The sequence below is a fragment of the Photobacterium sp. GB-1 genome (assembly GCF_003026165.1).
Classification (GTDB): Bacteria; Pseudomonadota; Gammaproteobacteria; order Enterobacterales; family Vibrionaceae; genus Photobacterium.
This window is the reverse complement of the sequence record NZ_PYOB01000019.1, coordinates 1-57,671: the sequence shown is the minus strand read 5'-3', so window position 1 is coordinate 57,671 and position 57,671 is coordinate 1. Positions and strand designations below refer to the sequence as shown.

The window sequence follows — 57,671 nt, the reverse complement described above, 5'->3', positions numbered from 1 at the left end:
CGCCATACGGTGGCCGTCAGTTGCGACTGATCGTAAATGCTGACCATCAGTTTCAAACAACATACCATTTAAGTAGTAACGAACATCTTGGTTAGCCATTGAAAACTGCGTGCTATCAATCAACTGACGCATACGGCCTTGTTCAAGCGTAAATTCAACTTCGCTTTGCCAATCTTCAATATTTGGGAAATCAGCAGCAGGCAGTGTGGTTAATGTATAACGGCTACGGCTTGAACGAATAAGTACGCGATCACCTTCGTAACTCACCGAGATAGTGGCATTACTTGGTAAACCACGACAAATATCGAGGAACTTACGAGAAGGTACAGTAACCGTACCGGATTCATAGTCCCCTTCAAGGGCAACCTTGGCGATAAGTTCAACTTCAAGATCGGTACCCGTCATCGACAAGCAACCATCTTCTACTTTCAACAAGATATTACCTAAAATCGGCAATGATGGACGACCACCAAGTGCCGCAGCAACTTGTTGTAAAGGCTTTAATAAATATTCGCGTTCGACGGTAAATTTCATATCAAGACGACAATGTTCTAATTAGGTTTGAATAATCTTCTTTAATATCGTGGCTCTCTTCACGCAGTTGCTCGATCTTACGGCAAGCATGAAGCACGGTAGTATGATCGCGACCACCAAAAGCATCACCGATCTCAGGAAGACTGTGGTTGGTCAATTCTTTTGCCAGTGCCATTGCCATCTGACGAGGACGTGCAACACTGCGAGAACGACGCTTAGACAACATATCTGCCATCTTTATTTTATAGTATTCAGCAACAGTCTTCTGAATATTATCTATCGTGACCAGCTTTTCTTGCAGTGCTAGTAAGTCACGCAATGCTTCACGAACAAAATCAATCGTGATCGCACGACCTGTGAAGTTTGCATTGGCAATAACACGGTTCAATGCCCCTTCTAATTCGCGGACATTTGAACGAAGACGCTTAGCAATAAAGAACGCCACTTCATCAGCCAGACGAATATTATGATCTTCCGCCTTCTTCATTAAAATAGCAACGCGTGTTTCAAGCTCTGGCGGCTCAATTGCCACCGTTAAGCCCCAACCAAAACGTGATTTTAATCGATCCTCAACCCCGTTAATTTCACGCGGGTAACGATCTGAAGTCAAAATGATTTGCTGATTACCTTCTAATAACGCATTAAAGGTATGGAAGAACTCTTCTTGAGAACGCTCTTTATTAGCAAAGAATTGAATATCATCAATCAATAATGCATCAACGCTACGGTAATAACGTTTAAACTCTTCAATCGCATTATTTTGTAAGGCTTTGACCATATCCTGCACAAAACGTTCTGAATGCATGTAAACCACTTTGGCGTTCGGTTTACGGTTAGCAATCGCATTACCGACCGCATGCAATAGGTGCGTTTTACCTAACCCGGTACCGCCATATAAAAACAATGGATTATACGCCGCTCCCGGATTATCAGATACCTGACGACACGCCGCTAAACCTAACTGGTTAGATTTACCTTCAACAAAATTATTAAAATTATGTTTTGGGTTGACGTTAGAACGGTATCCACCTGGCGATTCATTTTGCACCGGAGAAGGCGCAGACGCTGGCTCATGGTGGACGGCTGGTTGAGGTTCTACTTCAGGTTTTGATTTTGGCAAAGTAAAAACAGGAGGCGCAACTGGCTGCGGCGGTGCTGCAACAGGTTTGCTCCCAACTTCAAAATGCAGGCTCGGTGCATCTGCACCACAAAACTCATTAAGTAGACGATTGATGTTATTAAGATATTTATCGCGAACCCAATCTAATACAAATCGATTAGGAGCAAATAATGTCAAAGTATGATCATTTAATTCAGCCTGAAGCGGACGTAGCCACATACTGAATTCTGTCGCAGGGAGTTCTTCTTGAAGGCGTTGAAGGCACTGCAACCATAGCGAAGATGACAAGGTAGACTCCACACTGAATAAACAAAACATAAAAGGAAGATAATTTTATACTCGCTGAACAAGGATCACCAGTAAAGAGATCGCAGATCCAGTGAATAAGATCGAACTTATGCACATAGATCGCACAACAAGATGTAAGATCAGCACAAATTAACCCACCATTACCCACAGCTATATTAACACAGCTAGCACAAAGATAAGTCTTTCATTCCCCGTTTAATGCTATTTTTACTTAAGAATGACCATTTTATCATCGCCAATTATCATCCACAGGGAAAAGTTTTCATTGTGGGTAACCTTTTCTATCAATTTCCTCGCTCAGACAGACAAAAAAGACATGATGACACACGGTAATATGCTAGCAATTAAACAAATAGTTATTTCAGATAGCTGTTAATTATTATTTAGTGCCAAGACAGAATTGATTACGCACATAAAACACGACGAATAAAAGGTAAATATCGAATAAAAAATGGGATTACACCGACCATGGTTGCCACTACACGGGTTGCATGTTCTACCACCAGCGTTATGGCAGAAACTATGGTAAAAGTCGGTATGTCAGGACGTTATTTCCCTTTTACATTTGTTAGTAACGACAAATTACAGGGATTTGAAGTCAACCTATGGAATGAGATAAGTCAACGTAATGACTATAAGGTTAAATTTGTTATCGCGAGTTTCTCTGGATTGTTTGGACAATGATAAACAGGGCGTATTGATACTATTTCAACCAAAGGGCTTGATAACAATACCAACCCAATAATAATCACGACCCCACCATTGATAGTTTAGCCCAATAGTGGCTCTCTCTTATCTTTCATTCCATCAGCATAACGGACATCATTATGGGTTTTGATTTTAATTTTTACTTGGTTACGGCTTACCTCAGATCATACCAAGCTTGGTCGGGCTAGATGCATTTAGCGCAGCCGTGATGAGTCTTAGCCTGCATTATGCCGCTTACATGTCTGAAAGTATTCGTGCTGCAATTATAATAGGGGGTGATCGAAACCAACGCTTATCCAGCAGCGCTCTTAGGCGGTTAACAACAACGTATTAACATTGGTCAAGCAATGGTATTAGACGCTGAATGATTGTTACTTGATGAGCCAACATCAGTGTTGGATCCCCCTATGGGTAAATGAAGTATTAAGCTTGATCAATCAATTAGCGCAACAACAGCAAACCATGTTGATCGTTACTCATAAATTACAGTTTTCCCGTGAAGTCGCCGATAGCGTGATCGTCATCGCTGACGGCGAATTTGTCGAGCAAGGACCACCACACCAGATCTTCAGTCAACCTAAGGATCTACGGCCACAAGCGTTCTGAACACAAATTGAGATCCAATAAGGATCCTTGAACTTCGGCTAATAAAAAGTATAATGCAGCGCCCGTTGCCAGTTACACGTATATTTATTGACTCTTTGTTAGTCAGTGATTACAATTCCGCCTCTTTGTTAGAGGTGTTTGACTAATTTAAGTCAAAGACTGGTAACACACTTAAAAACTGATCAGTTAATTTAAGGTAACAAAATGTCTAAACGTACTTTCCAACCAACTGTTCTTAAGCGTAAGCGTACTCACGGTTTCCGTGCTCGCATGGCTACTAAGAACGGTCGTGCAACAATCAATGCACGTCGCGCTAAAGGCCGTAAGCGTCTTTCTAAGTAATCATCGACGATTATTTTGAAGAACTACGCTTTTTCTCGGGAGTTACGCTTGTTAACTCCCGAACATTATAAAACTGTCTTCCAGCAAGCTCATCGTGCTGGCTCTCCTCACTTAACTATTCTTGCCCGTTCTAACGAACTAAACTGCCCCCGTCTTGGTCTGGCTGTTCCAAAAAAACAGATTAAAACTGCTGTAGATAGAAATCGCTTTAAACGCATTGTGCGTGAAAGTTTTCGTCTGAAACAACATCAGCTTCCAGCAAAAGACTTCGTAGTGATTGCAAAGAAATCAGCTAACGAGTTGAGCAACGAAGAACTCTTCAAGTTGTTAGATAAGTTATGGCATCGCCTGTCTCGCCCTTCGCGTGGCTAGTCGTTGGACTAGTCCGCTTTTACCAAATGGCAATCAGTCCTCTCCTTGGGCCACGATGTCGTTTCACTCCGACCTGCTCTCAATATGCGATCGAAGCTGTAAAAATGCATGGAGCGCTAAAAGGTTGTTGGTTAGCGGCGAAACGTCTATTAAAATGTCATCCTTTAAATGACGGTGGTTACGACCCCGTTCCGCCTACTAAGCATAACGACAGAGAACATTAACTATGGGTTCCCAACGTAATATTCTGTTAATTGCCCTACTTTTTGTCTCATTCTTATTATTTCAACAATGGAATGCTGACAAAACTCCTAAGCCTCAAAGCCAAGGTGTAGCGCAACAATCGACACAAAGCAGTGATATCCCGTCACATTCTGCTGAAGGTCAGCCTCTAACTGATCAAACTAGCTCACAAAACTTAATTACCATAAAAACGAATGTACTGGAATTAACAGTCGATACGCTTGGTGGTGATGTAGTTGATGCTAAGCTGCTAAAATACAACAACACACTCGATTCAAAAGACCCGTTTGTACTGCTTAATGATACAGATGGTCATGAATACATTGCACAATCAGGTTTAATCGGCCCGAATGGTGCTGATTCTCAACAAGGTGGCCGTGCGCAATACAGCGTAACAGCAAAAGACTTTGTAATGGGTCCTGATCAAAATGAATTACGTGTACCGATGACATTTACTAAAGATGGCATCAATTACACCAAAACATTTGTTCTTAAGCGTAATGATTACGCTGTTAACGTTGATTACACCGTTGCGAACAACACTGATAAAGCAGCAAGCGTGCAGATGTATGCACAGCTTCGTCATAAGCTAAGTGATTCAGGCGGTAGCCTAACTATGCCTACTTACCTTGGTGGCGCATATTCTGCAAACGATACTAAGTACAAGAAATACAGTTTCGACGACATGAAGGAGAAGAACCTTGATGTTGCTGCGAACGAAGGTTGGGTTGCTATCATGCAACACTACTTTGTTTCTGCTTGGATCCCACGCGATGGCGCAGATCAAACGTCTCAAGTTTACTCTACAACTAGCAACGGTAACGGCTATATTGGTGTACGCATGCCAATCGAAACAATTGCACCTGGTAAGAGTAAAGAAATCAAAGCAACACTTTGGGTCGGTCCTAAGCTACAAAACGAAATGGCTGCAACGGCGAAGAACCTTAACCTAACAGTTGATTACGGTTGGTTATGGTTCATTGCTAGCCCGCTACACAAGCTATTATCATTTATCCATAGCCTTGTGGGTAACTGGGGTATTGCAATCATCATCCTAACGTTTATCGTTCGTGGTGCGATGTATCCACTAACAAAAGCGCAATACACGTCGATGGCTAAAATGCGTATGCTTCAGCCTAAGATCCAAGCAATGCGCGAGCGTCTAGGTGATGACCGTCAACGTCAAAGCCAAGAGATGATGGAACTGTACAAGAAAGAGAAAGTTAACCCACTGGGTGGCTGTCTTCCTATCTTACTACAGATGCCAATCTTCATTGCACTGTACTGGGCATTAATGGAATCGGTTGAATTGCGTCACGCGCCATTCTTCGGTTGGATCCATGACTTGTCAGCACAAGACCCGTACTACGTGCTACCTATCTTAATGGGTATCACTATGTTCTTTATCCAGAAGATGAGTCCGTCAACAGTGACAGACCCTATGCAGCAGAAGATCATGACCTTTATGCCGGTTATGTTTACTTTCTTCTTCCTGTTCTTCCCTTCAGGTCTAGTACTTTACTGGTTAGTGTCAAACATCGTTACACTGATCCAGCAAACGATTATTTTCCGTGCCCTTGAGAAAAAAGGCTTACACAGCAGTAAAAAAGCGAAGTAATCTTCTCTAGCACTAAAAAGGCGACCCTCGGGTCGCCTTTTTTATTTGCATTACTCGGACTTTAGTACGAATATTATTGGTTAAAATTTAATCTTTCTATGGCAGAGCCCGGCACGACATTATGAATCCAGATTTAAATACAGCAGCACTCCCTGATTACGGTTGGTCATCATTTATCGCCACTCCCTTACATGAACTTCTTGCATTCATTCATGGCATCGTGGGTAACTGGGGCGTCGCCATCATTATTCTAACGTTGATTGTCCGTGGCTTAATGTATCCACTAACTAAAGCGCAATACACATCAATGGCTAAGATGCGTATGCTGCAACCGAAAATCCAAGCGATGCGTGAGCGTTTCGGCGACGACCGCCAACGTCAAAGCCAGGAGATGATGGCGCTGTACAAGAAAGAGAAAGTTAACCCATTGGGTGGCTGCTTACCTTTGCTAATACAAATGCCCATTTTTATTGCGCTTTATACCGTATTGAATCTATCTACAGAGCTGCGTAACGCGCCCTTTTTTGGGTGGATCCAAAACTTATCAGCGCAAGACCCATACTATGTACTGCCGATTTTAATGGGTATCACTATGTTCTTTATCCAAAAGAATAACCCCTCTACCGTCACTGATCCCATGCAAAAGAAAATCATGACGTTTATGCCAGTAATATTCACGGTTTTCTTCTTGTACTTCCCAGCCGGACTTGTGCTGTACTGGTTAACCTCCAATATTGTCACCTTGATCCAACAAACCATTATTTTCCGTAAATTAGAACAGCAGGGCTTACATAGTCGAAAAAAGACGAAGTAAGAGAATATTTGCACTGAGGTGGCTTTTTAGCCACCTTTTTTATTTGCCTAATTAGGTGTTACACGCAACACTAGTTTACAATTCCCCTGTTTTTATCAAGCAAAGCCAAGGTTATGAATCAACACATCGATACTATCGTCGCTCAAGCGACACCGCCGGGTCGTGGTGGCGTCGGCATCATCCGCGTTTCAGGTCCTAAAGCCAAAGAGGTTGCGCTTGCTGTTGCAGGTCGCGAACTGAAAACGCGTTACGCTGAATACCTTCCTTTTAAAAATGAAGATGGCACCGCACTGGATCAAGGCATCGCCCTCTTTTTTAAAGGCCCTAACTCATTTACTGGCGAAGATGTGTTGGAACTCCAAGGTCATGGTGGCCCTGTACTGATGGATATGATGATCCGTCGTATCTTAAAAATTGACGGGATCCGTGCAGCACGTCCTGGTGAGTTCTCAGAGCGCGCCTTTATGAACGATAAGCTCGATTTAGCGCAAGCAGAAGCGATTGCCGACTTAATTGATGCAAGCTCTGAAGAAGCGGCAAAGAGTGCGTTTAAATCACTGCAAGGGGCATTCTCAACCAAAGTAAATGAACTGGTTGAAGCCTTGATCCATTTACGTATTTTTGTAGAAGCAGCAATTGATTTCCCAGAAGAAGAAATTGATTTTCTTTCTGATGGTAAAGTCGGTGGTGATTTAAATGGCATTATCGAGCGCTTAAATGCAGTACGTAAAGAAGCCAACCAAGGCGCAATTATGCGTGAAGGCATGAAAGTCGTCATTGCGGGTCGCCCTAATGCAGGTAAATCTAGCCTGTTGAATGCTCTATCTGGTAAAGATAGCGCGATTGTGACAGATATTGCAGGTACGACTCGTGACGTATTGCGTGAGCATATCCACATTGATGGCATGCCACTGCACATTATTGATACCGCAGGTTTGCGTGAAGCCTCTGATGAAGTAGAGCGCATTGGTATTGAACGTGCGTGGGATGAAATTGAGCATGCTGATCGCGTTCTGTTTATGGTTGATAGCACCACGACAGATGCGACCGATCCCAAAGAGATCTGGCCTGATTTCATTGAACGTCTGCCGGCTGATATGGGTTTAACTGTGATTCGTAACAAAGCAGAGCTTACCGGTGAACAAGCGGGTATCTGTCATGCCAATAATCCAACCTTAATTCGATTATCAGCACGTACAGGCGATGGCGTAGATGCCCTACGTGAACACCTAAAACAATGTATGGGTTTCTCTGGCACCACTGAAGGCGGCTTTATGGCTCGCCGTCGTCACTTAGATGCCCTAGAGCGTGCCGCTGAGCACCTCGATATTGGTAAAGAGCAGCTTGAAGGCTTTATGGCAGGTGAAATTCTTGCTGAAGAGTTACGTCTTGCTCAACAACACTTAAGTGAGATCACAGGTGAATTTACATCGGATGATTTACTCGGTCGTATCTTTACCTCGTTCTGTATTGGTAAGTAAATACTAACCATTGATAACAGAAACAAGAAAACGTCATATATCTTTGATATATGACGTTTTTTATTATTTTTTATCTTCACTTTTCGGCGCTTTAGGATAATTAATACTGATATATTCTGGCTCTTCAATACCCGCTTGTTGGTTTAATACTCGGGTCAATGCAAAATAGTAGTTCACTAACAAGTTAGTAAAGCGCGGTAAGGTCTCTGGTACATTTTTACCCGAAGCGTCCACTAACACTAATTGACGAACCACTTTCTTCGCTAAACTTCGACATTGATGCAACAGCACAACCGAACCAACACCACGAGGCAAAACAAAGCGTTTATTGTTATCCGTCACCTGATCTCGGAAATGGTGGTAATCCGATTTGAGTTTCTCGATATCAGTTTCAAAAATCCCACATTTTCCCCGAATAGAACCATTGAGATGGAACAGATGTGGCTGTAACCATGCTAATGATTGGCGGATCTCCCCCTCTTCAAGTTGAGATAATGCCAGCCCTGTATAGGTGCATAATTCATCGGTTAGAATTTCAAAATCACACAAGGGGGAGTCTTCAAATATAAAGGGATAAGCCAGCTCATCAATATCACCTGAGAACTTTAATGTCATTGGTACCACCTTAAGATAACGAATCCTGCGATATTAACAGAGTGATACACGACTGTAATTGACAGCATAATCAAAATCGCTAACTATGACGCCACCTTTTGTTCGCCCAAGGAAGAGCGACAAGCAGCCTTTATCATGCTTTCGATGACTATTATGCGCCAATTTTTTCATGCTTTTTCACTGTGTACCATATTACTACTCAGCAGCCCAAGTAATGCTGAACAAGCAACAACCTACCCGCTTACAGTAATGGATGCGACTCAAAAAATGGTCTCTCTCAACAACCCACCATTGCGTGTATCATCAAAAAGTATGTTCAGTGATCAGGTATTAATTGAATTACTACCAGCTCATCAAATCACAAGCTTAAGTCGATTAAGTAACGATCCGACTTACTCTTTGATCGCTAATAAATTACCGACAACAATCCCACTATTGGATCTGAATATTGAACGCACTATCGCTAACCAACCTGATTTACTGATTGCAGCCAATTGGAGCGACCAACAAAAAGTGAATATCCTGCGTCAAACAGGGATCAATGTTTTTGTATTTAATACCGTATATACATTAGCTGATATTGAAAAAAACATTCTCATGTTAGGTAAATTAGTTAATCAAAACCAACGCGCTCAGCAGTTAGTCGAGACGATGGATCGTAAATTAAAACAACACGTCATCATTCCCAAGCACCGACTTACCGCCGTTGAATACACCCCATGGGGCGCATCAAGCAACCGCCAATCAACCATTAATACCATTTTTGAGCAAGCAGGCTTAATCAATGCCATTGCTGCAACCCAAGGGGATAAATACGGTCAAGTACCACTGGCAAAAGAGCAGTTATTACTTATCAATCCTGATGTCATTATTGTTCCTGGAACCTGTGGTAAAGATACCAATGATAGCAGTAACACCTTTCGTCAGGAGTTATTAAACGATCCTTCACTACAACAATTAAACGCCATAAAACACCACAAAGTGATCTGTTTGCCTCAAGCACTACGTTCAACAGATAGCCAGTATATTGTTGATGCCATTATCTATTTAAACCATCGCGTTTATGGCAAACCTCATGCCTAAATTAGCAACTTCCTATCAGTGGTTACTGACGAGCGTCATCTTTATTATTACTGTTATAGCGTATCTCAGCTTAGGCTCTGTCTCTATCCCAATAACAGATATCACAGGTCTGCTACATACTTATCTCGTCCAAGGTAGCCACGCAGCAGCGGAGCAATATCCACTCGCCAATGCTATCGTGCTCCATATTCGCCTCCCCCGTGCTTGTGCCGCCATATTAGCGGGTGGTGCATTAGCCCTTGCTGGTGCTTGTAGCCAAGGATTATTTAAAAACCCCTTGGCCAGCCCTGATATTTTAGGGATCAGTGCCGGTAGCAGCTTTGCTGCTGTTATCACCATCGTCACAGGGATCAGTGCCACAGCTATAGGTTGGCTACCTCTTTTCACGACTATTGGCGCACTTACTAGCGCTTTATTGGTGTATATGCTCGCGGCTAAATCTCACCAACAAGGACTATTTATTATCTTGGCAGGTCTCGCAGTATCAAGCTTGCTAGGAGGCTTAACCATGGGCGTATTACTGACTGCACAACAATATGAGATCAGCGAGTTTGTCTTCTGGACAATGGGAGGATTAGACTCTCGCATCTGGCAACAGTTGCTATGGCCCACACCGATCATTGTTATTGCAGCAATCGTGCTGTTACGCCATGGCCAAGTTTTAAACTTGCTGGCTTTAGGTGAACAAAATGCCCATGGTATGGGCGTTAATGTCAGGCGCAGCCGATTCACATTACTGGTATTAACCACCGTACTCACCGCAATGGCTATTGCGGTAGCAGGCCCGATTGGCTTTATCGGCTTAATCGTACCGCATTTGGTTCGTCTTCTTTTAGGACCAGATAATCGACGGTTACTGCCATTTTCAGCTATTTTCGGCGCTTTATTTTTATTACTGTGCGATCTTCTAGCGCGAACCGTGATCGCTCCCAATGAATTGAAAACAGGGATCATTACCGCCGTGATTGGTGGCATTTATTTTATTGCCCTATTGATCCGTAGTCAGTACCAAGGGATAGCCCAATGAATACGATCATTCAAGCCAAACACCTTTCTTTTCAGCAAGGAAACAAGCCATTATTAACCGATATCAATTTCACAATTGGCGCAGGTGAACTGGTTGGGATTATTGGTCCAAATGGTGCAGGAAAAAGTACATTATTAAAGTGTTTAGCGGGCTATTTGACGCCGTCATCTGGCGAGATATTTCTCAAAGAAAAACGACTTTCCAGTTATCGTCACCAACAACGTGCACAGCACATGAGTTATCTCCCCCAACATACAGAGCCAGCGTTCGCTTTTTTAGTCAAAGATGTAATTGGTTACGGCCGCTACAGCCACAACAACCCAATAAGTGACAAAGAGTTTAATAGAACCATCCATCAATTAAACATTGAAAAACTATTAAATCAACCACTTAATCAACTATCGGGAGGAGAACAACAACGCGTACACTTTGCTCGTCTATTACTTCAAAACGCTGATTGCATGTTACTGGACGAGCCCACAGCCAGCCTAGATATCGGCCATGAATCTGAGTTAATGAATATCCTCGCAGCGCAATGCCAACAAGGCAAAACGGCGCTGGTGGCAATTCACAACCTCAATACTGCACTTGAGTTCTGCGATCAGTTATTACTTTTACAGCAGGGTGAATTAATTGCCTTTGATACCCCAGATAACGTATTAACTCCTTCTCGATTACATCAGTTATACCAAGATAACATCACGATTTGTCGCCACCCAACATCCGATAAACTTTATCTGACGCCACGAAGAAAATAGATCCTTTCTTTCATCATAAAACGATAGGATCGACCTGTTTGTTATGATCATAAGCCTGTGATTAAAATATCAAGATCGTGTGGGTAAGATCATTAGCGATATATTATCCACAACAGTATGATCTCCAATCTAAGATCATCTATCTACTTTATAACTCGATCTTTTCTTATAAAGTACCCACATATTTTCCTCTTAATTAAGACTTAATTTGCTGGTGGATATCAGTTAGCCATAGATAAGTGAATAAAATGGCGATAACCTACAGCAAAGAATATCTAATTGATGATAAAAATCATCGAAATTAACAATCAACACGAGCTAGATCTTTGCTAATTCAAAGGCTCTAGCTTTTTCTATCTATATAAAGGATAACTATGAGCTCACTTAGCCTTATTACCGGTAGTACTTTAGGTGGCGCTGAATATGTCGCCGATCATTTAGCAGAATTGCTCGAAGATAATGGCCACCAAGCTGAAGTCATCAATCAAGCAGAGTTTTCAGAGCTCGATCAAGACACTATCTGGCTAATCATTTGCTCAACTCACGGTGCTGGCGACTATCCTGATAACTTTTTGCCATTTGTAGAGCAACTCACTCAACAACAACCCACACTGAGCGGTGTTAAATTTGCTGTCATTGGGCTTGGTGATAGTAATTACGATACCTTCTGTGCGGCAGGTAAGAAAATAGAAGGATTATTACTTTCTTTAGGTGCAAACCAGCTCGGTGAACGTCTTGATATTGATGTTTCAGAGACACCAGTGCCTGAAGAGCCTGCTGAAGCATGGTTTAATAACTGGAAAAACTTAATTACTGATTAAAAAACCATCAACAGTTACTCAGTTTCCAGCTTATTTCGATCTTTTTTCTGTGGATAACTATAGATCTAAACGGTGATCAACCCATAGTTATCCATTTAATAACTTATATGACTTCCTCCCCCTGTGCATAAGTAGCTTTTTTGATCCCAGCCTATACACGATCAGATCCAAGCTCCTGCACAAGAAATGATCCTTCTTAAATACATGATCATTAGGATCATTTGTCGGTTATCCACACGATCGTACGATCCTAATAGTAGATCTAATAGAAGATCTCTTTAAAAAGATCTTATATATATTTAAAGAGCGTAATTAAACTGATCAAATGATCTTGATGAAATATTCTCTCTTGCACAGAAAAAGGATAGAATGTCCGCCCTTTGCTCGAGTTAACTCACTGGCTATTTAAATACCTGAGGAAGTTCCATGTTTTACCAGGAAAAATTTGATGTCATCGTTGTGGGTGGTGGTCATGCAGGCACAGAAGCCGCATTGGCAGCAGCCCGAATGGGACAAAAAACCTTACTGTTGACCCATAATATCGATACGTTGGGCCAAATGTCGTGCAACCCAGCTATTGGCGGGATCGGGAAAGGACACCTGGTTAAAGAAGTTGATGCCCTTGGTGGATTAATGGCGCAAGCCATTGATAAAGGTGGTATTCAATTTCGTACACTGAACTCATCGAAAGGTCCTGCAGTACGTGCGACTCGTGCTCAAGCAGACCGCGCATTATACAAAGCAGCTGTTCGTAACGTATTAGAAAACCAAGAAAATCTAATGATTTTCCAACAAGCCGTCACTGATTTAATTGTTGAAAATCACCGAGCTGTTGGTGTTGTAACGGAAATGGGCTTAAAGTTTCATGCCAAAGCCGTTGTGTTAACTGTTGGTACTTTCCTTGGTGGTAAGATCCACATTGGTATGGAAAACTACAGTGGCGGACGTACTGGTGATCCTGCATCGAATGCCCTCGCGGATCGTCTACGCGAATTACCATTACGTGTTGATCGCTTAAAAACAGGTACTCCTCCACGTATTGATGCGCGCAGTGTTGATTTCAGTGTACTTGAAGAGCAGCACGGTGATAACCCGACACCAACATTTTCATTTATGGGTAAGTCGTCGGATCATCCACGTCAAATCCCATGTTTTATTACTTACACCAATGAACGCACACATGAAGTGATCCGCAATAATTTGGATCGTAGCCCAATGTATGCCGGTGTTATTGAAGGAATTGGTCCACGTTACTGTCCTTCGATTGAAGATAAAGTGATGCGTTTTGCAGATAAAAATAGTCACCAGATCTTCATTGAGCCGGAAGGCTTAACGACAAATGAATTATATCCAAACGGGATCTCCACCAGCTTACCGTTTGATGTACAAATGCAAATTGTTCGTTCAATGAAAGGCTTTGAGAACGCAACCATTATGCGTCCAGGTTATGCGATTGAATATGATTTCTTTGACCCTCGCGATCTAAAACAAACCTTCGAAAACAAATATATCGATGGTCTGTTCTTTGCAGGACAAATTAACGGTACGACAGGTTACGAAGAAGCGGCAGCACAAGGCTTAATGGCGGGTATGAACGCCGCGCTTCAAGTTCAAGATAAAGAAGGCTGGAGTCCTCGTCGTGATCAAGCATACATGGGCGTATTGATTGATGATCTATCAACGATTGGTACTAAAGAACCATACCGTATGTTTACTTCTCGTGCCGAATACCGCTTATTGCTTCGTGAAGACAATGCTGATTTACGCTTAACCCCAATGGGTCGTGAGTTTGGTTTAGTTGATGATGCTCGCTGGTCTCGTTTCAATCAAAAAATTGAAAATATGGAACTTGAACGTCAACGTCTGAAAGATATTTGGATCAATCCAAAATCGGATCATGTTGATGAATTAAACAAAATTCTTAAAGCGCCGATCGCTCGTGAAGCGAGTGGTGAAGATCTTCTTCGTCGTCCTGAAGTGACTTACGAACAACTGACAAGCATCGAAACATTTGCACCAGCGCTTGACGATATTGAAGCGCGTGAGCAAGTTGAGATCCAGGTGAAATACCAAGGTTATATTGATCGTCAGCGTGATGAAGTTGAAAAATCCCTGCGTCATGAAACTACTAAGCTGCCATTTGATATTGATTACAGCAATGTTAAAGGCCTATCGAATGAAGTAGTGGTAAAACTTAATGATGCAAAACCTGAATCAATTGGTATGGCATCACGTATTTCAGGTATTACCCCTGCTGCGATTTCGCTGTTATTGGTTTATTTGAAAAAACACGGCTTATTAAAAAAAGGCGAATAAGGGCTAAACAATGAAACAACGATTAGTACAACTTATCGCCCAAACTGAACTGCAGGTCACAGAACAGCAACTTGACCAGCTGATCGGTTATGTAGAACTGCTGCACAAATGGAATAAAGCGTATAATCTGACGTCAGTCCGTGATCCTAACGAAATGTTAGTTAAACATATTATGGATAGTATTGTCGTCAGCCAGTATTTAGATGGCGCTAGTTACATTGATGTTGGAACAGGACCGGGACTGCCAGGTATTCCGTTGGCGATTATGTGTCCTGATAAATCATTTACCTTGTTAGATAGCTTAGGTAAACGCATCCGTTTTATTCGCCAAGTGATCCATGAGCTAAAAATTACCAATGTGACGCCAGTACAAAGTCGCGTTGAAGAGTTTGAAGCCGGTGATGGCTTTGATGCAGTGTTAAGTCGTGCGTTTGCTTCAATGGCCGATATGGTTAACTGGTGCCATCATCTACCAAAATCAGGTGGTCAGTTCCTCGCATTGAAAGGCCAATATAACGAGCAAGAAGCGGCAGAACTGCCAGAATGGTGCTCAGTTATAGAAGTGAAATCTTTACAGGTTCCTGATTTAGAAGGTGAGCGTCATCTAGTAGTCTTGACGGCAAAGGATTAATTGTTGAGGTTTTCTTGTGGGAAGAATCATAGCGGTAGCAAATCAAAAAGGTGGTGTGGGTAAAACCACCACCTGTGTAAATTTAGCAGCATCCTTGGCTGCAACCCAACGTAAAGTATTAGTGGTTGATCTTGATCCACAAGGTAATGCAACCATGGCCAGTGGGGTTGATAAATACCAAGTTGATGCCACCGCTTATGATCTTTTGGTCGAGGAAACGCCATTTAATGACGTTGTTATAAAAGAAACGACGGGGGGCTATCATTTGATAGCCGCTAATGGTGATGTCACTGCTGCTGAAATAAAGTTGATGGAAGTGTTTGCCCGTGAAGTGCGTCTACGTACTGCACTTGCCAAGGTTCGTGATGACTACGACTATATTTTTATTGACTGTCCCCCTTCGCTAAACTTACTCACCATTAATGCTATGACAGCGGCGGATTCCGTATTAGTGCCGATGCAATGTGAGTATTTTGCTCTTGAAGGCTTAACAGCATTAATGGATACCATTAGCAAGTTAACAGCGGTGGTGAATAGTGAACTTAAAATAGAAGGTTTACTGCGCACCATGTTTGATCCTCGGAATAGATTAGCTAACGAAGTCTCTCAACAGCTGAAAAAACACTTTGGTGACAAAGTGTATCGTACCGTTATTCCACGCAATGTCCGTTTAGCAGAAGCGCCAAGCCATGGTCGTCCTGCGATGTATTACGATAAGTATTCTAGTGGCGCTAAAGCCTATTTAGCGCTCGCGGGTGAAATGATTCGTCGTGATGAATTAGCATTACAAACGGTGACTTCTGAGGACGCATAAGGCTTTTCATGAATTTTAATAAACGTGGTTTAGGCAAAGGCCTTGATGCCTTGCTTTCTACCAGTGCAGTCGCACAAGCTAAGCAACAAACCCATCAACAAACAGCACTTTCGACTTCAAACAATGACAGTGAATTACGGGACCTTGCGATTGAACTGCTGCAATCAGGTCAGTTCCAGCCGCGTAAATCGATGGCTGATGATACGCTTGCGGAGCTTGCTGAATCGATTCAAGCCCAAGGGATCATTCAACCTATTGTTGTTCGACGTTTAGCTGATCAACGTTTTGAAATTATTGCCGGTGAGCGTCGTTGGCAAGCGGCTAAAATCGCAGGATTAACGACGGTGCCTTGTTTGGTTAAAAGCGTTGATGATCGCGCGACAATTGCTATTGCGTTGATTGAAAATATTCAACGTGAAGATCTCAATGTAATAGAAGAAGCGGTGGCTTTAGCACGACTACAGCAAGAGTTTTCACTGACTCACCAGCAAATTGCTGAAGCGGTCGGGAAATCACGTGCTGCCGTCTCTAACTTATTGCGTTTAAACCAGTTAAGCGAGCCTGTTAAACAATTAGTGGAGCAGAAAAAACTCGAAATGGGTCATGCAAGGGCTTTATTATCCTTAGATGAAACACAACAGTTAGCTGTAGCACAAAAAATTGTCAATAATTTGTTAACTGTGCGTGAAACTGAAAAACTGGTTAAAACACTTTTAAATCCATCAATACCTAAAGTGCCTGCATCAAAAAGTGAACATGTTGTTTTATTACAAAACAGGCTAACTGAGCAATTAGGCACTAAGGTGGCGATTAATCAAACTAAAAGTGGCAAAGGAAAAATCGTTATTAACTTTGAACAGCAAGACAAGTTAGAGCAAATTCTTGCAATTCTCGATAATAAAATGTGATGTTAGAGCTGCAATTTTTGTTAAAAAAATAACATCATCGTGATCAAGTTAGAGTGTTGTAAAATCTAACTGTTTTTTTTGCTGCTATTTGATTGCAATCAATCTAATGAGCCGTATAATTTTCGCTGTTTTCCCAAGCACGGATTGTGTAAAGGAATGGACTCGAGGAACGAATACATGGTATCGACGCTAGCTAAACCGGGACGCCAACTGGCAAAACGGTTGTTGTTACTACAATCTGGCGTCGTGATAGCAACGGCATTAACGGCAGTTTTTGCTGTCAATGTTGACTGGGGAATCTCTGCATTGATTGGCGGTGGCATCTTTGTTATTGCCAATACTGTCTTCGCGATGTGTGCCTTCATGTTTAGTGGTGCTAGGAATGCACGGCTAGTCATGGCGTCATTTTATGGCGGAGAAGTGCTTAAAATTCTTATCACAGTCATCCTTTTTGCCATTGCTTACCTGTATATGGGAGTGGAACTTGTTCCTCTCAAACTAACCTATTTGCTGGCCCTTGGTATTAATATTTTTGGACCGGTTTTATTCATTAACAACAACAAATAGGATGAGTTATGGCTGCGCAAGGTGAAGCGCTAACGTCTGCAAGTTATATCACTCACCACTTGACCAACTTATCAACCGATAAATTGGGCTTAGTGAGTGAAGGTAGCTTTTGGGCGGTAAACATAGATAGCCTTATCTTCTCTGTTTTGACCGGTTTAGCTTTTCTATGGCTATTTCGTTCAGTAGCGAAGAAGGCATCATCAGGAGTTCCAAGTAAAGTACAATGTTTTGTCGAAATGGTTGTTGAATTCGTTGATACCAACGTCAAAGATACTTTCCATGGCCGCAATCCACTTGTAGCTCCGTTAGCACTAACTATTTTCTGCTGGATTTTACTGATGAATATCATGGACCTTGTGCCTATTGATTTCATTCCGTATGCCGCACAAAGTATCGGGATCCCTTATATGAAAGTGGTTCCAAGTGCTGACGTTAACATCACCATGGCAATGGCGCTAGGCGTGTTCGCATTGATGATTTACTACAGCATCAAAGTGAAAGGTCTTGTCGGTTTTGCTAAAGAACTGGCTCTTCACCCGTTCAATCACCCTATCATGATCCCGTTTAACCTTCTTCTTGAAGTGGTATCGCTATTAGCGAAGCCTATTTCACTAGGTATGCGTTTATTCGGTAACATGTTTGCAGGTGAGGTGGTGTTTATCCTAATCGCGGCACTAATGCCGTGGTGGGCTCAATGGCTAGGCTCGGTACCGTGGGCTATTTTCCACATTCTGGTCATTACAATTCAAGCTTTCGTATTCATGATGTTAACTATCGTGTACCTGTCTCAGGCACATGAAGACAATCATTAACGATTTTTTGTAACATTTTTTATTATATTGGCGTTTTGCCGACAACTATAAACTGGAGATAGTGATGGAAACTTTACTAAGCTTTTCTGCAATTGCCGTGGGCATCATTGTAGGTCTTGCTTCCCTTGGTACAGCGATCGGCTTCGCACTTCTAGGTGGTAAATTCCTTGAGGGTGCTGCACGTCAACCTGAAATGGCTCCAATGCTTCAAGTTAAGATGTTCATCATCGCTGGTCTACTTGATGCGGTACCAATGATCGGTATCGTAATCGCGCTGCTATTCACATTCGCAAACCCATTTGTTGGTCAGCTAGCTGGTTAATAAATCGTAATGTCAGCTTGTTTCAAGCTGACATTAAGTAGCAAATGGACTCTAGCAACCCTTTTAAAGGAGATGCGTTGTGAATATGAATGCAACTTTGCTGGGTCAAGCTATCGCTTTCTTCCTCTTCGTGGTGTTCTGCATGAAATATGTATGGCCACCGATTATGGAAGCGATTGAAGAACGTCAGAAAAAAATTGCTGACGGCTTGGCTGCCGCAGATCGCGCAGCTAAAGACCTTGACCTTGCACAAGCGAATGCTTCTGATCAACTAAAAGAAGCGAAACGCGCTGCGAGCGAGTTGATCGAGCAAGCAAACAAGCGTAAAGCTCAAATTATCGATGAAGCGAAAACGGAAGCACAAACTGAGCGCGAGAAAATCCTTGCGCAAGGTATGGCTGAAATTGAAGCGGAACGTAATCGTGCTCGTGATGAGTTAAGAAAACAAGTTGCAACTCTAGCTGTGATTGGTGCTGAGAAGATCATTGAGCGCTCCATTGATGTGGATGCTCAAGCCGATATTCTTAACAAAGTCACTGCAGAACTGTAATTAAAGGGGCAAGCATATGTCACAAATGACTACAATCGCACGCCCCTACGCTAAAGCAGCTTTTGACTTTGCGGTCGAGACGAACCAATTAGCACAGTGGGCAGAAATGCTGAACTTTGCTAGTGAAGTAGCAAAAAATGACACTATGCAGGATGTACTGGATAGCGGATTTGCTGCGGATAAGCTAACTGAAATTTTTGTTTCAGTATGCGGTGAGCAACTCGATGAATTCGGTCAAAACCTTCTAAAGGTGATGGCTGAAAATGGACGCCTTAAGGCGCTACCTGATGTCTGTGATGAATTCATGCTGATGAAACATGAGCATGAGCACACCATCGAAGCGACAGTAATTTCTGCTATTGCTTTAGATGATAATCAACTAGATGCCATTAGCGTGAAACTTGAGCAGCGTTTAGCGCGTAAAGTTATGCTGACTTGCAGTGTAGACGAGACCCTGATTGCCGGGGTTGTAATTAGAGCTGGAGACCTTGTTATCGATAACTCTGTACGGGGCAAATTGAACCGTCTGAGCGATACTTTGCAGTCTTGATTTGGGGAATTGGAGCATGCAACTTAATTCCACGGAAATTAGCGCACTGATCAAACAACGTATTGAAAACTTCAACGTTGTAAGTGAAGCGCGTAACGAAGGTACTATCGTTTCTGTAAGCGACGGTATTATTCGTATCCATGGCCTTGCTGACGTAATGCAAGGTGAAATGATTGAACTACCAGGCGGACTATTCGCACTAGCACTTAACCTTGAGCGTGACTCGGTAGGTGCAGTTGTAATGGGCCCTTATGCTTCTCTACAGGAAGGCATGAAGGTAACCGGTACTGGTCGTATTCTTGAAGTACCTGTAGGTCCTGCGCTACTTGGTCGTGTTGTAAACACACTAGGTCAGCCTATCGATGGTAAAGGTCCAATTGAAACAGAGACATTCTCTCCTGTTGAAGTAATTGCACCGGGTGTAATCGATCGTAAATCTGTTGATCAACCAGTACAAACTGGTTACAAAGCAGTTGACTCAATGATCCCAATCGGCCGTGGTCAGCGTGAGCTTATCATCGGTGACCGTCAGACTGGTAAAACAGCGATGGCTATCGATGCCATCATCAACCAGAAAAATTCTGGTATCTACTCTGTGTATGTGGCTATTGGCCAGAAAGCTTCAACTATCGCTAACGTAGTTCGTAAGCTGGAAGAGCACGGCGCACTGGAAAACACTATCGTAGTTGTAGCATCAGCATCAGAAGCTGCTGCGCTACAATACCTAGCACCATACTCTGGTTGTGCGATGGGTGAATACTTCCGTGACCGCGGCGAAGATGCACTGATCGTATACGATGACCTGTCTAAGCAGGCTGTTGCTTACCGTCAAATCTCACTATTGCTTAAGCGTCCACCAGGCCGTGAAGCATTCCCTGGTGATGTTTTCTACCTTCACTCGCGTCTTCTAGAGCGTGCTTCTCGTGTAAGCGAGCACTATGTTGAGAAATTCACTAATGGTGAAGTGAAAGGTCAAACCGGATCGCTAACGGCACTACCGATTATCGAAACCCAAGCGGGTGACGTATCGGCATTCGTACCGACTAACGTTATCTCTATCACCGATGGTCAGATCTTCCTACAAACAGAGCTATTCAACGCTGGTATTCGTCCTGCTGTTGACCCAGGTATCTCTGTATCGCGTGTAGGTGGTGCTGCCCAAACCAAGATCATTAAGAAACTGTCGGGTGGTATTCGTACCGCACTTGCACAGTACCGTGAACTTGCAGCGTTTGCACAGTTCTCGTCTGACCTTGATGACGCCACTAAGAAACAGCTAGATCATGGTCAGAAAGTAACTGAACTGATGAAGCAAAAACAATACGCGCCAATGTCTGTATTTGAGCAAGCGGTTGTTATCTTTGCAGCTGAAAAAGGCTACTTGAATGATGTTGAGCTAACTAAGCTTGCTGATTTCGAAGCAGCGTTACTTTCTTACGCGAAAGGTCAGTTTGCTGAGCTTGTAGCTCAGATAGATGAAACGGGTGCTTACAACGATGAAATCGCTGCGCAGTTTGCAAAACTGCTAGAAGATTTCAAAGCGACCCAGACTTGGTAATTGGTTGGTGATCGCTTGCGATCACCTTCTAACGGAGAGTAACGATGGCCGGCGCAAAAGAGATTCGTAACAAGATCGGTAGTGTTAAAAACACGCAAAAGATCACTAAAGCGATGGAAATGGTGGCTGCTTCTAAAATGCGTAAAACGCAGGAAGCAATGGAGTCATCACGTCCATACGCACAAACTATGCGCAAAGTGATCGGTCATATCGCCCTTGGTAGCCTCGAGTATAAGCATCCTTATCTTGAAGAGCGTGAAGCCAAGCGCGTTGGTTACATCATTGTTTCAACTGACCGTGGTTTGTGTGGTGGCTTGAACATTAACTTGTTCAAAAAAGCGATCACCGATATTAAAACATGGTCAGATAAAGGTGCCGATGTTGATTTAGCGCTAATTGGAGCTAAAGCAACAGCATTCTTTAATAGCTACGGCGGTAACGTAGCAGCTCAAGTATCAGGCCTTGGTGACACGCCAAGTGTTGATGAGTTGATCGGTACTGTTGGCGTAATGCTGAAGAAATATGATGAAGGCCAACTGGATCGTCTGTATGTGGTTTACAACCAGTTTGTAAATACCATGGTACAGCAACCAGTGATTGATCAATTGTTGCCTTTGCCTAAGTCAGAAGACGAAGAAATGCAGCGCAACCATTCTTGGGATTATATTTATGAGCCCGAGCCTAAACCGCTACTAGATACCCTATTGGTTCGCTATGCCGAATCACAAGTGTACCAAGGTGTGGTTGAGAACCTTGCCAGTGAGCAAGCGGCACGAATGGTAGCGATGAAAGCTGCAACAGATAATGCAGGGGATCTGATTGATGAACTGCAACTTGTGTACAACAAAGCCCGTCAGGCTGCGATCACACAAGAACTGTCAGAAATCGTTTCTGGCGCATCTGCTGTTTAAGGCAAAGAATTAATAAGTTTAGAGGATTAACGATGGCTACAGGTAAGATCGTACAGATCATCGGTGCGGTAGTCGACGTAGAGTTTCCACAGGACTCTGTACCACAGGTATACGATGCCCTTCATGTTGATGCGAAAGAGAACGGTACACTAGTACTGGAAGTTCAGCAGCAACTTGGTGGTGGTGTTGTTCGTGGTATCGCTATGGGTACTTCTGATGGCTTACGTCGTGGTTTGTCTGTTGAAAACACAGGCCGCCCAATTGAAGTGCCAGTAGGTACAGCGACTTTAGGACGTATCATGAACGTTCTTGGTCAACCTATTGATGAGTGTGGTGAGATCGGTGAGCAAGAGCGTTACGCTATTCACCGTGAAGCACCAAGCTATGAAGATCAGTCAAACGTAACTGAACTCCTAGAAACAGGTGTCAAAGTTATCGACTTAATCTGTCCATTCGCTAAGGGTGGTAAGATCGGTCTGTTTGGTGGTGCGGGTGTTGGTAAGACTGTTAACATGATGGAACTTATCAACAACATCGCCCTAAAACACTCAGGTTTATCTGTGTTTGCAGGTGTTGGTGAGCGTACACGTGAAGGTAACGATTTCTACTTTGAAATGCAGGAAGCAGGTGTTGTTAACATCGAAAAACCTGAAGAATCAAAAGTAGCAATGGTTTACGGTCAGATGAACGAGCCACCAGGTAACCGTCTACGTGTTGCATTGACTGGCCTTACTATGGCTGAGCGTTTCCGTGACGAAGGTCGTGACGTACTGTTATTTATCGATAACATCTACCGTTACACCCTTGCAGGTACTGAAGTATCAGCACTACTAGGTCGTATGCCATCTGCCGTAGGTTACCAGCCTACACTAGCAGAAGAGATGGGTGTACTTCAGGAGCGTATCACGTCAACGAAGTCTGGTTCTATCACGTCAGTTCAGGCGGTATACGTACCTGCCGATGACTTGACTGACCCATCACCAGCAACAACCTTTGCTCACTTAGATGCAACAGTTGTACTTTCGCGTCAGATCGCATCGCTAGGTCTATACCCTGCGATCGACCCATTGGATTCAACATCACGTATGCTTGATCCATTGGTTGTAGGTCAAGAGCACTACGACATTGCTCGTGGCGTTCAGAGCCTACTTCAACGTTATAAAGAGCTAAAAGACATCATCGCTATTCTTGGTATGGACGAGCTATCTGAAGAAGATAAGCAAGCTGTATCACGTGCACGTAAGATTGAACGTTTCCTAACTCAGCCTTACCACGTAGCAGAAGTCTTTACTGGTGACCCAGGTATCTACGTAACGTTGAAAGACACACTACGTAGCTTTAAAGGCTTATTAGCGGGTGAATACGACGATATCCCAGAGCAGGCATTTATGTACTGTGGTGCGATTGAAGACGTATTAGAAAACGCGAAGAAGCTGTAAGCTAATTAGGAGGCGACATGGCAGCGATAACTTTCCAGTTGGAAGTAGTCAGTGCTGAGAAACGTCTGTTCTCTGGTCGTGCTGAAAATATTCAAGTAACGGGTAGTGAAGGTGAGCTAGGTATTCATGCCGGCCACACGCCACTACTTACAGCTATTACCCCTGGCATGGTACGTATTACCAAGCAAGGTGGTGAGGAAGATGTAATCTATCTTTCTGGCGGTATGCTTGAAGTTCAGCCTTCTGCAGTGACGGTATTAGCCGATACAGCTATTCGTGGTATTGATTTAGACGCCGCGAAAGCAGAAGAAGCTAAGCGTCAAGCTGAGGAGCGCATCCATAATCAGCATGGCGATATTGACTTCGCACAGGCAGCCAGTGATTTAGCGAAAGCCATTGCTCAGCTTCGAGTAATTGAACTAACTAAACGCGCACGCTAGTCTGACGCTAAAGTAATATAAAAAGCGACCATTAAGGTCGCTTTTTTTATTGCTAAAAATCTTATTGATTGATGTTGTTTGGGGATATTTATTATTACAAAAATGATTTTCTATTAAGACTTTTGCGAGGTACACCTGTTATTTCTTAGTGAGAATTAAACAATTACGCTTAAATCTAGTGGAACTTGACGGTACAATACCAATTAAATAACAAATTTATGCATCAAGAGGGACATCCCATCATGCGCTTTAGTGCTGTGATTTTAGCTGCGGGAAAAGGCACCCGTATGTATTCTAACTTGCCAAAAGTACTTCATACTTTAGCCGGAAAGCCGATGGTCAAACATGTGATTGACACATGTAATGATCTTGGTGCGAAAAATATTAATTTAGTTTATGGCCATGGTGGTGACACCATGCAACAAGTATTGGCTCAAGAATCAGTCAATTGGGTACTACAGGCTGAGCAATTAGGAACAGGACACGCGGTTAATCAAGCGACCCCGAACCTTGCTGATGATGAAAAAGCATTGATTTTATACGGTGATGTGCCACTGATTAGTGCACAAACGTTAGAAAACCTGCTTGATGCTCAGCCTGATGGTGGCATTGCCTTACTAACCGTTGTTCTTGATGATCCAAGTGGTTACGGTCGTATTGTGCGTCGTAATGGTCCCGTAGTTGCGATTGTAGAGCAAAAAGATGCCACTGAAGAGCAAAAGCTCATAAAAGAAATCAATACTGGTGTCATGGTGGCTAATGGCGGTGATCTTAAGCGTTGGTTAGCGGCGCTTAAAAATGATAATGCGCAAGGTGAATATTACCTAACCGATATTATTGAGATTGCCCATGATGAAGGTCGTGCCGTCGAAGCGGTGCACCCTGTAAGCCCTATTGAGGTTGAAGGTGTAAATAACCGTATTCAACTTGCGCGCCTTGAGCGAGCTTTCCAAGCTCAACAAGCTGAGCGTTTATTAGAGCAAGGTGTGATGTTACGTGATCCTGCTCGTTTTGATTTACGTGGCGAATTACAATGCGGTACCGATGTTGAAATTGATGTTAACGTGGTGATTGAAGGCAGCGTTAGTATTGGTGATAACGTCGTGATTGGCGCCGGTTGTGTGCTTAAAGATTGTGAGATTGATGATAACTCAATTATCAGCCCATACAGTGTGATTGATGGTGCGACGGTAGGTGAAGCCTGTACGGTCGGTCCATTTGCTCGTTTACGTCCAGGTACGGAGCTTCAAGCTCAAGCGCATGTGGGTAATTTTGTTGAAATCAAGCAAACGCGTTTAGGTGAAGGCTCTAAAGCGGGTCATTTAACTTACCTTGGTGATGCTGAGATTGGTGCTAACGTCAATATAGGTGCAGGTACTATTACTTGTAACTACGATGGCGCGAACAAATTTAAAACTGAAATTGGCGATGATGTATTTGTTGGCTCTGATACTCAACTTATCGCCCCAGTTAAAGTTGCAAGCGGTGCAACCATTGGTGCCGGTGCAACGATTAATCGTAATGTTGGAGAAGGTGAGTTAGTGATCACTCGCGCACCCGCACGAACGATTCAAGGCTGGAAACGCCCAACCAAGAAGTAATTTTCAATTACGTTATCATTTTTAAAGCAGGAGTTTCTCCTGCTTTTTTATTGTCTATCTCCAACCCCCGCCCCTATATTCCTCTAGCTTTTCCATTCCAGTAGTTATTTCGAGAGAAAAATTATACCGAATCTGCATATTTGTTATTGATCGATTAATTTTTAAAACGCTATACTAAGTTTCAAACTGAAACTTAATCTATCATTTCAAAACTTATGTCTAAACGTAATACGCAACAACGTCGCCATGCTATTGCAGCTATGGTTGGTATTGAAGGTGAAGTTAGTGTGGATACACTTGCTAGTCACTTCTCGACCTCTGAGGTCACAATTCGTAAAGATCTCGCGGCATTAGAAAGTTCTGGCTTATTGCTACGCCGATACGGTGGCGCCATTGCTATGCCGAGTGAAATAGTTGCAACTGGCTTAGAAGAAAAAGTTTCAGAACGAAAGTCAGCGATTGCGATTGCTGCCGCTGATCTGATCCGAGATCACAATCGCATTATCGTTGATTGTGGTAGTACAACAGCAGCATTAATTAACCTACTAAGCACTAAACAAGGCTTAGTGGTAATGACTAATTCTTTGCAAGTCGCGAATGCACTAAATGCACTTGAAAATGAACCGACCTTATTGATGACGGGCGGTACATGGGATCCGCATTCGGAATCATTTCAAGGCAAAGTTGCAGAATCCGTATTGCGTTCATACGATTTTGATCAGCTATTTATTGGTGCTGATGGCATTGATATCACGCGTGGCACAACCACCTTTAATGAGCTGACGGGGCTAAGTCGAGTGATGGCGGAAGTTTCTCGCGAAGTGGTGGTAATGATTGAGTCTTGTAAGGTCGGACGAAAAATTCCGAATTTAGAGTTAACGTGGCAAGGGATCGATACTTTAATTACCGATGATGGCATGAGTGATGCTGATACTGTTGCAATAGAACAACAGGGTGTGCGCGTGATTCGTGCCTATAGTGAATAATAACAAGTTATAAAGGATAGCAGTTATGTGTGGGATTGTAGGTGCGGTAGCACAACGTGATGTAGCAGAGATATTAGTCGAGGGCTTACGTCGATTAGAATATCGCGGGTATGACTCATCAGGTCTTGCCGTTGTTGATGAACAATTTAAATTACAACGCTTACGACGTATGGGGAAAGTTCAAGTCTTAGCTGAGGCGGTTAATGAAACGCAAGTTATTGGTGGAACGGGGATCGCGCATACACGTTGGGCAACACATGGTGAACCCTCAGAAGCTAACGCCCACCCTCATGTCTCTGGTGAGCATATAGCGATTGTTCATAATGGGATTATTGAGAATCACCAAGCATTGCGTGATCTATTACAACAACGAGGTTATGTTTTTCATTCTCAAACCGATACTGAAGTAATTGCACATTTAGTTGAGTGGGAACTGCGAACTGCCGATTCTTTATTAGCCGCTGTGAAGCAAGCTGTTGCTCAACTAGAAGGCGCTTATGGTACCGTAGTGATGGATAGTCGCGATCCGGAACGTTTGGTTGTTGCGCGCTCTGGTAGCCCGTTGGTGATCGGATTAGGTGTAGGTGAAAACTTTATTGCGTCTGATCAATTGGCTTTGCTGAATGTGACTCGTCGCTTTATGTTTTTAGAAGAAGGTGATGTTGCCGAAGTCACCCGTCGTGATATTCGAGTTTATAATCAACAAGATGAGTTGGTTGAACGTGAAGTCACCGAATCTCATATTCAACATGATGATACGGATAAAGGTCATTATCGTCACTATATGCAAAAAGAGATCTTTGAGCAGCCAAGCGCTCTGATCAATACCATGGAAGGCAGGATCCGCAACAATCGCGTGATCTTGGAAAGTTTTGGTAATGAAGCGAAAACGATCTTTGATCATGTTGAGCATATTCAAATTATTGCTTGTGGTACCTCCTATAACGCGGGCATGGTGGCACGTTACTGGTTTGAATCTATTGCAGGAATTAGCTGTGATGTTGAAATTGCCTCTGAATTTCGCTACCGCAAATTTGTTACCCGTCCAAATAGCTTACTGATCACCCTTTCTCAATCAGGTGAAACAGCAGATACCTTAGCGGCACTGCGTTTAGCAAAAGAAAAAGGCTATATGGCTGCGATGACAATTTGTAATGTTGCAGGCTCATCTTTGGTACGTGAATCTGATTTAGCTTTTATGACCCGCGCGGGGGCTGAAATTGGGGTCGCATCAACTAAAGCGTTTACTACGCAGTTAGTCGCGTTATTAATGCTTGTAACTGCATTAGGTAAGCAGCAAGGTACGATTGATAATGAGCAAGAAGAAAAAATCGTTCATTCACTACAGCAATTACCAAGCTTTATTGAGAAAGCATTAACGCTTGATAAGTCGATTGAGCTATTGGCTGAAGAATTCAGCGATAAACAACATGCATTATTTTTAGGTCGTGGTGAGTTCTACCCGATTGCTGTTGAAGCTTCACTTAAATTAAAAGAGATCTCGTACATTCATGCAGAGGCTTATGCGGCTGGTGAATTAAAGCATGGCCCACTTGCGTTAGTTGATGCTGAGATGCCTGTTATCGTGGTGGCACCTACCAATGATTTATTAGAAAAGCTCAAATCTAATATTGAAGAAGTACGTGCTCGCGGTGGCTTACTGTATGTGTTTGCCGATAGTGAAGCTGGATTTGAAGAGACCAGCGGCATGAAAATCATGACCATGCCCAGTGTGGATGAAATCATCGCACCGATTTTTTATACCATTCCGATGCAGTTGTTGTCGTATCACGTGGCTTTAATTAAAGGTACTGATGTTGATCAGCCTCGTAATTTAGCCAAAGCGGTGACTGTTGAGTAATGTCAAATGAGAAAAGGCGCAACTTGCGTCTTTTTTATCGGTACTCTTGATAACGTTTACCGTGTTGCGAAATAAAAAAATGCCTGATTATCCATACGATGTGCGATTCAAATTAAGAATAAAAGTCTGCTTTGATTTTATCTTATTGAATATTAAGAATTAAAAAAAATGAAAAATTGGCTCATCATCTGCACTGCAACAAATAGTGAAGCGTTCTTCACTATCTGATTGGAGAAGGTGTATGACAGAGCCAAAGACAAAGATTGCCGCTAGGATCAAGGAGGCTCGTGAATGGAAAGGATTAACCCAAGTACATATGGCCCAGCAGTTGAAAGTCGCTCGCCAAACGTATCTTGATCTAGAGACCGGAAAAACAGAGCCTAAAGTACGATTATTGTCTGAGATCTCGGAGATCACTGAGAGGCCATTAACTTGGTTTGTTTATGGTGATGAAGGGATTGAAATTTTAGAAAGTGAGTATAAGGAAGAAATTGATCGCTTATTGCAATTTTTTAGTCACTTGCCACATTCTGCTCGCCACGTTATTTTGCAGCAATGTATCAACTTAGCGAGTTTTATGGCGGAATACACCCGTGCTTTAACACATAAAAATAAGTAGCGAATAACGATCTTCCTTGGTGCCTACTTAATTGTTCATTTCGATCTTTTTATTGTCTATCTTTGATGACAGTGAATATGGCGTATCACATTTTTGTACTAGCACCCATAGACATCTATTTTAGCGAAGAATAGTTTAAACAAAGTTTATGGGTTTAGTGCGGTATAAATGTCGATGATGAGTGAATATAGTGTTGAGCGTGAGATTAATAACGCAATAACAGAAATAGCGCATATTGCACAAAAGATTCGAGAAGCGAGAGAATGGAAAGGGGTCACTCAAGTGAGTATGGCTAAGCAGCTAGGTGTTGCTCGTCAAACTTACCTTGATGTAGAGTCGGGGAAAACAGAGCCTCGAATATTAATGCTAATGAATATAGCAAAGATAACAGGGCGTCCTTTGCATTGGTTTATTTCAGACGACAGTACACCTGAATATGGTGATATCAATCGATTATCGGTTATGTATGCGCAGGTACCTTCTCCTTTACGCCAAAAAATGATCGAACAAAATATTAATTTGATTTCCTGTTGCCTTGAATATGTTTCAAACAGTCGTTAATCATGTTGATTGTTATAAAAAAAGCAGCGATTACGCTGCTTTTTTGTTAGGGACTATTCATTACTGAGCAAGAAAAAACTTATAGGCTGGATTTTCTGTTTCGTCTTTCCATTGATAGCCCAATTCGCGTAAGTGGCTAGTAAATGACAGCAAATCTTTGTCTTCAAGTTCAAAGCCACATAAAACACGACCATAATCTGCCCCATGATTACGATAATTAAATAAGCTAATATTCCAATGACAACCAAGGGTATTTAAAAAGCGAATAAGTGCACCTGGGTATTCAGGGAACTCAAAGCTATATAAACGTTCTTTAAGCGGTTTTGATGGCCTACCCCCAATCATATAACGAACATGGACTTTCGCCATTTCGTCATCAGATAAATCGACCACCGGATATCCGCCTTTTCGCAGATCTTTAATGATGCCATCAAGTTCTTCTTGGCCTTGCATTAAACGCACACCGACAAAAACATTGGCCAGCGCATCATCGTTATAACGGTAGTTAAACTCGGTTACCGCTCTCCCCCCAATCAAATGGCAGAAATCAAGAAAAGCCCCAGGACGTTCAGGGATCGTAACGGCTAATAACCCTTCACGTTTTTCACCTAACTCACAACGTTCTGAAACATAGCGTAGACCATGAAAATTCAAGTTTGCGCCTGATAAAATCGCAGCAAGTTGCTGGTCGCGGATTTGATGCAGCTCGACGTATTTTTTTAGCCCAGCAAGAGAAAGTGCCCCCGAAGGTTCAGCAATCGCGCGGGTATCTTCAAAGATATCTTTAACCGCCGAGCAAATTTCATCACTGCTGACCGTGATAACATCATCAAGGTATTGCTGACATAAACGGAAGGTTTCACTACCAATACGTTTCACAGCTACACCATCAGCAAACATGCCGACTTGATCTAATGTGACTGGTTGGCCTGCATCAAGCGCTGCTTTTAAACAGGCAGAATCTTCAGCCTCAACCCCAACCACTTTAATTTCAGGTAGTAGCTGTTTGAGTAAAACGGCAACGCCTGCCGCCAAACCACCGCCACCAACCGGTACAAAAACACAATCAAGATGACCATTTTGTTGCACCAACTCAATACCAATTGTGCCTTGTCCTGCGATCACCGATGGGTGATCGAAAGGAGGGATAAAGGTATAGCCGTGTTGTTGCGCTAATTGTTCGGCATAGCCCTTAGCTTCATCAAAATTACTGCCATGCAGCACTACAATACCACCAAAACTACGTACCGCATCCACCTTGATATCAGGTGTCGTACGTGGCATCACAATCGTGGCTTTAACCCCGAGTTGCTGGCTTGATAAAGCAAGACCTTGTGCATGATTACCGGCAGAGGCTGCAATCACTCCTGCCGCTTTTTGCGGCTCAGTCAGCTGCGACATCATGTTATAAGCGCCACGTAACTTAAACGAGTGAACCGGCTGGCGATCTTCTCGTTTTAGTTGGATCTGATTTGCAATCCTTGCGCTCAGACGAGACATATTTTGCAATGGGGTGACTTGTGCCACCTCATATACTGGCGCTCGAAGGATATTGCGAAGATAGTCGGCTCCGCTAAGTAGCACTTCATCCGTGGCCTGTTTCACTTCGCTCATGATGATTATCCTTCTAGTTTAGACTTATCGCGCACTGCGCCTTTATCTGCACTGGTGGCGAGGTTGGCATAGGCTTTTAGGGCAAAAGAAACCTGACGTTCACGATCGACAGGCTTCCAACCGCGTTGGTTCGTTGCTTCACGACGTGCCGCGAGGGTTGCATCATCGACATTGAGCTCAATGCTACGGTTTGGAATATCAATGGCGATAATGTCGCCATTTTCGATCAGGCCAATCGTGCCACCGTTTGCTGCTTCAGGCGAAACGTGACCAATAGATAGGCCACTGGTACCGCCAGAGAATCGACCGTCAGTGATCAACGCACATTCTTTGCCAAGACCCATAGATTTAAGGTAAGTGGTCGGGTACAACATTTCTTGCATACCAGGGCCACCTTTAGGTCCTTCATAACGAATAACCACGACATCGCCTGCTTTCACTTTACCTGCAAGAATCGCTTCAACAGCGGTATCTTGGCTTTCAAACACAACGGCAGGACCTGTAAAGGTTAAGCAACTTTCATCAACGCCTGCGGTTTTAACAATACAGCCATCAAGTGCCATATTGCCTGACAGTACAGCAAGACCGCCATCTTGGCTAAAGGCAAACTCTTTACTACGAATACAGCCATTTTCTCGATCATCGTCAAGCGTTTCCCAACGGCAATCTTGCGAGAATGCTTGCGTGGTACGGATACCTGCAGGACCTGCGCGGAAGAACGTTTTAATTTCTTCTGAATCCGTTACTTTAATATCGTAGTGTTTGAAGCTTTCGGCAAAGGTTTCACCCAGAATATTGTGACAATCGTTATGGAAGAGACCTGCGCGATCCAGTTCACCTAAAATACTGTAAACGCCACCTGCTCGGTGAACATCTTCCATATGATATTTCGGTGTTGATGGTGCAACTTTACAGAGGTGTGGAACAATACGAGACATGCGATCAATATCGGTCATGGTGAAATCAATTTCACCTTCTTGCGCTGCGGCTAAAAGGTGTAAAACGGTATTAGTTGATCCCCCCATTGCAATATCTAATGCCATCGCATTTTCGAAGGCTTTCTTATTGGCAATGTTACGTGGCAGTGCTGATTCATCATCTTGCTCGTAGTAGCGCTTAGTTAGTGCCACAATACGTTTACCGGCATTAATAAATAGCTGCTCGCGATCTGCGTGTGTTGCGAGCATTGAACCGTTACCCGGCTGGCTTAAACCAAGCGCTTCGGTTAAACAGTTCATGGAGTTAGCCGTGAACATACCAGAGCACGAACCACAAGTTGGGCATGCTGAACGTTCGATCTGCTCACTTTGCTCATCAGATACTTTAGGATCGGCACCTTGGATCATTGCATCAACCAAATCGAGCTTGATCACTTGCTCTGAAAGCTTGGTTTTACCGGCTTCCATTGGTCCGCCAGAAACAAAAATAACCGGAATATTTAAGCGAAGTGATGCCATTAACATTCCCGGGGTGATTTTGTCACAGTTTGAGATACATACCATCGCATCGGCACAGTGGGCATTCACCATGTACTCAACAGAATCTGAAATAAGCTCACGTGATGGGAGTGAATACAGCATACCGCCATGCCCCATCGCAATACCGTCATCAACAGCAATGGTATTAAACTCTTTGGCAATACCGCCCGCTTCTTCTATTTGCTTTGCGACTAATTGACCGAGATCTTTTAAGTGGACGTGACCGGGAACAAATTGGGTAAACGAGTTCACAACGGCAATAATCGGCTTACCGAAATCTTCATCTTTGACGCCAGTGGCACGCCAAAGCGCACGAGCACCAGCCATATTTCGGCCATGGGTTGTGGTTGCAGAACGGTATTTAGGCATAACAGAAAATCCTTTTTGAGCACTGTCGCTAATGCATTAGCGACAGTTTTGATATGTATTGGTTGGGTTGTGAAGGGCAATTACTTTTGTGGATAAACGTAATCTAACCAGCCCCATTTATCTTCTGTTTCACCATTGAACAGACCGAAGTAAGCGGCTTGCAGCTCTTTGGTGATAGGGCCTCGTTTACCTTCACCGACGGTAATTTGATCCACACTGCGTACCGGTACGATTTCAGCTGCTGTCCCTGTCATGAAGATTTCATCGGCAAGGTAAAGTGCTTCACGAGCAATGTTTTCTTCACGTACTTCGTAACCCCGTTCTTTAGCTAGGATCATAATCGTGTCACGGGTGATGCCGGGTAAAATTGCGCTAGTTGTTGGTGGTGTTGAAAGAACGCCGTTACGAATGACAAAGATATTTTCACCAGCGCCTTCTGATAGATAGCCATCAACACTTAATGCGATCCCTTCTGCGTAACCATGGCGACGTGCTTCGCTACCAACCAGTAGTGATGATAGGTAGTTACCGCCTGCTTTTGCAGCCGTTGGAATAGTATTTGGCGCGGCACGATTCCAGCTAGAAATCATCGCATCAACGCCATTTTCCAGTGCTTCTTCACCTAAGTAAGAGCCCCAAGGGAAAGCGGCAACAATCAAATCCATTTTTGTATCAACGGGAGGACAAACCCCTAGGCCAACATTCCCCACATAACCCAATGGGCGAATGTAAGCAGAATCGAGTTTATTGACTCGGATCGTTTCACGGCAAATTTCCATTAGTTCATCGCAGCTGTATGGGATTGGGAAGCGATAAATTTTTGCCGAATTTTTTAGCCGTACCATATGTTCTTCATGACGAAAAATGGCTGGGCCTTTTGGCGTGTTGTAGCAACGGATCCCTTCAAATACTGAAGTACCATAGTGCATTGCGTGGGTTAAAACGTGAACATTAGCATCAGCCCAAGGCACTATTTCACCGTTAAACCAAATGTAATCTGCTGTATTTGCCATGTTGAATTCCTTTCTAAAATTTAATCCAGTAACTGCAGGGGGGAAGTCTCTACACTGATGATGTCCCACAGTTTTTCAATTTGGTTGATAAGCGTCGATATAGGACGAGTACTATCGACGATAATTTCGATTCTGGCTATCTTGCTGTGATGATTTTGTGTTGCATCGACTTTTTTTATGATGAAGCCACGATGGCGGATCACACGTAAAATTCGCTCAAGTAATACAGGCTTATCATTAGCGGTAATGTTGAGTAAATATCTTTCCATTAGGTGTTCTCCAGCATATCTTGGTTTGCAGCACCCGGTGGAACCAGTGGCCATACATTTTGTTCTTCATCAATCAACACATGCAATAAGTAAGCGGTTTTACTGGCGAGCATTTCTTCCAGTGCAGGAGCCACTTCTTCTTTGCGAGTAATGGTTTTTCCCGGAATATCAAACGCTTTAGCTAACATCACAAAATCAGGGTTATCATCTAGGATGGTTTCACTGTGGCGGCCATCAAAAAATAGCGATTGCCATTGACGTACCATACCTAAGCGCTGGTTATTGATAAGTACCATTTTGACGGGAATACTGCGGCGCTTTAAGGTTCCCAATTCTTGTACATTCATCATAAACGAGCCATCACCAGAGATCAGAATAGATTGATCATCAGGACGGGCAACACTGGCTCCCATTGCTGCAGGTAAACCAAAACCCATGGTGCCAAGGCCGGCTGAAGTAATGTAGTTTTGTGGCTCACGAGGTTGAATATGCTGTGCAGCCCACATTTGGTGCTGACCAACATCGGTTGATACCATGCTGCTATCAGGCATCATATCTGACAATTGCTTAAGCAGTAATGGCGCGTAAATCAGATCGCCTGGATGGTCATAACGCCATTTGCCAATTTTACGAATATGTTCACTGTGAGTGAGCCAACGGCTGATATCTTGGCTCAGCTCTAACTGAGGCAAAATAGTATTAATATCGCCACGTAATGGCGCATCAGCATGACGTAATTTACTAAATTCAGCGGCATCAATATCAATATGAATTACTTTTGCGTGTGGCGCAAAGGTATCCAATTTTCCGGTTACGCGATCATCAAATCGGGCGCCAACCACAATTAATAAATCCGCTTCTTGTACCACTAGGTTGGCTGCTTTTGTGCCGTGCATACCAAGCATGCCAAGGTAATGGGGATCATGGCGTTCGATAGAGCCTAAGCCTTTTAAAGTACTGACCGAAGGCATTGGATTAAGGTTTAAAAATTGACGTAACGTATCGGTTGCATGGGCAATTTGCACCCCACCACCGACATACATTACGGGACGATGACTTTGATCTAATAATTGTTGAGCTGCAGTGATAGCTTCACTATTAACCGTTGGAACCGCTGGTGGTTCAATTGGGGGGAGTAATTCGGTTGGCGCTTGTGCAAGCTGTACATCTTTGGCTATATCGACAATAACAGGGCCCGGACGACCGGCTTTAGCGACTACGAATGCTTCAGCAAGGGTTGGTGCAAGTTCATTGATATCGGTGACCAGATAGCTGTGTTTGGTACATGATAAAGACATCCCAATCACATCCATTTCTTGGAAGGCATCGGTTCCAATATGGGTGCTGGCAACTTGTCCAGTAATCGCAACTAGGGGGACTGAATCCATAAAGGCGTCAGCAAGTCCAGTGACGAGGTTTGTGGCACCTGGACCTGATGTTGCCATACAGACAGCGACATCTTGGGTGGATCGGGCCATACCAATAGCAGCCATTGCTGCTCCTTGTTCGTGACGGCAGAGGATATGCTCTACTCCACCATCATATAACGCGTCATAAATTGGCATGATGGCACCGCCTGGGTAACCAAATACGGTTTTGATACCCTGCTGATGCAGCGCTTTTACGACTAATTCTGCCCCTGTCATCGCAGCTCCTTGCTTGCTTTGCGAGATCTATTTGAGATGATAACGATTACTCAAATCCATTTGTTGAAAAAAGCCCCCGAACTTCTCAGTGCGGGGGCTTTTTGTTTGCGTCTTTGCGCTACTTTGCGCCAGCAAATCCCCGCTGCGGTGACATAATCACCACAATGACTTTAATAATGAGTACGAGGGATGTTGTTAAGCGCATGTATATTTGTCCAACTTTTGTTGTCTAGTTGTTGCTATATGTTAGTGGTAACACAGACATCTATCGCATGACAAGCAAAAACTGTGGTTTTTTTAGCAAACGAGCTGCATTTACAGGCATCTTATGAAACTAAAAATAAATATTTCATTAACGAATGTTTTTTTATCTCAGTGAGGTGATGGTTCATGACGCTTGCGATTGTTCATAGTCGAGCTTGTGTGGGAGTGCAGGCTCCACCTGTAACGGTAGAAGTCCACTTAAGTAATGGGTTGCCAAGTTTTACATTAGTAGGGCTACCTGAAACTACGGTAAAAGAGGCTAAAGATCGGGTTCGAAGTGCAATTATTAATGCGAATTTTGAGTTCCCATCACGACGTATCACTGTCAACTTAGCCCCTGCTGATTTGCCTAAAGAAGGAGGGCGATTTGATTTACCTATAGCGTTAGGTATTTTAGCGGCATCAGGTCAGATCCCAACAGATAAATTATCAGAGCATGAGTTTATCGGTGAATTAGCATTATCGGGAGAGTTACGACCTGTAAAGGGGGCACTGCCTGCGGCTTTAGCTGCATTAAAGGCGAAGCGTTGCTTTGTGGTGCCTGACAGTAATGGCGATCAAGTGGCTCTCGTCGGTAAAGAGGTTCATAAATCAGCATCCAATCTATTAGCCGTTTGTGGCTATTTATGCGGCCAACAACAATTAGCATTAAATTTTAGTGAGCAGCTTAAAGAAACAGCGGCTCCTTTAGAGCGAGATATGCAAGATATTATCGGGCAGCAACAAGGGAAACGTGCGTTAGAAATAGCCGCCGCCGGCGGTCATAATGTTTTGTTCCTCGGTCCTCCGGGGACGGGAAAAACTATGTTGGCATCAAGGTTATGTGATTTACTGCCGCCGATGAGTCATGAGGAAGCGTTAGAAACTGCGGCCGTCACCTCGCTCACACCACAATCCTTACACCAAGGAAATTGGTTAAAAAGGCCTTTTCGTACGCCACACCATTCGAGCTCTATGGCGGCATTAGTGGGCGGTGGTTCGGTACCTAAACCGGGAGAAATATCGTTGGCGCACAATGGGCTTTTATTTTTAGACGAGATGCCTGAATTTGAACGTAAAGTTTTAGATTCTTTACGCGAGCCATTAGAGTCAGGTCATATTGTGATTTCTCGTGCGACCAGTAAAACAACGTTTCCTGCGCGATTTCAATTGATCGGTGCGCTGAACCCAAGCCCTTCTGGGTATTATGACGGTAACCAAACACGTACCAACCCACAGGCGATATTACGTTATTTAAGTCGGTTGAGTGGCCCATTACTTGATAGGTTTGATATGTCGATTGAGATCCCTGCTCTACCCCGAGGAACGTTAACTAAAGGGGGAGATCGAGGTGATTCAACAGTAACGATTAAAGCGCGGGTCGATCATGCTCGTCAGCTAATGTTGACTCGCAGTGGTAAGGTGAATGCGCTGTTATCTACGCGAGAGTTAGAGCAGTATTGCCCACTCCAGCAAGCTGATGCGGCATTTTTAGAAAATGCGCTTCATCAGTTAGGTTTATCGGTACGAGCTTATCATCGAATCATTAAAGTGGCGCGTACGATAGCGGATTTGGCGGGAGAGCCTGATATCTCTCGAGGGCACTTAGCGGAAGCGTTAGGCTATCGCGCAATGGATAGGCTGCTTAAGCAGATTAATAGCCAAGTCATATAAGAAAAGTGTCGTTATTTGGATAATAAAAAAGGGCATTACAGCCCTTTTTTATTTTTAGATGAGATTACTTTTTCAGTAAGTAGTTTACTAACTCAAAGTATTCGTTCGCTGATTTGATTTTACCTGTTTGTACAAGGTACTTGTTGTTAACCACAACAGCAGGCACACCGGTTAGGCCTGCATCTTCAAAGGCTTTATCAGAACGGCTTACCATTGAATTTACTGCAAAGCTATTATATGCACCATCAAATTCAGCCGCAGGAACTCCCTCATCAATGAAGATTTGACGCACTTCTTCTTCATTACGTGGTGGCTTGTTCATGGTGTGGATACGGTTAAAGAACACCGGTACCATTTTATCTTGAACACCTAATACCACAGAAGTCGCGAAGGCTTTACTCATTACTTTACCCATTGGGCCGCCCATAAATGAAACATGCCTTTTTTGGAACTTTACATTTTCAGGCAATTTAGTTTTTAGCTGTTTGATCATAGGTTCAAACTGATAGCAATGCGGGCAGTATAAAGAGAAGTACTCAGTCACAATGGGGGTTTCAGATTTTGGTAGATCGAGAACTTTGTAGTAATCACCTTCAGTAAATTTTGCGGCGTGCACTGAAAATGATAGTAACGCTGCACTAGCTAGCGTGAGTAACTTCTTGAACATTGATATAACTCCCTGATTATCCTTATCACGGTTATAAATATAACCTGAATTTTTATGTTAATACGTTTTTGTGTTTACCACTGTGGCATGAGTTGTAATGGTGCATCATGCAGCGAGGCAATTTGTTCTTTGAATGCAAGCACTTGCCCTTCCCAGTATTTTGCATCAGCAAACCAAGGGAATGCACGGGGAAATGCAGGATCTTGCCATCGTTTTGCTAACCATGCCATATAATGCACCATTCTAAGACCGCGTAAAGGCTCGATTAGTTGCAATTGACGTTGATCAAAATCTGCAAATTCACCATAAGCTTCAAGTAACGTATCCAGTTGGGCTAGTTGATCGGCGCGCTCACCGTTTAATAGCATCCATAAATCTTGGACAGCAGGACCATTACGGGCATCATCAAGATCGACAAACATTGGGCCATCACGCCATAAAATATTACCTGGGTGACAGTCACCATGAAGACGAATCGCTTGCCAATCAGACGACCAATGCTGTTCAAGGTTCTTAATCAGTAGATCAAGATCGGCAAAAAAAACATTCTTAAGATGATCGGGTATAAATTGACTGTGCTCTAATAATTTTCGAGGCTGATAGACGTATTCATCCAGACCCATGGTTGGACGGTGTTGAAAAGGCTGGCGTTGCCCCACGAGATGAATGCGACCTAAATAGCGACCGACCCATTCTAATTGATCAAAATTATCGACTTCAAATTGTCGACCGCCGACACTTGGAAATAAAGCAAAACGATGACCATTAAAGGTATGTAGTGTTTTCCCATTGATATTTAGAGGTGCGGCAACAGGAATTTCATTGTCAGCCAATTCTTGTGTAAATTGGTGCTCTTCTTCAATTTGCTCATCACTCCAACGTTCTGAGCGATAGAACTTGGTGACATAACGTGCGCCATCTTCTGCTTTAAACTGGTAGACCCGATTTTCATAACTATTGAGAGCCAGTAATCCTGATTCTGCACGAACATCAATGCTATCTAAGGCATCAAGTAGCAAATCAGGTGTGAGATTCGAAAAACAAAAATCGTTTTTTTCCATGAAACAGCCTTAAAGATGGAAATTAAGGCTGCAGTTTACCTTAATCTTGAGATAACGAGAATTCAGGGGTAGATCTCTCCCCCCCCTAGCGAACATGTGTTGTCATTAGTTTAGCGAAGATGGCGAATAAATCGAGTGTCGGCGCTGAGTGTTAACCATTAATATGTATCACGCTTTGTTAATAACATAATTGTAACGCAAGGCGATGGTTCAGCCTAAAATCAGTGCTTAAACTGGTGGTTTGGGCACAAAAAAGCCAGTGAATATTCACTGGCTTTTAACGTTAAATAATAGTGAGATTATTTAATAATACCGCGAGCGCGTAAGATAGCGGTTTTGAAATCATCTTCACAATCTTTTGCAAGCCCAGGGATCATGGCGTCTTTATCACTGTTACGCATCTTCAAATGATAAATCAGTACATCATCAGTGAGTGACTCTAATGGGCCGTTATACTTTGCTTCTTCAGCCAGCTTTAATAAAAACTCCACTAAATTTAGATCAGGATCTTTTTGCCATTCAGGATGAAGCAGTTCGATGAGCTCATTGACGCGATGCGTTTTCATAGTGACTCCGTAGTTGAGGCTGAGTGATCGTTATTACGAGCAAATTGTCATAGTTTTAATAGGGGTAAATTATAACAAAGCACACGGGGTTACAATCTGTTGTGCGGTGTTGTAATGACAAAACGAAGTAAAAAAAGCAGCCGAAGCTGCTTTATCTCAATCGTTTTATTATCATTACGCGATATTTTGCTTGGCGATTAATGACTGTATTTGAGTCTCTAACTCATCACGCTTTAGTTTTATATCGTTATTCGTCAATGAAATCTCAACAACGGCTGTCTGTTTCGTTTTAAAATGTGGAGCATGAGCCGTTGCACGAAGGCGTGAAGGGCTACGAGGGGTACTTACATACCTGACGGGAGATGCTGGTCGCATAAATCACCTGTTGTCAGGCTCATCCATGGCCGGAAGTTAGCAAGCTGATCGCTGAAGGGAAAATTCCCTACTGGGTTTACCCCATCCATCAGTATATCGCTTGGTTGTTAATTAGTTTGCGCTGAGAATAACAATAGCAATTTTAAAAGTCGAGTAAAAAGTAGCCGCTAAAATGCTAAGATTGAAGCATTAAGATGGTTGATTAAGCATGCCGTAAAAAAAGAATAGTAAAAGTGCTTTCGCTTGGCGTATTCAGATCCGTTTATGTTGTAATACGATGTGTGTATTACACTGCACATATTTTATGGAATAACCATATTATAAAAGAAGCCTTTGGAGAGGATGTATGGAGCAAGAGCAGCAACGCATTGTTGCCAACCGAAATTTATCTTATCGATTAGCTGAGTCTATAGGCCGCCGTATTTTGGCGGGAGAAACAGCGCCTGGTGATATTTTACCGGGTGAAGTCGAATTAGGTGACATGTATGGTGTAAGCCGTACAGCTGTTCGTGAGGCAATCAAAATGTTGGCTGCCAAAGGAATGGTGTTGCCTCGGCCACGTATTGGTACACGCGTGATGCCGAAAAAGAATTGGAACTATCTTGATCAAGATTTACTGGCTTGGTTAGATTTTGATGCCGATTCTGAATTATTAGAGGAATATCAACAAGCGCGTTTAATGTTAGAGCCAGAAGCGGCAGCATTAGCAGCTATTCACGCAACAGATGAGGAGCGTAAAGAGCTACAAAAGCTGTTGGCTGAAATGCATGAAATGGGCGATAACTTCGATCAAGAACATTGGATTGAAGTCGACACACGTTTCCATCAACTGATTTATTTTTCCTCTGGAAATCATTTTATTAGTCCGTTTGGTAACTTGTTTAAAGCGGTATTTGAAAACTACTTCCGTGTTGTTACGCGTGAACGTATTTTAAAACTTGATGCTCACCAACAAATCGTTGATGGCATTATTGCTCGCGATCCAGATGCTGCTCGACAAGCCACCTTATCACTACTACAAAAATAATAACTAACGGAGTATTGCTTATTTATCACGAGCGCTCCGTTTTTATTACGTATATTTTTATCTCATTATTATAAATATCACGAATCCTGACTTGCTTATTTTCAGCTTACAAGTGTAAGCTGAGTGGTGTGGTTATAGTAGAATAATGTCATGTTAGCGTGAGGTGGTTGAGTGATGAACAAATCGGTGGCAACAGAACAAGGGTATTCTGTTGCAGAGGAAGTAGCGAACAGTATAAGCCATGGGATCGGGCTGTTATTTGGCTTGCTTGGGTTGTATTTATTACTTGAGAAAGCATTCTCTGTTAATGCTGACACGTTAAGTCTTATCAGCTATACCGTGTATGCGGTGAGCATGATATTGCTCTATTTAGCCTCTACCCTCTACCATTCGGTTTCATCACCTAAAGCGAAACGTGCGTTAAAAACGTTCGATCATTGTGCGATTTATCTTCTTATTGCTGGTACTTATACGCCTTTTTTATTGATTTCTCTGCGGACGCCATTAGCCATTGGTTTGATGAGCGTGATTTGGGGACTGGCGATTATCGGTATTATTGCCAAAATTGCATTTGTTTATCGATTTGAGAAATTATCACTGATCACTTATTTAACCATGGGTTGGTTATCGCTAATTATGATTTATCAATTAGCACTTATTTTATCGACGGGTGGTTTAGTGTTACTTGCTTTAGGCGGTGTGATTTATTCACTTGGGGTGATTTTCTACGTCAATAAACGTATTCCGTATAACCATGCAATTTGGCATTTATTTGTATTAGGTGGTTCTATTTGCCACTTTTGTGCGATTTATTTCTACGTCAAACCTGTGTAGTTCATCGCGTTGAAATGGATAAAAAAGGGAGCGCAATGCGCTCCCTTTTTGTTTTTAGTGCTATTAATCTCGCCAAAATGCAGGTGAAAATACGACTAACACAGTCAAAATTTCTAAACGTCCCATCAACATACCTAAGCTTAAGGTCCACTTTGATAAATCAGGCAAACTCGCGAAGTTACCCGTTGGACCGATAATGCTCCCCATCCCCGGTCCTACGTTAGCAACTGCGGTGACAGCACCTGTAATGCTGGTGATGGGATCAAGCCCTTGCAGACCTAATATCGCAGCAATGAAGATAATGGTCATGATAAAGGTCAATACTAATGCAACAACCGAGCGCACAATATCGTCAGTGACAGGTCTATCATTATAGCGTTGGACAAATAGCGCCGATGGGTGGATAGATTGCATAATTTGCTTACGTAGTAAGGCAAACGCGATCTGGAATCGAAAGATTTTTATTCCGCCACTGGTCGACCCTGAACAAGCACCGACCAATAAAGTGAAGGCGAAAATAATGCTTGGTAATGGTCCCCATGCGGTGAAATCACCCAAGCCAAACCCTGTGGTTGTCACAACAGAGATGATGTTGAAAAAGGATAATCGCAGCGAATCCATCAACGAATAATCTTTATTGAAGAATAAGCATGCCGCCACAATTAAACTGGCAACGGTTACAAACAAGGCATAGCCTTTGACTTGAGCATCACCAAATAAGGTTTTTGGATGGCGTTTTTTCAAGGCTTGGACAAACAGTAAAAATGGCAAGCCGCCAGCAAACATGAAGACAGTGGCAACCCATTGTGCGCTGTGCGAGAAGTGATTCATGGAGCCATCAGAGGTGGAGTAACCGCCCGTCGAAATGGTGGTGAAAGCATGGTTAATGGCATCAAAGGTATTCATCCCTGCAAACATAAACGAAATAATGCAGAGCAGAGTTAACGTGAGATAAACATTAACGATATTTTTTGCAACGCTCTTAGTTCTTGGTGAGCTTTTATCTGACCAATCTGATGATTCAGTTTGGAATAAACGCATACCACCGACGTTCAGCATCGGGAGGATCGCTACAGCCATCACGATAAAGCCAACCCCGCCGAGCCATTGCAGTGTTGATCGCCATAGCAAAATACTCGGTGCCATATCATCTAAACCACTTAAGACGGTAGAGCCCGTTGTAGTGATCCCTGACATGGTTTCAAAGTAAGCATCGGTAAAGCTAATGTGATTAATAAATACAAAAGGTAAGGCCGCAAAAGCACTGGCGACAGTCCAAACTAAGGTGGTGATCAAGAACATGTCTCGCACGCTAAGCTTAAACTCTGGGGTTTTACCTAAAGTTAAAAATAAAAAGGCAACAGAATGGGTGATTAGCACCGCGGTGGCGAAATCAATAAACCCTTCGGTACCGGTAAAAAAGGCGACTAATGTCGGCACGTACATGAACAGGGCTAGCTTAGACAGCACTAACCCTAGTACAAACAGTATGGGACGATAATTAACCATGATCAGTTACAAGAAGAAAGGACTAGGTTGGAAGAGACGTTCAACATCAGGGATGTACTTCTTATCAACAAGGAACATCACCACGTGATCGTTTTGCTCGATGACGGTACGGTCATGGGCGATTAATACTTCTTCACCACGGACAACAGCGCCAATTGTGGTACCCGGTGGTAATTTAATATCGCTGATTGCACGACCAACCACTTTAGAGGTACTGGAATCACCATGAGCGATCGCTTCAATGGCTTCGGCAGCGCCGCGACGTAATGATGAGACATTCACGATATCGGCTTTTCGCACGTGGGTTAATAACGCTGAAATTGTCGCTTGTTGCGGTGAAATCGCAATATCAATCGTACCGCCTTGCACTAAATCAACATAAGCGCCGCGCTGGATAAGCACCATCACTTTCTTTGCGCCCATACGTTTAGCAAGCATGGCTGACATGATGTTGGCTTCATCATCGTTAGTCACCGCAATAAAGACATCGATCTGTTCGATATGCTCTTCGCTGAGCAATTCCTGATCTGAGGCATCACCACAAAATACGATGGTATTTTGTAGCATTTCAGACAAGTTCTCAGCACGCTCTTGATTACGTTCAATCAGTTTGATGCTGTAGCTTTGCTCTAAACGACGAGCTAAACCAGCACCCACGTTACCACCACCAACAATCATCAAACGCTTATAAGGTTTCTCTAGGCGCTGAAGTTCACTCATTACTGAACGAATATGGTTACTTGCGGCGACAAAGAAGACTTCATCATCAGCTTCAATGATCGTGGTACCTTGTGGACGAATCGGCTTACCTTGACGGAAAATCGCCGCTACGCGGGTATCAATATGTGGCATGTGTTCACGCAATGCAGATAATGCATTACCAACCAGTGGGCCGCCATAGTAAGCTTTTACCGCAACAAGGCCGACTTTATCTTCTGCAAAGCTCACAACCTGAAGTGCGCCTGGGTATTCAATCAGTTTTTCAATGTAATCGGTCACCAATTCTTCTGGTGCGATTAAGTGATCAACAGGAACCGCATCAGATTGAAACAGTTGTTCTTTTTCTCGTAAATATTCAGGTGAACGAATACGAGCAACACGGTTAGGTGTATTAAACAAAGAAAACGCAATTTGACATGCGATCATGTTAGTTTCATCGGAGTTCGTGACAGATACCAACATATCAGCATCTTGAGCCCCTGCTTCTCGTAACGTGCGAGGGTGACTGGCAAAGCCTTGTACAACTCGGAGGTCGTATTTATCTTGCAGTTCACGCAGACGCTCGGGATCCTTATCAACGATAGTGATATCGTTATTCTCACCAACCAAGTTTTCAGCAAGGGTGCCGCCCACTTGTCCGGCACCGAGAATAATAATTTTCATAGTCTATGCCTGATGTAAATGCCTGTAGAGATCAGCTGTAAATACAACATTCTGATCGGCGTTATAAAATATGAAAAAGCGGAATCTTGAGAGCAAGTTCCGCTTTTATTTAAACAATGATTACTCTGCTTTTGTCAGTACAGCGTAGTAAAAACCATCCATCGACTCTTCACCTGGCAGAATTTGACGACCAGGTTTCACTGGATCGCTGCCAATTAATGTCGCATCTGACGTTCGAGCTAAAAACGCTTTTACCTGATCGCAGTTTTCTTGTGGCGTAATAGAGCATGTCGCGTAAACCAACGTACCGCCTGGTTTTAATTGCAGCCACATTGCGTCAAAGATCTCTGCTTGAAGTGTTGCCAGTGCCGCAATATCTTCGCCACGACGTAGCCACTTAATATCTGGGTGACGACGAATAACTCCTGTCGCTGAACATGGCGCATCTAGCAAAATACGATCAAATTTGTCACCTTGCCACCATTGTTCTGGGTAACGGGCATCAGCGCACAATACGGTTGCATCAAGCTTCAAACGTGCCAAGTTTTCGTGTACACGTTTAAGGCGGTTTTCATCACAGTCAATCGCAACCACTTTGGTTGATGGTACACGCTCCATGATATGGGCGGTTTTACCACCAGGAGCTGCGCAGCAATCAAGAATTAACTCACCCGCTTTAGGCTGTAAATAATCCACCGCTAACTGAGCGGCAGCATCTTGTACCGAGACCCAGCCATCACTAAAGCCAGGAAGTTGAGTGACATCGCATGGCGAAACTAAACGGAGCGCATCTGTGGCCTGTGGGTGTAACTCGGTTGCAATGTCTTCGGCATCTAATAACGCGCGGTAGGCATCGCGAGTATTGTGTTGGCGATTAACGCGTAGCCACATCGGCGCCTTGGTGTTATTCGCTTCACAGATATCAGCAAATTGCTCGGGATAGCTTTCTTTTAATAACTTTAATAGCCAGCTTGGATGACCATATTTACCCGCATCATGGCTGATAGCTTGCGCATCTAAGATTTCTTGTTGGCGTTGATAATTACGTAAAATAGCGTTAATAAGCCCGCGAAGTTGTGGCTTTTTAAGTGTTTTCGTTGCATTTACCGTTTCAGCTACTGCGGCATGTGCTGGAATTCGCATGTACCCGAGTTGATATAAGCCCACTAAAATTAAGTGGTGGAATACGCGTTGCTTACCTTTTAACGGCTTATCCATTAGTGCTTGGGTAATAGACTCTAAGCGAGGAAGCCAGCGAAGTACGCCATAGCAGATCTCTTGCAATAAAGCGTGGTCACGCTCTCTGATATCTTGTTGCGCAGCGGGAAGCGCGGCGGATAATGACTGCCCTTGATCGACGACCTGATAAATAACTTTGGCCGCTGTGGCTCTTACATTCATAGCTGTTTCCTGAACTCGCCGTTAGTGCTGGCGATAACAATGTGGAACTTAAAAAGAAAAGCCAGTGACTAAACACTGGCCTTGATATTTATAGCTGAGCGCCAGATTCGAACCATTCTCGACGAGAATTAAGCAAATCAGCTGCTGTCATCGCTTTCTTACCTGGCGGTTGAAGCGATAATAAGCGCAGTGCGCCATTACCTGTCGCAACGAGGATACCTTGCTTATCAGCAGATAAAATTGTACCCGGTGCTTTACCTTGATTGTCTGCTTCAACAGCCGCTTGCCAAACTTTGATGTTTTGCTCAGCAACGGTGAAGTAACTCATTGGCCACGGGTTAAACGCACGCACACAACGCTCAATCGCAGCGGCATCCATTGTCCAATCAATTAACGCTTCTTCTTTACTCAGCTTCTTGGCGTAGTTCGCTTGCTCATCGTCTTGCTTAATGGCTACGGCGGTGCCATTAGCAATATCAGATAAACAATCAATTAAGGCGTCAGGGCCAAGATCGGCTAATTTTTCGTACATGGTAGCGCTAGTGTCTGTCGCTTCAATTGGCAAGGTTGCCACTTTTAGCATGTCACCCGTATCAAGGCCGATATCCATCTGCATGATAGTTACGCCAGTTTCCGTATCTCCCGCCCAAATAGAGCGTTGGATCGGTGCTGCACCACGCCAACGTGGAAGAATAGAGCCGTGTACATTAATACAACCTAAACGTGGCGTATCTAATACTTCTTGCGGTAATAATAAGCCGTATGCCACCACAACCATGATATCAGCGTCAATGTCAGCTAATTCTTGTTGTGCTTCTTCATTGCGTAATGAAGCGGGTTGATAAACCGGAATATTATGTTCAAGTGCGATATTTTTAACTGGGCTTGCCGTTAGTTTTTTACCACGACCAGCTGGGCGATCTGGTTGAGTGTAAACAGCAACAACTTGGTGCTGTGAAGACAACAACGCCGCCAAATGACGGGCGGCGAAGTCAGGAGTACCAGCAAAAACGATGCGTAATGGTTTGCTCAAGGTAACCTCTAAATAATTAGTTTTTTGCGTTATGGCGTTTAATTTTTTCTAGTTTCTGTTTAATGCGCTGACGTTTTAAAGGTGATAAGTAGTCAACAAACAGCTTGCCAGCTAAGTGATCTAATTCATGTTGTACACAAATTGCCAATAAGCCATCAGCTTTGAAGCTGTATTCTTTACCGTCACGATCCAGCGCAGTAACACTTACGCCTGCTGCACGTGGTACAAAACCTCGTGCGGTAGGAACCGATAAACAGCCTTCTTCGATGCCATCTTCACCGTGTTCTTCAGTGATTGTTGGATTTACTAAGACCATAGGTTGATTACGTTCTTCTGATACGTCAATCACTACAATACGTTGGTGAATATCGACTTGTGTTGCTGCGAGGCCAATACCTTCTTCGTCGTACATGGTCTCCAACATATCATCGATAATTGTTTGGATTTCAGGTGTTATCGCTTCGACTGGTTTAGCTACAGTACGTAGGCGTTCATCAGGAAAGGTTAGAACGTGTAATACAGACATAAGGACTCGAATTCGTTAACGGAAACTAAAAAATAAAACGCTGTTGGTCTAATTCTAGTCATTTTAAAGATCAAATAACAGTACCGAATTTTTTGTCATAGGTGAAAGACAAAGAATGAAAAAGCGTCCGTCAGTATTTTATTGGCAAAGTGATTAGTGTTAGCCGTAAGCAAACTTGACGCTATTGAGTTGCAACAGTTATCTATAAATAGTGACGTGAACCGAAAAGCGCTTTTTGCTCATCGTTAAACAGTCGACATATCAATAGGCTAATGCCAGTCTGAGACAATAAACGTATTTTATTTGTTGTAAGGCGGAGCCTTACGATTCGGTTGTGTTATCCAAGGAAGCGATCTCATGAAGCAATTGGGCATTATTCTTAGCTTTATGCTTTTTATCCCCTCTCTGTTTGCTGCGCCATCTCCATTACTTAAAAAAGATATACCAGAAGTCTACATCGTTAAGAAAGGTGATACGTTATGGGATATTTCTGGGGTATTTCTCGAAAATCCATGGTCATGGCCACAATTGTGGGAAAAGAATAGCTACATTAAAAACCCACACCTTATTTACCCAGGTGATCGCCTCCATCTTATCTGGGTTAATGGGCAGCCAAAACTGAGTTTGAAAAAGCATGTAAAACTGTCGCCAAAAGCGCGAGTTATTCGTGATCCTATTACGACCCTACCGGGATACTTAATGTTGGAGTACGTGGCTGAAAATAAATTAATCAGTCAAGAATCAGCCAAAACACAACCGCAAGTGTTAGGCTCAAGCGATGAACGTGGTTACTTGTCTGTCGGTGATATTGTATGGGCAGATCAGCCTTTGGCACCGACAACACAATGGCGTGTTTACCGTATTGAAGAAACGTTTACACGTAATGATTCAGCAACGGAGACAAGCCCTGAAGTTGGTGTAAAGGTCATGACATTAAAGGAGATTGCTGATTTAACCGTCACTGCAGCCGATGATAAAACCAGTCAATTACGGGTTGATACCTACCGTCAGGAAATCAATCAAAACGATATTTTATTACCATTATTAGTGAGCGGAGAGCCTAACTTATCGTTTTCACCCTCAACACCGCCAGAGTCAATGACTGCCAATGTGATTGGGCAACTTGAAGGGCGTAGTTACATCTCTAGCTTCGATGTTGTGGTATTAGATCGTGGGCATTTAGATGGTGTGGAATCAGGCTTTGTATTTGATTTATACAAACAAGGCGCCAAAGTTCAAGGTAAAAAAGGCAGTTACCATTACAAAGATAACCCATTAGCAGGCTCTACCCAGTTGGGTGAAGTCTCAGTGGGTAAATTAATGGTGCTTCGTCCTTATGAGCACTTTAGTTTAGCTGTGGTGATGCAAAGCTTAGAACCATTCAAGCCGGGTGTTATTGCTGTTCCACCAACGCGTTAAGATCTCATGAGTGAATCACTCTACCCATGGTTAGTATTAGCGATGACCCCGTATTTAGGTGGTCATCGCATTAATAAACTCTTGCGTCATGTTTCGGCGCAACAATGTGTTGGCTCTTCATTTGATCAGTTGTGTCAGCTAGGTTTGACTCACCAACAAGCCACAGCGATTATTTCCCCCAACCAACAGCGTATCGATCAAGCGTTGCGTTGGCAGCAACATCCGGATCAACATATTTTGACTCTAGATTCTCCTGCTTACCCTTATTTACTGAAACAAATATCATCTCCACCGCCACTGTTATTTGTCCGTGGTGAGGTCGCTTATCTAGCTCAACCACAAGTGGCGATTATTGGTAGTCGCGCCGCTTCCATTGATGGTAGAGAGGCGGCATTTAATTTCGGGTATGCACTAGGGCAAGCGGAGTATGTGGTTACCAGCGGACTTGCTTTAGGAATTGATGGACAAGCTCATCTGGGGGCATTGAAGTCCGGCGGCGCTACCGTTGCGGTGTTAGGCTCTGGTTTAGATCAGATTTATCCTGCTCGCCATCGTCAGTTAGCGAATGAGATTGTAGAGCAAGGGGCATTGGTTTCAGAGTTTTGGCCTGATGAAAAACCTCGTCCACAAAACTTTCCGCGTCGCAATCGAGTGATCAGTGGATTGTCGACAGGCGTATTGGTAGTTGAAGCGGCAGAAAAAAGCGGCTCATTGATTACTGCGCGTTATGCGTTAGAGCAAGGACGAGAAGTGTTTGCCCTTCCAGGCTCTATCTATAATGCGCAAAGTCGAGGCTGTAATGCATTGATAAAATCTGGTGCTAAACTGGTAGAAAGCCCCGCAGATATCTTTAATGAAGTCGGAACCTTAACTGAGTGCGCAATAAATAACCAAATAGGCTTGCCTTTTCCACAACCTGAAAATGAAGAATTGCCATTTCCAGCTCTGTTGGCTAACGTAGGCACCGAAGCAACACCCGTAGATGTAGTTGCTGAACGCTGTGAACAGCCTGTCCATGAAGTATTAACCCAACTTTTAGAGTTGGAATTACTGGACCTGGTCAGTGCAGTACCTGGTGGTTATGTCAGAACGAGGAGGAGCTAGTCATGATGGACATTCTTATGTACCTGTTTGAAACTTACATCCAAAGTGATGCTGAGTTGATGTTTGATCAAGATGAACTTTCCGAAGAGTTAATTCGTGCTGGGTTCCATCAAGATGATATTTATAAAGCGCTTAATTGGTTAGAACAACTCGCAGCGTTACAAGAAACTGAACATACTCCTTATGTAAATAACTGCGCAGCAACATCAATGCGTGTGTATACCGAGCAAGAGATGATCCGTATGGATGTCACTTGTCGCGGTTTCTTGATGTATCTTGAGCAAATCCATGTGCTAAATGCCGATACCCGTGAAATGGTGATTGATCGGATCATGGAGCTCGATACCAATGAATTTTCATTAGATGATTTGAAGTGGATTATCTTAATGGTGCTGTTTAATGCCCCCGGTAATGAAACAGCGTATAGCCAGATGGAAGAGTTGCTATACGGTGCGGAAGACGGTGCAGTGCATTAAAATTAGCGGGCCTTAAAGTGGCCCGTTATTGTATCTATGCTATTTGTCGCGATAGCGTGTAAAACGCGATATTCCTTTTTAAGCGAGCAGTAATGACAACCAATAACCCACCTTTATTCTCTGCCCATGAGCAGGCGTTATCACATACACCGTGCCCACAATGTGGTGGCGAATTAGTGATGCGATTTGGTAAGCGTGGTCCTTTTCTTGGTTGCGATCATTATCCGAGTTGTGACTATATTCAGCCATTAAATCACAACGATGGACATGTAGTGAAAGAGCTCGATATGCCTTGTCCTGAATGTGAGAGCCCATTGGTATTACGCCAAGGTCGTTATGGAATGTTTATTGGGTGTTCAGCATACCCTGCTTGTCACTATTTAGCCTCAACGGAAAAGAAAGCAGAGAATACCGATGTTGGATGTCCTGAATGTCATAAAGGCCATTTAACTGAGCGTAAATCCCGTTATGGCAAAGTGTTTTACGCCTGTGATCAGTATCCAAGCTGTCGCTTTGCTGTGAATAACAAACCCGTTGTCGGTACGTGCCTACAATGTGGCTTTGGTTTGCTAATTGAAAAGAAATTAGCCAGTGGTGTGAAACTGCAATGTGCAGATAGAAAGTGCCATGCTTATCAAGATCCTGATAGTGTTGATAAAACAGCATAAAAAAAGCCTGCTCAGACGCAGGCTTTTTAAATTGGAGTAAATATTAACGCGGCAGTGCGGGGAAATCCTTCTCATCCAGCAAGCTTGATAACATGATCAAACGATACTGCAATTGCTCTGGTGTATCAGCACACACGTTAATGTGCCCCATTTTACGCCCTGCTCGTTTTTCTTTACCGTACCAGTGTACATGGCAACCTTCTTGGGCATAAACCGCATCAGGAATGCTATCTAAACCTAAGATATTGATCATCGCACTTGGACGAATGAGTTGAGTACTACCAAGAGGAAAATCACATACCGCGCGTAAGTGGTTTTCAAACTGACATGTTTCTGCACCTTGCTGTGTCCAGTGGCCTGAGTTATGAACCCGTGGTGCGATTTCGTTTACCAGTAGTTCGCCATCGAGATCGAAAAACTCGATAGCTAACACGCCGACATAATCAAGGCTATTAGCGACGGCACGGAACATGTTATCGGCTTGCGCTTGCAGTGGTGAATCACCCACAATCGCAGTTGATAAACTCAGTACGCCATCAGTATGGACATTCTCAGTTAAGTTAAATACCTGAATATCACCACTGCGATTACGGGCACCAATCAATGATACTTCGCGTTGAAAAGGAATAAATTGCTCAGCAACAATAGCCTGATTAGGAGAATCAGCAATACATTGCGCCATTTCAGGCCAAATATCATCAATCTGTGCGCTTTCTTTTAAGCGCCACTGCCCTTTACCGTCGTAGCCACCTAATGCACTTTTTAACACCAGTGGTAACCCGATTTTTTCAATTGCAGTAAGAAGATCTGCACGTTCAGTGATTTCATGGTATTTAGCATTGCGCACGCCAGCATTATCTAATAACGCTTTTTCTAGACGACGATCGCCACCGGCTTTGATTGCTTCTGGCGTTGGGAAGAACTTCTCGCTGGCAGCACAAATATCTAAAATATCGTGAGGAATATGTTCAAACTCGGCAGTAATCGCATCAACGTCATTAATCGCTTCAACGAGCGAGTTCGACATTGCTTGTTGGGTAAGAGGATGAACCACTTTATCACTCTCTACATCATAAGCGATCACATTGATGTTAAGAGGAGCGCCAGCCAGTGCCATCATACGGGCAAGTTGGCCAGCACCAAGGACTAGCACATTATTCATTATGCATCCTCTGCTGGATTTGGGTTGCTTAATACCGTTTCTGTTTGCTCTTTGCGGAAAGCATCAATAGCGGCCAGTACTTGCTCATCTTGAGTGCCGATAATTTGTGCGGCTAAGAGACCTGCATTGGCAGCCCCTGCATCACCAATTGCTAAGGTACCAACAGCAATACCTTTGGGCATTTGAACGATAGAAAGCAATGAATCCATTCCTTTTAGTGCACGTGATTGCACTGGTACGCCTAATACAGGCACGCTAGTGAAAGCCGCTGTCATCCCCGGTAAGTGAGCTGCACCGCCAGCACCAGCGATGATCACTTTAATGCCACGCTCTTGTGCACTTTCAGCGTATTCGGTTAATAAATGTGGCGTGCGGTGAGCCGAAACGACCTTTGTCTCATAAGGAACATTGAAACGATCAAGCATCTCAGCCGCATGTTGCATGGTTGGCCAATCAGATTTTGAACCCATGATAATTCCAACTTTCATCTCATTCTCCTTCAGGTCATAACTTAACATCGTGTTGATGGCTGCATTATACGGTGATTTAGCTCAAAGGAAAACGTTTGCGTCATGAATATTGACTGTCTTATAACCGAGCATGGAGTTGTGACTAAGGAGTAGGTAGAATGAAATTGAGAAAGTAAAACAACAATATTTGCTGAACAAATAATGAGGATACTGTGGAGAATTTTGCTCAAGTCGTCGCAGCTTTAAAGCAAGGTGAAGTGATCGGGTACCCAACCGAAGCGGTGTTTGGTGTCGGCTGTGATCCGGATAATCAAGAAGCGGTTGAAAAACTATTAGCGATCAAACAACGCCCAGTGGAAAAGGGCTTAATTTTGATCGCGGCGAATTACGATCAGCTGCTGTCATATATTGATGAAAACCAATTGACCGAACAACAAAAGCAAACCGTGATGGCAACATGGCCAGGGCCTGTGACTTGGGTAATGCCGACTAAGCCTAATGTTCCCTCGTTTTTAACGGGGCAATTTACTACGATTGCGGTACGTGTGAGTGATCATCCACTCGTGCAACGCTTATGTTTGGAGTTTGGTAAACCTATTACCTCAACCAGCGCAAATTTAACAGGCCAAGAGCCAGGTCGAACAGCGCAAGAGGTTGAACAACAGTTAGGGCATTGTTTAGCTGCAATCTTGCAAGGTGAAACAGGCGGACGTACCAATCCTTCCGAGATACGTGATGCGCTTAATGGCAATATCTTCCGTCAAGGGTAAGGGATAAAGAGTATGGATAGCCAAGTAGATAAAAGTGCAGTTAAAGCCTTTTTGTTGGATTTACAAGATCGTATTTGCCAAGCATTAGAGCAACAAGAAACAACCGTCGCGTTTGAACAAGACCAATGGCAGCGTGAAGAAGGTGGCGGTGGTCGTAGTCGTGTATTACGTGATGGCGAAATCTTCGAGCAAGCAGGTGTGAATTTTTCTCATGTTTATGGTGCTGAAATGCCAGCTTCTGCAACAGCACATCGCCCAGAATTAGCAGGTCGTCGTTTTGAAGCGATGGGCGTGTCATTGGTTATTCACCCTCGCAACCCTTATGTGCCAACCTCTCATGCCAATGTTCGCTTCTTTATCGCAGAAAAAGACGGTGAAGCTCCGGTTTGGTGGTTTGGTGGTGGCTTTGATCTTACCCCGTTCTATCCTTTCGAAGAAGATTGCCAACACTGGCATGATACAGCTAAACAGTTGTGTGCGCCGTTTGGTGATGATGTTTATCAACAGCACAAAGCATGGTGTGATAAATACTTCTTCTTACCGCACCGTAATGAAACCCGCGGTATAGGCGGTCTATTCTTTGATGATCTCAATCAATGGGGATTTGATAAGAGTTTTGCTTATATGCAAGCGGTAGGTAATGGCTTTATCAATGCCTACATGCCGATAGTACAACAGCGTTATTATCTACCCTATGGTGAACGTGAACGGGAGTTTCAGTTATACCGTCGTGGACGTTATGTCGAATTTAATTTGGTTTATGATCGTGGCACTTTGTTTGGTTTACAGAGTGGCGGAAGAACGGAATCTATTTTAATGTCGATGCCACCATTAGCACGTTGGGAGTACTGCTATGAACCAGAGCCCAATTCAGCAGAAGCGCGACTGTATCAAGATTATTTAAAACCACGAGAGTGGTAATCAATTATTGAGCTCAGATCACGGAGTGATAGAGCCTTCTTAATATAAAGAGAGAATTCGTATATGGATAAGTACGTCGTATTTGGTAACCCAATCGGACAAAGTAAATCTCCATTCATTCATACCTTATTTGCCCGTCAAACAAGTCAACAGATGACATATACCAGTCAACTTGTTGCCATTGATGGTTTTGTGCAAGCGGCAGATATGTTTTTTAATGATGGTGGTAAAGGTTGTAACATTACGGTGCCATTTAAAGAGCAAGCTTATCAATATGCGACCAAGCTAACTGAACGTGCTCGCTTGGCTGGTGCCGTAAATACACTTAAGAAATTGGATGACGGCGGTGTATTAGGTGATAACACTGATGGTGAAGGCCTTGTTCAAGATCTGATCAATCAACAGGTCGAATTAAAAGATCAACGCATCTTATTGTTAGGTGCCGGTGGTGCTGCTCGTGGTGTGCTTTTACCATTATTAGCACAGCAACCTAAACAATTGGTTATAGCCAACCGCACAGTAAGCAAAGCAAAACAATTGGCAGAGCTGTTTTCTTCTTACGGTAATGTTATTGCACTAGAGCACGCCGAACTCGAAAACCAAACCTTTGATGTGATCATCAACTCAACGTCAGCCAGCCTATCTGGAGATGTGCCAGCGATATCTCCAACGGTGATTGGTACGAATACCACGTGCTATGACATGGTGTATGGCTCAGCAATAACCTCTTTTAATGGTTGGGCGAAAGAGCATGGCGCAGTAAAGGTGTTAGATGGGTTAGGAATGCTCGTTGGACAAGCTGCTGAAAGCTTTATGTTATGGCGCGGGCTTCGTCCGGGAGCTAAACAAGTACAACGTGAGTTGCGCCGAACTTTACAAGAGTAAAAGTAATGAACCAAGATATTCTATTTTCAGATATTCAATCATGGGATGCTGTTCGCCAAGCCGTTAACTTCCCTGCTCAGCAAGGCGGCGCACTGATCATCTGTTGGGTAACCTTAAACTGGCTACAACAGCACAGTGGTAAAGCCTTAAATAACGAAGCTGATATCCTCGCTGAGTTTTCTTCATTGCGTTTTGATCTTGAAGAGTTGGCTGAAGAAATGATTGAAGATGAATGTTTTGACGATAATGGTGATATCGTTATTGGCTAAGTCACTCAAATAATTATCGAGAAGCCTTATCGTTAGATAAGGCTTCTTTTTATTTACAGCGGAAGTTCTTCGCAAAGGTACTCATTTTTGAGTCGCACATAGTTATCTGCTGATTGTGATAAAAAGGTTTTCTCTTTGTCCGTTAAAGGGCGGGCTTGTTTGGCGGGACTGCCAACATAAAGAAAACCAGATGCTAGGCGTTTATTGGGTGGAACCAAACTGCCTGCGCCAATGATGACATCATCTTCGATAATAGCCCCATCTAAAATAATTGCGCCCATCCCCACTAAAACACGATGACCTATTTGGCAACCATGTAACATCGCTTTATGTCCCACCGTTACATCATCACCAATAATCAGCGGAAAGCCATCAGGGTGATCATCACTGACACGGCTAACGTGTAGCACGCTACCATCTTGAATATTCGTACGTTTACCGATAGTGATGTAGTTCACATCGCCACGCGCAGCGACTAAAGGCCAAATACTACTGTCATCATCACAGCGAATATCCCCCACTAAAACACAAGATGGATCAACATAGACATTATTTTCCAGTGTTGGATGAATATTTTTATAGCTACGTAATGAGGAAGTCATAGTAATACCTGTATAGGGGACGGATTTTTAACCAAGAGTAACTAAATAGACGCGTGAATTGTAGTCAATCAATAGCACTCTGAGTATTATTTGTTCGAGTGATTAAATATGTCAGAATTATTTCACTTTAGCCCTTGCTAATGTGATCGAACTCTCTATACTACGACCCCACTGAGACAGACAACGGCGCAAGCGGTTACCGAGTTCAGTATTGTTCTTTAACAATTTGACCATGCAATCTGTGTGGGCACTCGTTGAAAAGTTAAGTCGAAAGATTTATCAATGATACTAGTGACCAATACAAATAACTTCGGTTATTTGGCACAGTCAATTCAAATAT

At 43.3% G+C, this 57,671-nt stretch carries 59 protein-coding genes and 3 pseudogenes (1 of these 62 running past the window's edge); 42 read left to right on the top strand and 20 right to left on the bottom strand.

The genetic code is table 11. The features are described 5' to 3' along the window. Both dnaN and dnaA read right to left on the bottom strand, forming a co-directional pair. Window positions 1–534, bottom strand: partial view of a DNA polymerase III subunit beta gene (gene dnaN, locus C9J45_RS16280; RefSeq protein ID WP_005372253.1) — the start only. Its footprint begins 567 nt before the window's first position; the window shows 534 of its 1,101 coding nt (coding positions 1–534); its start codon is at window positions 532–534; its stop codon lies off the left edge, out of view. 1 nt (window position 535) lies between these two features. Further along, entirely contained in the window at window positions 536–1,942 is a 1,407-nt protein-coding gene (gene dnaA, locus C9J45_RS16275; RefSeq protein WP_107208098.1) for a chromosomal replication initiator protein DnaA, read from the bottom strand. Between the two features lie 489 nt (window positions 1,943–2,431). On the opposite strand from dnaA, the pseudogene C9J45_RS16270 reads away from it, so the two are divergent. The 9 genes and pseudogenes from C9J45_RS16270 to mnmE form a co-directional block, all read left to right on the top strand. Then, window positions 2,432–2,641 (top strand): annotated as a pseudogene (locus C9J45_RS16270) (transporter substrate-binding domain-containing protein); the annotation flags it as partial. Window positions 2,642–2,807: 166 nt separating this feature from the next. Then, window positions 2,808–2,996 (top strand): annotated as a pseudogene (locus C9J45_RS21795) (amino acid ABC transporter permease); the annotation flags it as partial. A 53-nt stretch (window positions 2,997–3,049) separates the two neighbouring features. Then, window positions 3,050–3,277 carry a hypothetical protein gene (locus C9J45_RS16260; RefSeq protein WP_233217798.1) on the top strand — a complete coding sequence of 76 codons (228 nt, stop codon included), beginning with the start codon at window positions 3,050–3,052 and terminating at the stop codon, window positions 3,275–3,277. A gap of 204 nt (window positions 3,278–3,481) precedes the next feature. Next, entirely contained in the window at window positions 3,482–3,619 is a 138-nt protein-coding gene (gene rpmH, locus C9J45_RS16255) for a 50S ribosomal protein L34 (protein WP_005372258.1), read from the top strand. Between the two features lie 15 nt (window positions 3,620–3,634). Further along, complete coding sequence (gene rnpA / locus C9J45_RS16250; RefSeq protein WP_005372259.1) at window positions 3,635–3,991, top strand: ribonuclease P protein component; 357 nt, start codon at window positions 3,635–3,637, stop codon at window positions 3,989–3,991. Beyond that, complete coding sequence (gene yidD / locus C9J45_RS16245) at window positions 3,958–4,215, top strand: membrane protein insertion efficiency factor YidD (protein ID WP_107291264.1); 258 nt, start codon at window positions 3,958–3,960, stop codon at window positions 4,213–4,215. Before rnpA ends, yidD begins: the two co-directional genes overlap by 34 nt. Before the next feature lie 2 nt (window positions 4,216–4,217). After that, complete coding sequence (gene yidC / locus C9J45_RS16240; protein WP_107247616.1) at window positions 4,218–5,852, top strand: membrane protein insertase YidC; 1,635 nt, start codon at window positions 4,218–4,220, stop codon at window positions 5,850–5,852. Between the two features lie 151 nt (window positions 5,853–6,003). After that, window positions 6,004–6,666 (top strand): annotated as a pseudogene (gene yidC, locus C9J45_RS16235) (membrane protein insertase YidC); the annotation flags it as partial. A 113-nt stretch (window positions 6,667–6,779) separates the two neighbouring features. Beyond that, entirely contained in the window at window positions 6,780–8,147 is a 1,368-nt protein-coding gene (gene mnmE / locus C9J45_RS16230) for a tRNA uridine-5-carboxymethylaminomethyl(34) synthesis GTPase MnmE (RefSeq protein WP_107208095.1), read from the top strand. Window positions 8,148–8,210: 63 nt separating this feature from the next. On the opposite strand, the gene C9J45_RS16225 is transcribed toward mnmE, so the two are convergent. Further along, window positions 8,211–8,762, bottom strand: coding sequence for a cobalamin adenosyltransferase (locus tag C9J45_RS16225; RefSeq protein ID WP_107208094.1), 552 nt, complete (start codon window positions 8,760–8,762; stop codon window positions 8,211–8,213). A 135-nt stretch (window positions 8,763–8,897) separates the two neighbouring features. Here C9J45_RS16225 and C9J45_RS16220 point away from each other — a divergent pair, with 135 nt between their 5' ends. From C9J45_RS16220 to C9J45_RS16115, 22 genes are all read left to right on the top strand, one after another. Continuing rightward, on the top strand, window positions 8,898–9,845 hold the full coding sequence (locus C9J45_RS16220; protein ID WP_233217811.1) for an ABC transporter substrate-binding protein: 948 nt from the start codon (window positions 8,898–8,900) through the stop codon (window positions 9,843–9,845). Next, window positions 9,838–10,872, top strand: a complete 1,035-nt coding sequence (locus tag C9J45_RS16215; RefSeq protein WP_107292770.1) for an iron ABC transporter permease — start codon at window positions 9,838–9,840, stop codon at window positions 10,870–10,872. Before C9J45_RS16220 ends, C9J45_RS16215 begins: the two co-directional genes overlap by 8 nt. Then, window positions 10,869–11,630 carry an ABC transporter ATP-binding protein gene (locus C9J45_RS16210; protein ID WP_107292769.1) on the top strand — a complete coding sequence of 254 codons (762 nt, stop codon included), beginning with the start codon at window positions 10,869–10,871 and terminating at the stop codon, window positions 11,628–11,630. The genes C9J45_RS16215 and C9J45_RS16210 overlap by 4 nt, the downstream gene beginning before the upstream one ends. A 374-nt stretch (window positions 11,631–12,004) precedes the next feature. After that, window positions 12,005–12,451 (top strand): FMN-binding protein MioC, encoded by a 447-nt coding sequence (mioC, locus tag C9J45_RS16205; protein WP_107292768.1) that lies wholly within the window; start codon window positions 12,005–12,007, stop codon window positions 12,449–12,451. Window positions 12,452–12,877: 426 nt separating this feature from the next. Continuing rightward, complete coding sequence (gene mnmG / locus C9J45_RS16200; RefSeq protein WP_107208089.1) at window positions 12,878–14,767, top strand: tRNA uridine-5-carboxymethylaminomethyl(34) synthesis enzyme MnmG; 1,890 nt, start codon at window positions 12,878–12,880, stop codon at window positions 14,765–14,767. Between the two features lie 10 nt (window positions 14,768–14,777). Further along, window positions 14,778–15,398, top strand: a complete 621-nt coding sequence (gene rsmG / locus C9J45_RS16195; protein ID WP_045153763.1) for a 16S rRNA (guanine(527)-N(7))-methyltransferase RsmG — start codon at window positions 14,778–14,780, stop codon at window positions 15,396–15,398. A 16-nt stretch (window positions 15,399–15,414) separates the two neighbouring features. After that, window positions 15,415–16,212, top strand: a complete 798-nt coding sequence (locus C9J45_RS16190) for a ParA family protein (RefSeq protein WP_105061258.1) — start codon at window positions 15,415–15,417, stop codon at window positions 16,210–16,212. A gap of 8 nt (window positions 16,213–16,220) precedes the next feature. Continuing rightward, the gene (locus C9J45_RS16185; RefSeq protein WP_107292767.1) at window positions 16,221–17,120 is read left to right on the top strand and encodes a ParB/RepB/Spo0J family partition protein; all 900 of its coding nucleotides are present in this window, start codon (window positions 16,221–16,223) and stop codon (window positions 17,118–17,120) included. A 177-nt stretch (window positions 17,121–17,297) separates the two neighbouring features. Further along, entirely contained in the window at window positions 17,298–17,687 is a 390-nt protein-coding gene (locus tag C9J45_RS16180; protein ID WP_107208086.1) for a F0F1 ATP synthase subunit I, read from the top strand. A gap of 8 nt (window positions 17,688–17,695) precedes the next feature. Beyond that, entirely contained in the window at window positions 17,696–18,499 is an 804-nt protein-coding gene (atpB, locus tag C9J45_RS16175) for a F0F1 ATP synthase subunit A (RefSeq protein WP_107208085.1), read from the top strand. A gap of 64 nt (window positions 18,500–18,563) precedes the next feature. Next, complete coding sequence (gene atpE / locus C9J45_RS16170; RefSeq protein ID WP_005372317.1) at window positions 18,564–18,821, top strand: F0F1 ATP synthase subunit C; 258 nt, start codon at window positions 18,564–18,566, stop codon at window positions 18,819–18,821. Window positions 18,822–18,900: 79 nt separating this feature from the next. Beyond that, entirely contained in the window at window positions 18,901–19,371 is a 471-nt protein-coding gene (gene atpF, locus C9J45_RS16165) for a F0F1 ATP synthase subunit B (protein ID WP_005372318.1), read from the top strand. 16 nt (window positions 19,372–19,387) lie between these two features. Then, window positions 19,388–19,921 (top strand): F0F1 ATP synthase subunit delta, encoded by a 534-nt coding sequence (gene atpH / locus C9J45_RS16160; protein ID WP_045130846.1) that lies wholly within the window; start codon window positions 19,388–19,390, stop codon window positions 19,919–19,921. 16 nt (window positions 19,922–19,937) lie between these two features. After that, window positions 19,938–21,479 (top strand): F0F1 ATP synthase subunit alpha, encoded by a 1,542-nt coding sequence (gene atpA / locus C9J45_RS16155; protein WP_005372324.1) that lies wholly within the window; start codon window positions 19,938–19,940, stop codon window positions 21,477–21,479. A gap of 44 nt (window positions 21,480–21,523) precedes the next feature. After that, window positions 21,524–22,390, top strand: coding sequence for a F0F1 ATP synthase subunit gamma (atpG, locus tag C9J45_RS16150; protein WP_005372328.1), 867 nt, complete (start codon window positions 21,524–21,526; stop codon window positions 22,388–22,390). Window positions 22,391–22,422: 32 nt separating this feature from the next. Continuing rightward, window positions 22,423–23,829, top strand: a complete 1,407-nt coding sequence (atpD, locus tag C9J45_RS16145; RefSeq protein WP_107208084.1) for a F0F1 ATP synthase subunit beta — start codon at window positions 22,423–22,425, stop codon at window positions 23,827–23,829. Between the two features lie 17 nt (window positions 23,830–23,846). Continuing rightward, a complete protein-coding gene (locus tag C9J45_RS16140; RefSeq protein WP_107208083.1) occupies window positions 23,847–24,269 on the top strand; it encodes a F0F1 ATP synthase subunit epsilon in 423 nt (140 codons plus the stop codon). Window positions 24,270–24,511: 242 nt separating this feature from the next. Then, a complete protein-coding gene (gene glmU, locus C9J45_RS16135; protein WP_107292766.1) occupies window positions 24,512–25,870 on the top strand; it encodes a bifunctional UDP-N-acetylglucosamine diphosphorylase/glucosamine-1-phosphate N-acetyltransferase GlmU in 1,359 nt (452 codons plus the stop codon). Between the two features lie 215 nt (window positions 25,871–26,085). Further along, on the top strand, window positions 26,086–26,856 hold the full coding sequence (locus C9J45_RS16130; protein WP_107287978.1) for a DeoR family transcriptional regulator: 771 nt from the start codon (window positions 26,086–26,088) through the stop codon (window positions 26,854–26,856). A gap of 25 nt (window positions 26,857–26,881) precedes the next feature. Further along, window positions 26,882–28,717, top strand: coding sequence for a glutamine--fructose-6-phosphate transaminase (isomerizing) (glmS, locus tag C9J45_RS16125; protein WP_107292765.1), 1,836 nt, complete (start codon window positions 26,882–26,884; stop codon window positions 28,715–28,717). A gap of 241 nt (window positions 28,718–28,958) precedes the next feature. Beyond that, complete coding sequence (locus C9J45_RS16120; protein WP_107208079.1) at window positions 28,959–29,336, top strand: helix-turn-helix transcriptional regulator; 378 nt, start codon at window positions 28,959–28,961, stop codon at window positions 29,334–29,336. A gap of 168 nt (window positions 29,337–29,504) precedes the next feature. Next, window positions 29,505–29,897 (top strand): helix-turn-helix transcriptional regulator, encoded by a 393-nt coding sequence (locus C9J45_RS16115; protein ID WP_107208078.1) that lies wholly within the window; start codon window positions 29,505–29,507, stop codon window positions 29,895–29,897. 60 nt (window positions 29,898–29,957) lie between these two features. On the opposite strand, the gene ilvA is transcribed toward C9J45_RS16115, so the two are convergent. From ilvA to ilvG, 5 genes are all read right to left on the bottom strand, one after another. Next, window positions 29,958–31,511, bottom strand: coding sequence for a threonine ammonia-lyase, biosynthetic (ilvA, locus tag C9J45_RS16110; RefSeq protein WP_107208077.1), 1,554 nt, complete (start codon window positions 31,509–31,511; stop codon window positions 29,958–29,960). 5 nt (window positions 31,512–31,516) lie between these two features. Next, window positions 31,517–33,358, bottom strand: a complete 1,842-nt coding sequence (ilvD, locus tag C9J45_RS16105; protein WP_105061266.1) for a dihydroxy-acid dehydratase — start codon at window positions 33,356–33,358, stop codon at window positions 31,517–31,519. Between the two features lie 80 nt (window positions 33,359–33,438). Beyond that, window positions 33,439–34,371, bottom strand: coding sequence for a branched-chain-amino-acid transaminase (gene ilvE, locus C9J45_RS16100; protein ID WP_107247627.1), 933 nt, complete (start codon window positions 34,369–34,371; stop codon window positions 33,439–33,441). A 20-nt stretch (window positions 34,372–34,391) separates the two neighbouring features. Next, window positions 34,392–34,640 (bottom strand): acetolactate synthase 2 small subunit, encoded by a 249-nt coding sequence (gene ilvM, locus C9J45_RS16095; protein ID WP_005372349.1) that lies wholly within the window; start codon window positions 34,638–34,640, stop codon window positions 34,392–34,394. Further along, window positions 34,640–36,286, bottom strand: coding sequence for an acetolactate synthase 2 catalytic subunit (ilvG, locus tag C9J45_RS16090; protein WP_107292764.1), 1,647 nt, complete (start codon window positions 36,284–36,286; stop codon window positions 34,640–34,642). Before ilvG ends, ilvM begins: the two co-directional genes overlap by 1 nt. Window positions 36,287–36,676: 390 nt before the next feature. Between ilvG and C9J45_RS16085 the strand changes: the two genes are divergently transcribed. Next, a complete protein-coding gene (locus C9J45_RS16085; RefSeq protein ID WP_107208074.1) occupies window positions 36,677–38,203 on the top strand; it encodes a YifB family Mg chelatase-like AAA ATPase in 1,527 nt (508 codons plus the stop codon). A gap of 64 nt (window positions 38,204–38,267) precedes the next feature. Here the strand turns inward: C9J45_RS16085 and C9J45_RS16080 are convergent, their stop codons facing one another. The 4 genes from C9J45_RS16080 to C9J45_RS16065 form a co-directional block, all read right to left on the bottom strand. Then, window positions 38,268–38,870 carry a thiol:disulfide interchange protein DsbA/DsbL gene (locus C9J45_RS16080; protein WP_107208073.1) on the bottom strand — a complete coding sequence of 201 codons (603 nt, stop codon included), beginning with the start codon at window positions 38,868–38,870 and terminating at the stop codon, window positions 38,268–38,270. Window positions 38,871–38,944: 74 nt separating this feature from the next. Further along, window positions 38,945–39,931, bottom strand: coding sequence for a serine/threonine protein kinase (locus C9J45_RS16075; RefSeq protein ID WP_107208072.1), 987 nt, complete (start codon window positions 39,929–39,931; stop codon window positions 38,945–38,947). Window positions 39,932–40,230: 299 nt separating this feature from the next. Then, window positions 40,231–40,497 carry a YihD family protein gene (locus tag C9J45_RS16070; RefSeq protein WP_005372361.1) on the bottom strand — a complete coding sequence of 89 codons (267 nt, stop codon included), beginning with the start codon at window positions 40,495–40,497 and terminating at the stop codon, window positions 40,231–40,233. A gap of 174 nt (window positions 40,498–40,671) precedes the next feature. After that, window positions 40,672–40,872 (bottom strand): hypothetical protein, encoded by a 201-nt coding sequence (locus tag C9J45_RS16065; protein ID WP_107208071.1) that lies wholly within the window; start codon window positions 40,870–40,872, stop codon window positions 40,672–40,674. 346 nt (window positions 40,873–41,218) lie between these two features. Between C9J45_RS16065 and C9J45_RS16060 the strand changes: the two genes are divergently transcribed. Together C9J45_RS16060 and C9J45_RS16055 are read left to right on the top strand one after the other, a co-directional pair. After that, the gene (locus C9J45_RS16060) at window positions 41,219–41,899 is read left to right on the top strand and encodes a FadR/GntR family transcriptional regulator (protein WP_107208070.1); all 681 of its coding nucleotides are present in this window, start codon (window positions 41,219–41,221) and stop codon (window positions 41,897–41,899) included. A gap of 174 nt (window positions 41,900–42,073) precedes the next feature. Next, window positions 42,074–42,733, top strand: a complete 660-nt coding sequence (locus tag C9J45_RS16055) for a hemolysin III family protein (RefSeq protein ID WP_107208069.1) — start codon at window positions 42,074–42,076, stop codon at window positions 42,731–42,733. 63 nt (window positions 42,734–42,796) lie between these two features. On the opposite strand, the gene C9J45_RS16050 is transcribed toward C9J45_RS16055, so the two are convergent. The 5 genes from C9J45_RS16050 to def all read right to left on the bottom strand — a co-directional run bounded on the left by C9J45_RS16050 (window position 42,797) and on the right by def (window position 48,585). Beyond that, window positions 42,797–44,242 carry a TrkH family potassium uptake protein gene (locus tag C9J45_RS16050; RefSeq protein ID WP_107208068.1) on the bottom strand — a complete coding sequence of 482 codons (1,446 nt, stop codon included), beginning with the start codon at window positions 44,240–44,242 and terminating at the stop codon, window positions 42,797–42,799. A 6-nt stretch (window positions 44,243–44,248) separates the two neighbouring features. Next, a complete protein-coding gene (gene trkA / locus C9J45_RS16045) occupies window positions 44,249–45,625 on the bottom strand; it encodes a Trk system potassium transporter TrkA (protein ID WP_107208067.1) in 1,377 nt (458 codons plus the stop codon). A 120-nt stretch (window positions 45,626–45,745) separates the two neighbouring features. Then, complete coding sequence (gene rsmB / locus C9J45_RS16040) at window positions 45,746–47,026, bottom strand: 16S rRNA (cytosine(967)-C(5))-methyltransferase RsmB (RefSeq protein WP_107261440.1); 1,281 nt, start codon at window positions 47,024–47,026, stop codon at window positions 45,746–45,748. Window positions 47,027–47,114: 88 nt separating this feature from the next. Beyond that, entirely contained in the window at window positions 47,115–48,059 is a 945-nt protein-coding gene (fmt, locus tag C9J45_RS16035) for a methionyl-tRNA formyltransferase (RefSeq protein WP_107261442.1), read from the bottom strand. Window positions 48,060–48,075: 16 nt separating this feature from the next. Beyond that, window positions 48,076–48,585 (bottom strand): peptide deformylase, encoded by a 510-nt coding sequence (gene def / locus C9J45_RS16030; protein ID WP_107261444.1) that lies wholly within the window; start codon window positions 48,583–48,585, stop codon window positions 48,076–48,078. Window positions 48,586–48,942: 357 nt separating this feature from the next. On the opposite strand from def, the gene C9J45_RS16025 reads away from it, so the two are divergent. The 4 genes from C9J45_RS16025 to C9J45_RS16010 all read left to right on the top strand — a co-directional run bounded on the left by C9J45_RS16025 (window position 48,943) and on the right by C9J45_RS16010 (window position 52,252). Further along, the gene (locus C9J45_RS16025; protein ID WP_107261446.1) at window positions 48,943–50,004 is read left to right on the top strand and encodes a LysM peptidoglycan-binding domain-containing protein; all 1,062 of its coding nucleotides are present in this window, start codon (window positions 48,943–48,945) and stop codon (window positions 50,002–50,004) included. 6 nt (window positions 50,005–50,010) lie between these two features. After that, a complete protein-coding gene (dprA, locus tag C9J45_RS16020; protein ID WP_107292763.1) occupies window positions 50,011–51,108 on the top strand; it encodes a DNA-processing protein DprA in 1,098 nt (365 codons plus the stop codon). 2 nt (window positions 51,109–51,110) lie between these two features. Next, entirely contained in the window at window positions 51,111–51,584 is a 474-nt protein-coding gene (locus tag C9J45_RS16015) for a DUF494 family protein (RefSeq protein ID WP_005372379.1), read from the top strand. A 92-nt stretch (window positions 51,585–51,676) separates the two neighbouring features. Further along, window positions 51,677–52,252, top strand: a complete 576-nt coding sequence (locus C9J45_RS16010) for a topoisomerase DNA-binding C4 zinc finger domain-containing protein (protein WP_107261448.1) — start codon at window positions 51,677–51,679, stop codon at window positions 52,250–52,252. 43 nt (window positions 52,253–52,295) lie between these two features. On the opposite strand, the gene C9J45_RS16005 is transcribed toward C9J45_RS16010, so the two are convergent. Both C9J45_RS16005 and purE read right to left on the bottom strand, forming a co-directional pair. Further along, complete coding sequence (locus C9J45_RS16005; protein WP_107208060.1) at window positions 52,296–53,414, bottom strand: 5-(carboxyamino)imidazole ribonucleotide synthase; 1,119 nt, start codon at window positions 53,412–53,414, stop codon at window positions 52,296–52,298. Next, on the bottom strand, window positions 53,414–53,902 hold the full coding sequence (gene purE, locus C9J45_RS16000) for a 5-(carboxyamino)imidazole ribonucleotide mutase (RefSeq protein WP_008988361.1): 489 nt from the start codon (window positions 53,900–53,902) through the stop codon (window positions 53,414–53,416). Before purE ends, C9J45_RS16005 begins: the two co-directional genes overlap by 1 nt. Window positions 53,903–54,096: 194 nt before the next feature. Here purE and C9J45_RS15995 point away from each other — a divergent pair, with 194 nt between their 5' ends. From C9J45_RS15995 to C9J45_RS15980, 4 genes are all read left to right on the top strand, one after another. Continuing rightward, window positions 54,097–54,654, top strand: coding sequence for an L-threonylcarbamoyladenylate synthase (locus tag C9J45_RS15995; protein ID WP_107208059.1), 558 nt, complete (start codon window positions 54,097–54,099; stop codon window positions 54,652–54,654). Between the two features lie 12 nt (window positions 54,655–54,666). Next, complete coding sequence (gene hemF / locus C9J45_RS15990) at window positions 54,667–55,575, top strand: oxygen-dependent coproporphyrinogen oxidase (RefSeq protein WP_107208058.1); 909 nt, start codon at window positions 54,667–54,669, stop codon at window positions 55,573–55,575. 63 nt (window positions 55,576–55,638) lie between these two features. Continuing rightward, window positions 55,639–56,460, top strand: a complete 822-nt coding sequence (aroE, locus tag C9J45_RS15985) for a shikimate dehydrogenase (RefSeq protein WP_107208057.1) — start codon at window positions 55,639–55,641, stop codon at window positions 56,458–56,460. A 5-nt stretch (window positions 56,461–56,465) separates the two neighbouring features. Continuing rightward, window positions 56,466–56,729, top strand: coding sequence for a DUF1488 domain-containing protein (locus C9J45_RS15980; protein ID WP_107208056.1), 264 nt, complete (start codon window positions 56,466–56,468; stop codon window positions 56,727–56,729). Window positions 56,730–56,782: 53 nt separating this feature from the next. Here C9J45_RS15980 and C9J45_RS15975 read toward each other — a convergent pair whose 3' ends face one another. Beyond that, complete coding sequence (locus C9J45_RS15975; protein ID WP_107208055.1) at window positions 56,783–57,331, bottom strand: gamma carbonic anhydrase family protein; 549 nt, start codon at window positions 57,329–57,331, stop codon at window positions 56,783–56,785. Window positions 57,332–57,671: the final 340 nt, after the last annotated feature.

Coding starts and splice junctions, on each gene's coding strand:
- C9J45_RS16055 (WP_107208069.1), top strand. CDS start 42,074: ATGAACAAATCGGTGGCAACAGAACAAGGGTATTCTGTTGCAGAGGAA.
- atpA (WP_005372324.1), top strand. CDS start 19,938: ATGCAACTTAATTCCACGGAAATTAGCGCACTGATCAAACAACGTATT.
- trkA (WP_107208067.1), bottom strand. CDS start 45,625: ATGAAAATTATTATTCTCGGTGCCGGACAAGTGGGCGGCACCCTTGCT.
- rsmB (WP_107261440.1), bottom strand. CDS start 47,026: ATGAATGTAAGAGCCACAGCGGCCAAAGTTATTTATCAGGTCGTCGAT.
- ilvG (WP_107292764.1), bottom strand. CDS start 36,286: ATGACAGGGGCAGAATTAGTCGTAAAAGCGCTGCATCAGCAGGGTATC.
- yidD (WP_107291264.1), top strand. CDS start 3,958: ATGGCATCGCCTGTCTCGCCCTTCGCGTGGCTAGTCGTTGGACTAGTC.
- rsmG (WP_045153763.1), top strand. CDS start 14,778: ATGAAACAACGATTAGTACAACTTATCGCCCAAACTGAACTGCAGGTC.
- C9J45_RS16015 (WP_005372379.1), top strand. CDS start 51,111: ATGATGGACATTCTTATGTACCTGTTTGAAACTTACATCCAAAGTGAT.
- C9J45_RS16070 (WP_005372361.1), bottom strand. CDS start 40,497: ATGAAAACGCATCGCGTCAATGAGCTCATCGAACTGCTTCATCCTGAA.
- C9J45_RS16065 (WP_107208071.1), bottom strand. CDS start 40,872: ATGCGACCAGCATCTCCCGTCAGGTATGTAAGTACCCCTCGTAGCCCT.
- atpD (WP_107208084.1), top strand. CDS start 22,423: ATGGCTACAGGTAAGATCGTACAGATCATCGGTGCGGTAGTCGACGTA.
- C9J45_RS15980 (WP_107208056.1), top strand. CDS start 56,466: ATGAACCAAGATATTCTATTTTCAGATATTCAATCATGGGATGCTGTT.
- C9J45_RS16260 (WP_233217798.1), top strand. CDS start 3,050: ATGAGCCAACATCAGTGTTGGATCCCCCTATGGGTAAATGAAGTATTA.
- ilvE (WP_107247627.1), bottom strand. CDS start 34,371: ATGGCAAATACAGCAGATTACATTTGGTTTAACGGTGAAATAGTGCCT.
- aroE (WP_107208057.1), top strand. CDS start 55,639: ATGGATAAGTACGTCGTATTTGGTAACCCAATCGGACAAAGTAAATCT.
- C9J45_RS16120 (WP_107208079.1), top strand. CDS start 28,959: ATGACAGAGCCAAAGACAAAGATTGCCGCTAGGATCAAGGAGGCTCGT.
- C9J45_RS16140 (WP_107208083.1), top strand. CDS start 23,847: ATGGCAGCGATAACTTTCCAGTTGGAAGTAGTCAGTGCTGAGAAACGT.
- yidC (WP_107247616.1), top strand. CDS start 4,218: ATGGGTTCCCAACGTAATATTCTGTTAATTGCCCTACTTTTTGTCTCA.
- C9J45_RS16060 (WP_107208070.1), top strand. CDS start 41,219: ATGGAGCAAGAGCAGCAACGCATTGTTGCCAACCGAAATTTATCTTAT.
- C9J45_RS16180 (WP_107208086.1), top strand. CDS start 17,298: ATGGTATCGACGCTAGCTAAACCGGGACGCCAACTGGCAAAACGGTTG.
- C9J45_RS16075 (WP_107208072.1), bottom strand. CDS start 39,931: ATGGAAAAAAACGATTTTTGTTTTTCGAATCTCACACCTGATTTGCTA.
- def (WP_107261444.1), bottom strand. CDS start 48,585: ATGTCTGTATTACACGTTCTAACCTTTCCTGATGAACGCCTACGTACT.
- C9J45_RS16225 (WP_107208094.1), bottom strand. CDS start 8,762: ATGACATTAAAGTTCTCAGGTGATATTGATGAGCTGGCTTATCCCTTT.
- C9J45_RS16220 (WP_233217811.1), top strand. CDS start 8,898: ATGCTTTCGATGACTATTATGCGCCAATTTTTTCATGCTTTTTCACTG.
- atpE (WP_005372317.1), top strand. CDS start 18,564: ATGGAAACTTTACTAAGCTTTTCTGCAATTGCCGTGGGCATCATTGTA.
- glmS (WP_107292765.1), top strand. CDS start 26,882: ATGTGTGGGATTGTAGGTGCGGTAGCACAACGTGATGTAGCAGAGATA.
- C9J45_RS16085 (WP_107208074.1), top strand. CDS start 36,677: ATGACGCTTGCGATTGTTCATAGTCGAGCTTGTGTGGGAGTGCAGGCT.
- C9J45_RS16115 (WP_107208078.1), top strand. CDS start 29,505: ATGTCGATGATGAGTGAATATAGTGTTGAGCGTGAGATTAATAACGCA.
- C9J45_RS16215 (WP_107292770.1), top strand. CDS start 9,838: ATGCCTAAATTAGCAACTTCCTATCAGTGGTTACTGACGAGCGTCATC.
- purE (WP_008988361.1), bottom strand. CDS start 53,902: ATGAAAGTTGGAATTATCATGGGTTCAAAATCTGATTGGCCAACCATG.
- ilvA (WP_107208077.1), bottom strand. CDS start 31,511: ATGAGCGAAGTGAAACAGGCCACGGATGAAGTGCTACTTAGCGGAGCC.
- C9J45_RS16080 (WP_107208073.1), bottom strand. CDS start 38,870: ATGTTCAAGAAGTTACTCACGCTAGCTAGTGCAGCGTTACTATCATTT.
- ilvM (WP_005372349.1), bottom strand. CDS start 34,640: ATGGAAAGATATTTACTCAACATTACCGCTAATGATAAGCCTGTATTA.
- mnmE (WP_107208095.1), top strand. CDS start 6,780: ATGAATCAACACATCGATACTATCGTCGCTCAAGCGACACCGCCGGGT.
- C9J45_RS16025 (WP_107261446.1), top strand. CDS start 48,943: ATGAAGCAATTGGGCATTATTCTTAGCTTTATGCTTTTTATCCCCTCT.
- atpB (WP_107208085.1), top strand. CDS start 17,696: ATGGCTGCGCAAGGTGAAGCGCTAACGTCTGCAAGTTATATCACTCAC.
- mioC (WP_107292768.1), top strand. CDS start 12,005: ATGAGCTCACTTAGCCTTATTACCGGTAGTACTTTAGGTGGCGCTGAA.
- C9J45_RS15975 (WP_107208055.1), bottom strand. CDS start 57,331: ATGACTTCCTCATTACGTAGCTATAAAAATATTCATCCAACACTGGAA.
- dprA (WP_107292763.1), top strand. CDS start 50,011: ATGAGTGAATCACTCTACCCATGGTTAGTATTAGCGATGACCCCGTAT.
- C9J45_RS16185 (WP_107292767.1), top strand. CDS start 16,221: ATGAATTTTAATAAACGTGGTTTAGGCAAAGGCCTTGATGCCTTGCTT.
- rpmH (WP_005372258.1), top strand. CDS start 3,482: ATGTCTAAACGTACTTTCCAACCAACTGTTCTTAAGCGTAAGCGTACT.
- C9J45_RS16005 (WP_107208060.1), bottom strand. CDS start 53,414: ATGAATAATGTGCTAGTCCTTGGTGCTGGCCAACTTGCCCGTATGATG.
- ilvD (WP_105061266.1), bottom strand. CDS start 33,358: ATGCCTAAATACCGTTCTGCAACCACAACCCATGGCCGAAATATGGCT.
- C9J45_RS16210 (WP_107292769.1), top strand. CDS start 10,869: ATGAATACGATCATTCAAGCCAAACACCTTTCTTTTCAGCAAGGAAAC.
- C9J45_RS16130 (WP_107287978.1), top strand. CDS start 26,086: ATGTCTAAACGTAATACGCAACAACGTCGCCATGCTATTGCAGCTATG.
- C9J45_RS16050 (WP_107208068.1), bottom strand. CDS start 44,242: ATGGTTAATTATCGTCCCATACTGTTTGTACTAGGGTTAGTGCTGTCT.
- glmU (WP_107292766.1), top strand. CDS start 24,512: ATGCGCTTTAGTGCTGTGATTTTAGCTGCGGGAAAAGGCACCCGTATG.
- atpH (WP_045130846.1), top strand. CDS start 19,388: ATGTCACAAATGACTACAATCGCACGCCCCTACGCTAAAGCAGCTTTT.
- mnmG (WP_107208089.1), top strand. CDS start 12,878: ATGTTTTACCAGGAAAAATTTGATGTCATCGTTGTGGGTGGTGGTCAT.
- atpG (WP_005372328.1), top strand. CDS start 21,524: ATGGCCGGCGCAAAAGAGATTCGTAACAAGATCGGTAGTGTTAAAAAC.
- C9J45_RS16010 (WP_107261448.1), top strand. CDS start 51,677: ATGACAACCAATAACCCACCTTTATTCTCTGCCCATGAGCAGGCGTTA.
- hemF (WP_107208058.1), top strand. CDS start 54,667: ATGGATAGCCAAGTAGATAAAAGTGCAGTTAAAGCCTTTTTGTTGGAT.